56 protein-coding genes (1 of these 56 running past the window's edge) are annotated in these 56000 nt (G+C 66.6%); 19 read left to right on the top strand and 37 right to left on the bottom strand.

Annotation, left to right across the window (positions count from 1 at the left end; all coding sequences use genetic code 11):
- A protein-coding gene (rbbA, locus tag CAER_RS0101690) for a ribosome-associated ATPase/putative transporter RbbA (RefSeq protein WP_027233776.1) crosses the window boundary here: on the bottom strand, positions 1-1537 show its 5' portion. Its footprint begins 1163 nt before the window's first position; 1537 of the gene's 2700 nt are visible here — the first part of the coding sequence; it begins with the start codon at positions 1535-1537; its stop codon lies off the left edge, out of view.
- The gene (locus CAER_RS0101685; protein ID WP_027233775.1) at positions 1534-2529 is read right to left on the bottom strand and encodes an HlyD family secretion protein; all 996 of its coding nucleotides are present in this window, start codon (positions 2527-2529) and stop codon (positions 1534-1536) included. Before CAER_RS0101685 ends, rbbA begins: the two co-directional genes overlap by 4 nt.
- Positions 2530-2735: 206 nt before the next feature.
- On the opposite strand from CAER_RS0101685, the gene CAER_RS0101680 reads away from it, so the two are divergent.
- Positions 2736-3359: a hypothetical protein gene (locus CAER_RS0101680; protein ID WP_027233774.1), complete on the top strand. Its 624-nt coding sequence runs from the start codon at positions 2736-2738 to the stop codon at positions 3357-3359.
- A gap of 162 nt (positions 3360-3521) precedes the next feature.
- Here CAER_RS0101680 and CAER_RS0101675 read toward each other — a convergent pair whose 3' ends face one another.
- Positions 3522-4070, bottom strand: coding sequence for a PAS and helix-turn-helix domain-containing protein (locus tag CAER_RS0101675; protein ID WP_027233773.1), 549 nt, complete (start codon positions 4068-4070; stop codon positions 3522-3524).
- A 76-nt stretch (positions 4071-4146) separates the two neighbouring features.
- Between CAER_RS0101675 and CAER_RS0101670 the strand changes: the two genes are divergently transcribed.
- Both CAER_RS0101670 and CAER_RS0101665 read left to right on the top strand, forming a co-directional pair.
- Positions 4147-5301, top strand: coding sequence for a thiolase domain-containing protein (locus CAER_RS0101670; protein WP_027233772.1), 1155 nt, complete (start codon positions 4147-4149; stop codon positions 5299-5301).
- A gap of 55 nt (positions 5302-5356) precedes the next feature.
- Positions 5357-6160, top strand: coding sequence for an SDR family NAD(P)-dependent oxidoreductase (locus tag CAER_RS0101665; RefSeq protein WP_027233771.1), 804 nt, complete (start codon positions 5357-5359; stop codon positions 6158-6160).
- 36 nt (positions 6161-6196) lie between these two features.
- On the opposite strand, the gene CAER_RS0101660 is transcribed toward CAER_RS0101665, so the two are convergent.
- Both CAER_RS0101660 and CAER_RS0101655 read right to left on the bottom strand, forming a co-directional pair.
- Entirely contained in the window at positions 6197-6775 is a 579-nt protein-coding gene (locus CAER_RS0101660) for a UbiX family flavin prenyltransferase (RefSeq protein WP_027233770.1), read from the bottom strand.
- Complete coding sequence (locus CAER_RS0101655; RefSeq protein ID WP_027233769.1) at positions 6772-8301, bottom strand: UbiD family decarboxylase; 1530 nt, start codon at positions 8299-8301, stop codon at positions 6772-6774. Before CAER_RS0101655 ends, CAER_RS0101660 begins: the two co-directional genes overlap by 4 nt.
- Before the next feature lie 115 nt (positions 8302-8416).
- Between CAER_RS0101655 and ubiT the strand changes: the two genes are divergently transcribed.
- Genes ubiT through CAER_RS0101635 form a run of 4 tightly spaced genes read left to right on the top strand, consistent with a single transcriptional unit; the run spans position 8417 to position 12048 of the window.
- Positions 8417-8956 carry a ubiquinone anaerobic biosynthesis accessory factor UbiT gene (gene ubiT, locus CAER_RS0101650; protein ID WP_457911918.1) on the top strand — a complete coding sequence of 180 codons (540 nt, stop codon included), beginning with the start codon at positions 8417-8419 and terminating at the stop codon, positions 8954-8956.
- Positions 8956-9933 carry a ubiquinone anaerobic biosynthesis protein UbiU gene (gene ubiU, locus CAER_RS0101645; RefSeq protein WP_027233767.1) on the top strand — a complete coding sequence of 326 codons (978 nt, stop codon included), beginning with the start codon at positions 8956-8958 and terminating at the stop codon, positions 9931-9933. The genes ubiT and ubiU overlap by 1 nt, the downstream gene beginning before the upstream one ends.
- A gap of 4 nt (positions 9934-9937) precedes the next feature.
- A complete protein-coding gene (gene ubiV / locus CAER_RS0101640; RefSeq protein WP_027233766.1) occupies positions 9938-10843 on the top strand; it encodes a ubiquinone anaerobic biosynthesis protein UbiV in 906 nt (301 codons plus the stop codon).
- Entirely contained in the window at positions 10804-12048 is a 1245-nt protein-coding gene (locus CAER_RS0101635) for an NnrS family protein (protein ID WP_084299339.1), read from the top strand. The genes ubiV and CAER_RS0101635 overlap by 40 nt, the downstream gene beginning before the upstream one ends.
- Before the next feature lie 122 nt (positions 12049-12170).
- Here the strand turns inward: CAER_RS0101635 and CAER_RS0101630 are convergent, their stop codons facing one another.
- Positions 12171-13760 (bottom strand): GMC family oxidoreductase, encoded by a 1590-nt coding sequence (locus CAER_RS0101630; protein WP_027233764.1) that lies wholly within the window; start codon positions 13758-13760, stop codon positions 12171-12173.
- A gap of 110 nt (positions 13761-13870) precedes the next feature.
- Here CAER_RS0101630 and CAER_RS0101625 point away from each other — a divergent pair, with 110 nt between their 5' ends.
- The 4 genes from CAER_RS0101625 to CAER_RS0101610 all read left to right on the top strand — a co-directional run bounded on the left by CAER_RS0101625 (position 13871) and on the right by CAER_RS0101610 (position 18022).
- Positions 13871-15103 carry a TRAP transporter substrate-binding protein gene (locus CAER_RS0101625; RefSeq protein ID WP_027233763.1) on the top strand — a complete coding sequence of 411 codons (1233 nt, stop codon included), beginning with the start codon at positions 13871-13873 and terminating at the stop codon, positions 15101-15103.
- A 105-nt stretch (positions 15104-15208) separates the two neighbouring features.
- Positions 15209-15877, top strand: coding sequence for a TRAP transporter small permease (locus CAER_RS0101620; RefSeq protein WP_027233762.1), 669 nt, complete (start codon positions 15209-15211; stop codon positions 15875-15877).
- Positions 15877-17235 carry a TRAP transporter large permease gene (locus CAER_RS0101615; protein ID WP_027233761.1) on the top strand — a complete coding sequence of 453 codons (1359 nt, stop codon included), beginning with the start codon at positions 15877-15879 and terminating at the stop codon, positions 17233-17235. The genes CAER_RS0101620 and CAER_RS0101615 overlap by 1 nt, the downstream gene beginning before the upstream one ends.
- A 13-nt stretch (positions 17236-17248) precedes the next feature.
- Positions 17249-18022: an IclR family transcriptional regulator gene (locus CAER_RS0101610; protein WP_027233760.1), complete on the top strand. Its 774-nt coding sequence runs from the start codon at positions 17249-17251 to the stop codon at positions 18020-18022.
- Between the two features lie 84 nt (positions 18023-18106).
- Here CAER_RS0101610 and CAER_RS0101605 read toward each other — a convergent pair whose 3' ends face one another.
- From CAER_RS0101605 to CAER_RS27205, 4 genes are read right to left on the bottom strand one after another with little or no spacing between them, the layout of a single operon-like run.
- Positions 18107-19489 carry an MBL fold metallo-hydrolase gene (locus CAER_RS0101605; protein WP_027233759.1) on the bottom strand — a complete coding sequence of 461 codons (1383 nt, stop codon included), beginning with the start codon at positions 19487-19489 and terminating at the stop codon, positions 18107-18109.
- A gap of 24 nt (positions 19490-19513) precedes the next feature.
- Positions 19514-20344: a universal stress protein gene (locus CAER_RS0101600; RefSeq protein ID WP_027233758.1), complete on the bottom strand. Its 831-nt coding sequence runs from the start codon at positions 20342-20344 to the stop codon at positions 19514-19516.
- Between the two features lie 28 nt (positions 20345-20372).
- Positions 20373-20714 (bottom strand): hypothetical protein, encoded by a 342-nt coding sequence (locus CAER_RS27210; protein ID WP_036796746.1) that lies wholly within the window; start codon positions 20712-20714, stop codon positions 20373-20375.
- The gene (locus CAER_RS27205; RefSeq protein ID WP_051357637.1) at positions 20714-21970 is read right to left on the bottom strand and encodes a sulfite oxidase; all 1257 of its coding nucleotides are present in this window, start codon (positions 21968-21970) and stop codon (positions 20714-20716) included. Before CAER_RS27205 ends, CAER_RS27210 begins: the two co-directional genes overlap by 1 nt.
- A 501-nt stretch (positions 21971-22471) precedes the next feature.
- Here CAER_RS27205 and CAER_RS0101585 point away from each other — a divergent pair.
- The gene (locus CAER_RS0101585; protein WP_027233757.1) at positions 22472-22999 is read left to right on the top strand and encodes a universal stress protein; all 528 of its coding nucleotides are present in this window, start codon (positions 22472-22474) and stop codon (positions 22997-22999) included.
- 72 nt (positions 23000-23071) lie between these two features.
- On the opposite strand, the gene CAER_RS0101580 is transcribed toward CAER_RS0101585, so the two are convergent.
- Positions 23072-23497, bottom strand: coding sequence for a DUF2267 domain-containing protein (locus CAER_RS0101580; protein WP_027233756.1), 426 nt, complete (start codon positions 23495-23497; stop codon positions 23072-23074).
- A 134-nt stretch (positions 23498-23631) separates the two neighbouring features.
- A complete protein-coding gene (locus CAER_RS0101575) occupies positions 23632-25017 on the bottom strand; it encodes a preATP grasp domain-containing protein (protein ID WP_027233755.1) in 1386 nt (461 codons plus the stop codon).
- Between the two features lie 121 nt (positions 25018-25138).
- Here CAER_RS0101575 and CAER_RS27200 point away from each other — a divergent pair, with 121 nt between their 5' ends.
- On the top strand, positions 25139-25963 hold the full coding sequence (locus CAER_RS27200; RefSeq protein WP_036796743.1) for a class II glutamine amidotransferase: 825 nt from the start codon (positions 25139-25141) through the stop codon (positions 25961-25963).
- Positions 25964-26113: 150 nt separating this feature from the next.
- The gene (locus tag CAER_RS0101565; RefSeq protein WP_027233754.1) at positions 26114-26866 is read left to right on the top strand and encodes a Crp/Fnr family transcriptional regulator; all 753 of its coding nucleotides are present in this window, start codon (positions 26114-26116) and stop codon (positions 26864-26866) included.
- On the opposite strand, the gene CAER_RS0101560 is transcribed toward CAER_RS0101565, so the two are convergent.
- Both CAER_RS0101560 and CAER_RS0101555 read right to left on the bottom strand, forming a co-directional pair.
- Positions 26863-27279 (bottom strand): CBS domain-containing protein, encoded by a 417-nt coding sequence (locus CAER_RS0101560; RefSeq protein WP_027233753.1) that lies wholly within the window; start codon positions 27277-27279, stop codon positions 26863-26865. The genes CAER_RS0101565 and CAER_RS0101560 overlap by 4 nt on opposite strands.
- Positions 27280-27334: 55 nt before the next feature.
- Complete coding sequence (locus CAER_RS0101555) at positions 27335-27889, bottom strand: Hsp20/alpha crystallin family protein (protein ID WP_027233752.1); 555 nt, start codon at positions 27887-27889, stop codon at positions 27335-27337.
- 239 nt (positions 27890-28128) lie between these two features.
- On the opposite strand from CAER_RS0101555, the gene CAER_RS0101550 reads away from it, so the two are divergent.
- Together CAER_RS0101550 and CAER_RS0101545 are read left to right on the top strand one after the other, a co-directional pair.
- Positions 28129-28971, top strand: coding sequence for a universal stress protein (locus CAER_RS0101550; protein WP_027233751.1), 843 nt, complete (start codon positions 28129-28131; stop codon positions 28969-28971).
- 11 nt (positions 28972-28982) lie between these two features.
- Entirely contained in the window at positions 28983-30035 is a 1053-nt protein-coding gene (locus tag CAER_RS0101545; RefSeq protein WP_027233750.1) for a sodium:calcium antiporter, read from the top strand.
- Positions 30036-30084: 49 nt separating this feature from the next.
- Here CAER_RS0101545 and CAER_RS0101540 read toward each other — a convergent pair whose 3' ends face one another.
- The 5 genes from CAER_RS0101540 to acsA all read right to left on the bottom strand — a co-directional run bounded on the left by CAER_RS0101540 (position 30085) and on the right by acsA (position 35807).
- On the bottom strand, positions 30085-30531 hold the full coding sequence (locus tag CAER_RS0101540) for a hypothetical protein (RefSeq protein ID WP_027233749.1): 447 nt from the start codon (positions 30529-30531) through the stop codon (positions 30085-30087).
- A gap of 147 nt (positions 30532-30678) precedes the next feature.
- Positions 30679-30930, bottom strand: coding sequence for an acyl carrier protein (locus tag CAER_RS0101535; RefSeq protein ID WP_027233748.1), 252 nt, complete (start codon positions 30928-30930; stop codon positions 30679-30681).
- Positions 30927-32078 (bottom strand): 2-oxo acid dehydrogenase subunit E2, encoded by a 1152-nt coding sequence (locus tag CAER_RS0101530; protein WP_027233747.1) that lies wholly within the window; start codon positions 32076-32078, stop codon positions 30927-30929. Before CAER_RS0101530 ends, CAER_RS0101535 begins: the two co-directional genes overlap by 4 nt.
- 1 nt (position 32079) lies before the next feature.
- Positions 32080-34077 carry a pyruvate dehydrogenase (acetyl-transferring) E1 component subunit alpha gene (pdhA, locus tag CAER_RS29105; RefSeq protein ID WP_027233746.1) on the bottom strand — a complete coding sequence of 666 codons (1998 nt, stop codon included), beginning with the start codon at positions 34075-34077 and terminating at the stop codon, positions 32080-32082.
- Positions 34074-35807: an acetate--CoA ligase gene (gene acsA, locus CAER_RS27195; RefSeq protein WP_084299335.1), complete on the bottom strand. Its 1734-nt coding sequence runs from the start codon at positions 35805-35807 to the stop codon at positions 34074-34076. The genes pdhA and acsA overlap by 4 nt, the downstream gene beginning before the upstream one ends.
- Before the next feature lie 115 nt (positions 35808-35922).
- On the opposite strand from acsA, the gene CAER_RS0101515 reads away from it, so the two are divergent.
- Together CAER_RS0101515 and CAER_RS0101510 are read left to right on the top strand one after the other, a co-directional pair.
- A complete protein-coding gene (locus CAER_RS0101515) occupies positions 35923-37539 on the top strand; it encodes a Na/Pi cotransporter family protein (protein ID WP_036796740.1) in 1617 nt (538 codons plus the stop codon).
- A gap of 143 nt (positions 37540-37682) precedes the next feature.
- Positions 37683-38072, top strand: a complete 390-nt coding sequence (locus tag CAER_RS0101510; RefSeq protein WP_036796738.1) for a c-type cytochrome — start codon at positions 37683-37685, stop codon at positions 38070-38072.
- Between the two features lie 42 nt (positions 38073-38114).
- Here the strand turns inward: CAER_RS0101510 and CAER_RS0101505 are convergent, their stop codons facing one another.
- The 3 genes from CAER_RS0101505 to CAER_RS27190 are packed head-to-tail and all read right to left on the bottom strand — an operon-like array spanning position 38115 to position 39288.
- The gene (locus CAER_RS0101505) at positions 38115-38384 is read right to left on the bottom strand and encodes a hypothetical protein (RefSeq protein ID WP_027233743.1); all 270 of its coding nucleotides are present in this window, start codon (positions 38382-38384) and stop codon (positions 38115-38117) included.
- Positions 38381-38920, bottom strand: coding sequence for a DUF2953 domain-containing protein (locus CAER_RS0101500; RefSeq protein WP_036796736.1), 540 nt, complete (start codon positions 38918-38920; stop codon positions 38381-38383). Before CAER_RS0101500 ends, CAER_RS0101505 begins: the two co-directional genes overlap by 4 nt.
- A gap of 2 nt (positions 38921-38922) precedes the next feature.
- Positions 38923-39288, bottom strand: coding sequence for a GerW family sporulation protein (locus tag CAER_RS27190; RefSeq protein ID WP_036796735.1), 366 nt, complete (start codon positions 39286-39288; stop codon positions 38923-38925).
- A gap of 139 nt (positions 39289-39427) precedes the next feature.
- On the opposite strand from CAER_RS27190, the gene ppsA reads away from it, so the two are divergent.
- Positions 39428-41809, top strand: coding sequence for a phosphoenolpyruvate synthase (gene ppsA, locus CAER_RS0101490; protein ID WP_027233741.1), 2382 nt, complete (start codon positions 39428-39430; stop codon positions 41807-41809).
- Here the strand turns inward: ppsA and CAER_RS0101485 are convergent.
- The 15 genes from CAER_RS0101485 to CAER_RS0101415 all read right to left on the bottom strand — a co-directional run.
- Positions 41806-42753, bottom strand: a complete 948-nt coding sequence (locus tag CAER_RS0101485) for a 1-phosphofructokinase family hexose kinase (protein WP_027233740.1) — start codon at positions 42751-42753, stop codon at positions 41806-41808. The two genes, ppsA and CAER_RS0101485, sit on opposite strands and share 4 nt — an antisense overlap.
- A 39-nt stretch (positions 42754-42792) precedes the next feature.
- On the bottom strand, positions 42793-43164 hold the full coding sequence (locus tag CAER_RS0101480) for a hypothetical protein (protein WP_027233739.1): 372 nt from the start codon (positions 43162-43164) through the stop codon (positions 42793-42795).
- Positions 43165-43188: 24 nt separating this feature from the next.
- Entirely contained in the window at positions 43189-43698 is a 510-nt protein-coding gene (locus tag CAER_RS0101475) for a hydrolase (protein WP_027233738.1), read from the bottom strand.
- Between the two features lie 106 nt (positions 43699-43804).
- The gene (locus CAER_RS0101470; RefSeq protein WP_027233737.1) at positions 43805-44545 is read right to left on the bottom strand and encodes a hypothetical protein; all 741 of its coding nucleotides are present in this window, start codon (positions 44543-44545) and stop codon (positions 43805-43807) included.
- Complete coding sequence (locus tag CAER_RS27185) at positions 44535-46970, bottom strand: Lon protease family protein (protein ID WP_036796732.1); 2436 nt, start codon at positions 46968-46970, stop codon at positions 44535-44537. The genes CAER_RS0101470 and CAER_RS27185 overlap by 11 nt, the downstream gene beginning before the upstream one ends.
- 21 nt (positions 46971-46991) lie before the next feature.
- Positions 46992-47972: a zinc-dependent alcohol dehydrogenase family protein gene (locus CAER_RS0101460; protein ID WP_027233736.1), complete on the bottom strand. Its 981-nt coding sequence runs from the start codon at positions 47970-47972 to the stop codon at positions 46992-46994.
- A 69-nt stretch (positions 47973-48041) separates the two neighbouring features.
- Positions 48042-48764, bottom strand: coding sequence for a DUF5765 domain-containing protein (locus CAER_RS0101455; protein WP_027233735.1), 723 nt, complete (start codon positions 48762-48764; stop codon positions 48042-48044).
- A 3-nt stretch (positions 48765-48767) separates the two neighbouring features.
- A complete protein-coding gene (locus CAER_RS0101450; RefSeq protein WP_027233734.1) occupies positions 48768-49067 on the bottom strand; it encodes a chaperone modulator CbpM in 300 nt (99 codons plus the stop codon).
- Positions 49068-49071: 4 nt separating this feature from the next.
- The gene (locus tag CAER_RS0101445) at positions 49072-49992 is read right to left on the bottom strand and encodes a DnaJ C-terminal domain-containing protein (RefSeq protein ID WP_027233733.1); all 921 of its coding nucleotides are present in this window, start codon (positions 49990-49992) and stop codon (positions 49072-49074) included.
- A 111-nt stretch (positions 49993-50103) separates the two neighbouring features.
- Positions 50104-51360, bottom strand: a complete 1257-nt coding sequence (gene repC, locus CAER_RS0101440; RefSeq protein ID WP_027233732.1) for a plasmid replication protein RepC — start codon at positions 51358-51360, stop codon at positions 50104-50106.
- Between the two features lie 172 nt (positions 51361-51532).
- Entirely contained in the window at positions 51533-52552 is a 1020-nt protein-coding gene (gene repB / locus CAER_RS0101435; protein WP_027233731.1) for a plasmid partitioning protein RepB, read from the bottom strand.
- The gene (repA, locus tag CAER_RS0101430; RefSeq protein WP_027233730.1) at positions 52549-53760 is read right to left on the bottom strand and encodes a plasmid partitioning protein RepA; all 1212 of its coding nucleotides are present in this window, start codon (positions 53758-53760) and stop codon (positions 52549-52551) included. Before repA ends, repB begins: the two co-directional genes overlap by 4 nt.
- A 246-nt stretch (positions 53761-54006) precedes the next feature.
- Positions 54007-54168 (bottom strand): hypothetical protein, encoded by a 162-nt coding sequence (locus CAER_RS29490; protein WP_154667618.1) that lies wholly within the window; start codon positions 54166-54168, stop codon positions 54007-54009.
- Positions 54169-54284: 116 nt separating this feature from the next.
- Entirely contained in the window at positions 54285-55016 is a 732-nt protein-coding gene (locus CAER_RS30440; protein WP_036796730.1) for a ZIP family metal transporter, read from the bottom strand.
- A gap of 96 nt (positions 55017-55112) precedes the next feature.
- Positions 55113-56000 (bottom strand): hypothetical protein (locus CAER_RS0101415; protein WP_209320178.1); only part of this gene is annotated, 888 nt, incomplete at its 5' end.

The following is a 56000-nucleotide window of genomic DNA, read 5'->3' as shown; positions in this document are numbered from 1 at the left end:
CGACCGGGGCAGGGGGGTCCGCGGCCTTGAGGATGGAGATGAACGCCTCCTCCAGGCTGTCAGCCGCTTCGGCGGCCATCAGCTCTTCGGGGGTGCCCTCGGCCAGAACCTTGCCCGCGTGCATGAAGGACACCCGGTCGCAGCGTTCGGCCTCGCCCATGAAATGGGTGGAGACGAATATCGTCACCCCCTCGGTGCGCGACAGCTCGACCAGCAGCGCCCAGAACATGTCGCGCGCCTCCGGATCGACGCCGGAGGTCGGCTCGTCCAGGATCAGCACCCGCGGGCGGTGGATCACCGCAACCGCCAGCGACAGCCGCTGCTTGATGCCAAGGGGCAGGGCGGCGGCCAGGGTGGTGCTGTGCGCCGCAAGGCCAAAGCGCCGGGTCAGTTCCGCGACCCGGGCCTCGCGGTCTTTGATCCCGAAAATGCGGGCGTGAAGCTGCAGGTTCTGCTGCACGCTCAACTCGCCATAAAGAGAAAACGCCTGACTCATATAGCCGATCTCGCGGCGCAGCGCGCGGTTGCGGGCATCGACCGGCTTGCCGAACAGCTGCGCCGCGCCGGAGCTGATCGGCAAAAGGCCGGTCAGCATCTTCATGGTGGTCGACTTGCCGCAGCCGTTGGAGCCCAGAAAGCCGAAGATCTCGCCCCGGCCGATGGTGAAATCGACGCTGTCGACCGCAACGAAATCGCCGAAGCGCCGGGTCAGCCCGCGGGCGGTGATGACCGGTTCGGTGCTGATCCGGTGATCGGGCGCCGCGACCTGGATGTCCAGCGGTTCGCCCTGCGCGCGCAGCTGCCGGTAGGCGGTTTCAAGATCGGGCGCGGTGCCTCTCAAGTCTTCCGGGGGGCCTTGGAACAGCACCCGCCCGGCGTCCATGGCGACAATCCAGTCGAAACTCTGCGCCTCCTCCATGTAGGCGGTCGAGACCAGTACCGAGAGGCCGGGGCTTTGGTTGCGGATGGCGCTGACCAGCGCCCAGAACTGGCGGCGCGACAGCGGATCGACCCCGGTGGTCGGCTCATCCAGCACCAGCAGTTCGGGGTCATGGATCAGGGCGCAGCACAGGCCCAGCTTCTGTTTCATGCCGCCCGACAGCCGGCCCATCAGCCGGTCCGCAAAAGGCGCCAGCCCGGTGGCGGTGAGCAGCGCGGCAATGCGGATCTCGCGCTCTTCCTGCCCCTGGCCGAAGAGGCGCGAGAAAAACTCCAGGTTCTCGCGCACTGACAGTTCCGGATAGAGGTTGCGGCCCAGCCCCTGCGGCATGAAGGCAATGGCGGAGCAGACCCGGCGCCGGTGGGCGGCGTTGCCGATCGGGCCGCCCAGCACGTCAATCGACCCGGCCTGCAGTTTCTTGGCGCCGGTGATCAGGCCCAGAAGGGTGGACTTGCCGACCCCGTCGGGACCGATGAACCCCACCAGCCGGCCCGGCGGCAGATCCAGCGTGACCGCGTCCAGGGCGGTATGCTTGCGGTAGCGGTGGCTCACCTCCGCGATGCGGATGCCGGGAGGGCCTCCTGCCGCGGCGGTCATTCGAACAGCTCAGGCGGGATGCGGCGATCCAGCGCTTCGGGCCAGGCCTGGTCCGGGTCCAGCCGGATCACTGCCACCCCGCGCAGGCCGGTCTTCACATGCTCGATCCGCGCCGCCACCAGGTCTTCGGGGATGCGGACCCGGACGCGGAACACCAGCTGCTCGCGCTCGCTGAGGGTCTCGACCTGCTTGGGGGTGAACTGGGCCTCTGGCGAGACAAAGGTGACGGTTGCGGGAATGGCGTAATCGGGCAGCGCGTCCAGCACGATGCGGGCCTCGGCGCCGATCGGCAGGAGACCGGCCTCGCGGGCGGGCAGGAACACCTCCATATAGATGTTCTCAAGGCTGAGCAGCGTCAGGATCGGCCCGCCGGCGCCCACCACCTCGCCCGGTTCTGCCAGCCGGTACAGAACCCGGCCCGGCATCGGCGCGGTCAGGGTGCTGTCCTCGATCTGCGCGGCGATCCGGCGCACCTCGGCCTCTGCCGCCGCGATCCCGGCGTCGGCGGTGGCAACCCGCGCCTGCGCAGCGCCCAGCACCGCCTCTGCAACCTGATGGGCGGTGTCGCGCTCCTCAAAGACGGTTTCGGAGATGTTGTGCCCGGCCAGAAGCGCGGTGGCGCGCTCCAGCTCATGCTCGGCGCGGCGGTGCTCGCTCTGGCGCTGGACAACCAGCGCCTCTGCCTCGGCCTTGGTCTGGCGCGCCAGCGCGGCTTCGGCCTGGGCCCGGTCATGCGCCGCCGACAGCTCGTCAGTGTCCATCACCACCAGAACATCGCCCGCCGCAACCAGGCTGCCCTCCGCCGCCAGAACCTGCGCCACCCGGCCGGCCCTTGCGGGGGCGATCTCCACCTGTTCGGCCTCGATCCGGCCGTTACCCTGAACCAAGCCCTCCGGCAGCTCCGTGCCGTCCTCGGAAACGAACAGGTACATTGCGGCGGCCACTAGCAGCACGGCCGCAGCGGCAAATATTGCGCCTGTTTTCTTTTGCATGGCCACGCGCCCGGTCATCTACAATACCTGCCAAGCGTAATCGGATCTGCGGCGGGATGCCTTGCTCTGCATCAACCCGGCGCCGGTCAGACACAGCGGCCGCCGCTGCGCCTGCGCCGCCTGGCCTTAGGCGCCTGGCCGCTTAGCGCTGCAGGCCGAGCCGGACGCCGCTTGAAGGTCCCGCAGCCTTCCATATAACGCGCGCCATGCCTGCAAAGATATTCTCGATGGAGGCGCGGCAGGACGGCGGTGCCAGGCTCGCGCTCAACTACAAGCACGCCGGCCGCAGCGGTATCCAGCGCCTTTCCTGCGATCTGCCGCAGGCCGGCCTTTTGCAGCTGGTGCTCTTTGCCGAAGCGCTCAGCCTGCGCAAGCGCTTCGGGCAGCTGGTGGCGTCGGATGTGTCGATTGAGGGTCTGGTTGTGTCCTATGACCCGGCACAGCGGGAACTTCATGTCGAGCGGCAGGCTGGCTACTCCCGGCAGACCGCTTTTGTGCCGGTTGAGGTCTTCCAATCCGAAATGGCGGGCATGACGGACATCTGCATTGCCCAGGCCGAGGCGTCAAAGCACGGAGCAGCCCTGAAGCACCTGCTGGCCGGATGCACAGCCCCGGCAAAGCTTGAAGAGCTGCTGGGGCAGGATGAGGCGGATCTGGCGATGCATCAGCTGCGGGAAATTGCATTGCTGCTGCTGGCACAGGAAGCCTCTGCCCGCGGCTCCGCGCTTGGCCGCCAGCTGCGCGGCAAGAAATCGCAGGAACAGGCCCGGCAGGCGGTCAGCGGCCTTGTGCTGGAGCTTGCCGCCGAACTTGTTCCAGTTTCTGCCTGAGCCTGAACGCCCCCTGGGCTGCCCGCGCGCCGCAAAAAAACGTGCCGGCGGCCGCCCTTGCACAGCGCGTCCGCGGATGCGATCGCGGTTGCGCTTGGATTGCGGGGCGGCACCGGCCGGAAGCCGGAGCCCAGGCCGCGCAGGCGCGGAAGTCAAAGCACTCTAAATCGGCACCCCGGTTATGCGCGCGATCAGTTCCAGCGAGTTCCGGGCGCCGAATTTATCCAATAGCCGGGCGCGGTGCGCTTCGACCGTCCGCGGCGAGATGCCGAGCCCGCGCGCGATCTCCTTGCTGGTGAGCCCTTCGGCCATCATTTTGGCCACCTGCCGCTCCCGCGCTGTCATCTCTGTGACCGGGCGCTGCTCGGAAATATCGGCAAAACTCCATACCGACCGGGCAAAAGGCTTGTCCGCGTCAAGCGACTGCCCCCGCACCCGGCACCAGAAATGCGCACCGCCCCGGCGGCACATGATGCGCTCATCTTCGTACTGGCCGGTGCCCTGCATCTTGCGCAGGCCCAGGTCGCCAATGCGCCGGTATTCCTCCATCGACGGGTACAGCACGGAAAGAGACCGCCCTGCGAGTTCCTCCGCCCGGTAGCCGAACATGCGCGCAAACCGGGGGTTGCAGCGGCGGATCAAACGGTTTTCGGCGTAAACCAGGCCGATAGGGGCATGATCGAAGGCAAGGGTTTCAAGGTCGGCATTCATGGGAAATTACGTAATTACACGGATCGCGGGGCCATCGTTACACAATTAGCCTGCCTGCACGTCAAGGGAGACAGATATGGACGCGAAAATAGTCGGCTGGGGCCACACGCAATTCGGTGCGCTGGATCAGAGTTTCGAGGAGCTGATTCAGGCCGCCGCCGCGGAAGCGATTGAGATGGCCTGTGTCGACCCGGCAGAGATTGACGGCATCTGGCTGGGGCATTTCAACAGCGGCATGGTGCCGGACGCCTTTGCGTCGTCGCTTGTGCTGGGCCTGGATGACCGCCTGCGGTTCACCCCTGCAACCCGGGTGGAAAACGCCTGTGCTTCGGGCTCGGCGGCGGTCTATGCGGCGCGCGATGCGATCCGGGCAGGATCGGCCCGGACTGTGCTGGTGATCGGCGCGGAGAAGATGACCTCGCTTGACACCAAAGGGGTGACCGAGGCGCTGGCCGGCGCCTCGTATCAGACCGAGGAGGCCGGGGTCAGCTTTCCGCAGATCTTTGCCCGGATCGCCAGCGGTTATTTCCAGGCCTATGGCGGCCAGTCCGAAACGCTGGCCCGGATCGCCGTCAAGAACCATGCAAACGCGCAGGCCAATCCGCTGGCGCAGATGCGCCGGGACGTGAGCTTTGAGTTCTGCAACACGCCCAGCGACAAGAACCCGGTGATTGCCGCGCCGCTGCGGCTGACGGATTGCTCGCTTATTTCGGACGGCGCCGCCGCGCTGGTGATGGTGGCCGGAGACCGCGGCGGCTTTGAATGCGCGGCGGGGTTCCGCGCCGCCTGCCAGGTCAATGATTTCCTGCCCATGTCGCGGCGGGACATGACCCGCCTTGCAGGTGCGGCGCGTGCGTTTGAAATGGCCTATGACCAGGCCGGCATCGGGGTGAATGACCTCGACCTGGCCGAGGTGCATGACTGTTTCACCATTGCCGAACTGATGATCTATGAGGCGATGGGCCTGGCCCCGGCCGGCCAGGGGGCCCGCGCGGTGGCAGAGGGCACCGTGATGGCCGGCGGCAGCCTGCCTGTGAACCTGTCGGGCGGGCTGAAGGCCAAGGGCCACCCGGTCGGCGCCACCGGTGTGTCCATGCATGTGCTGGCCGCGCAGCAGGTCACCGGACAGGCCGGGCCGCTGCAGAAACCGGGCGCCGGCCTGGCGGGTGTTTTCAACATGGGCGGATCGGGCGTTGCCAATTACTGCTCCATTCTGGAGGCTTGTTCATGACCCCCGCAGAGCGGCTGCACCGAATTGCGCGCCGCGCAGCAACAGGAGCAAAGACATGACTGATCTGACCGGAAAGACCGCACTTGTAACAGGGTCGGTTCAGGGCATCGGGCTGGCTATGGCCAAAGCATTTGCCGGGGCGGGCGCCCGGGTGGCAGTGCACGGGCTGGCCGGCCGGGAACAGGCCCGGGCCGCAATGGCCGAAGTCACGGCTGCCGGCGCGCCGGAAACGCGGTTCTTCGATGCGGACATGCGGGACGCAAACGCGGTCGAAGCCATGATGGCCGAAATGGATGCATGGGGCGGCACCGACATTCTTGCCAACAATGCGGGCATTCAGAAAACGGTTTCCCTGGCGGAGGCCGACGCCGCCACCTGGGAGGCGGTTCTGGGCGTCAACCTGACCGGGGCCTTTCACACGATGCGTCTGGCGATGCCGAAAATGGCCGAGCGCGGATACGGGCGCGTCGTCAATATTGCCTCGGTCCACGGGCTGGTCGCTTCGGTGAACAAGGCGCCCTATGTGGCGTCGAAATTCGGGCTGGTGGGGCTGTCGCGGGTCGCGGCGCTGGAATACGCAGGCCAGGGCAGCCGCGAAACGGGGGGTATCACTGTCAACTGCATCTGCCCCGGCTGGACCGAAACCGCAATCATCGAGCCGCAAGTCCAGGCCCGCGCCGCCCTGCATGGCGGCGACAGGGCTGCGGGGATCGCCGATCTCCTGGCCGAGAAACAACCCTCGCGCCGCACCTCCGACCCCTCCGAGATCGGTGCGCTGGCGCTCTGGCTGTGCGCGCGCGAGGCGCATAATGTCACGGGGACGTCGATCCCCGTCGATGGCGGCTGGACGGCGCAGTAGCCGCCGGGTGACCGCCGCACGCTGGCAAGCGGGCAGTCAGCCTGCAGCCTTGGGCCGCCAGGCCTGCGCGTGAGGGGCGGACAGCGCCAAGAGGTCAACGGCACGGGCAGCCGTCTGGCTGGCGGCCTCTGCTAATGTGGCATGGGCAAGATAGTATGCAGGCACCGGCGGCATAACGATTGCGCCCATCTCGGTCACCGCGGCCATATTGCGCAGATGGGCAAGCGTCAGCGGCGTCTCGCGTGCCAGCAGGATCAGCCGCCTGCGCTCCTTGAGCTGCACGCTGGCGGCCCGTGTCAGCAGATTATCGTCAAGCCCGTGCGCGATTGCTGCCAGGGAGCGCATCGAGCAGGGCGCGACGATCATCCCCGACACCGGAACCGAACCTGAGGCGATAGCTGCGCCGATGTCAGTGACCGCGTGGGTGCGCGCGGCAAGGGCCATGAGCGTTTCCACTGCATCAGGGCCGCATTCTTCGGCCAGCGTGCGCTTGGCGGCGGCGCTGGCCACCAGGTCAATCTCCACTCCGGCTGATGCCAGATGCCGCGCTGCTGCCAGGCTGAGCATTGCCCCCGAGGCGCCCGAAACGCCCAGCACTACCCGCCGCACGCTCACCCCTTCAAGTCCGGCATCAAACGGGCAACCAAATCGGCGGCAAAGGCCTGGTCCTGCGGCGCTCCCTGCATGACCTGCCCCCATTCACGGCTTGTTTCGCTGCCGGTTTTTGTTGTGGCGTCAATGCCGATCTTGCCGGCCAATCCCGGTTGCGGGGACGCGAAATCAAGGTAGTCCATAGGTGTATTCTCCAGGATCATGACATCGCGGGACGGATCCATGCGTGTGGCCAGAACCCAGGCGATGTCGTCCCATTTCCGCGGGTCGGTGTCCGCGTCCACTGCAATCATTATCTTGGTGTAGCTGAATTGCGGCAGCATCCCCCAAAGCGCCATCATCACCCTGCGGGCCTGGCCCGGGTAGCGTTTGTCGATGCTGACAATGGCAATGCGGTAGGAACAGGCGGCCGGCGGCAGCCAAAGGTCGCGAATTTCAGGTATCTGGGCTTGGATCGCGGGCAACGCCAGCCGGTTGAAAACCTCGCCGATGATGGCGGGTTCATCCGGCGGCCGGCCGGTGTAGGTGGACAGGTAAATCGGGTTCTCACGGCAGGTTACCGCGCTGACCTGCATGACGGGAAAGGGCTCGGCCGGATTGTAATACCCGGTGTGGTCGCCAAAGGGGCCTTCGGGCGCTGTTTCATCCGGAGACACCCAGCCTTCCAGAACGATTTCTGCATCGGCAGGCACCATCAGGGGAATGGTTTTGCAGGCGGCCAAGCGCGGCCGGGCGCCGCCCAGGGCCCCGGCAAAGGCCAGTTCCGACACGGTCTCCGGCAACGGCAGCGCAGCGGACATCAGCGTGGCCGGGTCTGCGCCCAGAACCACAGCCGCCGGCATCGGTTCGCCCTGCCTTGCCCAGCTGCGGTGATGCGCGGCGCCGCCGCGGTGCGGCAGCCAGCGCATGATCAGCTGCGAGCGGTCCAGCACCTGGGTTCTGTACACGCCCGCATTATAGCTGCTGACGTTTTCCGGGGCGCTGCCGTGCGGGCGGGTGATCACCACCGGCCAAGTGATCAGCGGCCCCGCATCCCCGGGCCAATGGGTCTGCACCGGAAGGTTTGACAAGCTGGCCTCCGGCCCCTCATGGATGACGGCCTGCACCGGCGCGGTTTTCACCATCTTCGGCCGGGCGGCCAGCGCCGCCTTCAGCATGGGCCAGCGCGACAGGGCATCCCGCAGGCCATCGGGCGGGGCGGGCGATCTGAGCGCAGCCAGAAAGGCCCCCAGATCGTCCAGCTGAGATTGAGAGACCCCCAGCCCGGCGGCCGCCCGGTCAGCGGTCCCGAAGAGGTTCGCCACAACCGGAATGTCCGAAATCCGGCCATCGTCCAAAACCGGACGGTCGAATTGCAGCACCGGCCCCCCGGCTTCCAGCACTGCGCGGTGCACTGCCGTCATCCGGTGGCGCACGGAAACCGGATCCGGAACCCGCCGGAACTGGCCGGTTGCAGCGCACCAGTCGAGGAAATGGCGCAGGCTGGGATATGGCGGATGCGTGCGAACGGGACTGCTCCAAGGCTGAATTCCGCTGAGCCCTAGCAGAGTTTCGCACCGCGAATTTGACGCACGACAAACTTGGGCGGCGGACCGGGGCCTAGAACACACCAGCGACCGAAGTAACCGGCGGAAAAGGATTTCTTTGTTGACCCGAACCCGGATCCCCCAATGTCCCGCAGCGCTTGCGCGCCTGCTGCGAATACTGCCCCTCGGGCCATTGTCCCTTTCGCTGACGGCCTGCTCGCGCCGTATCGCCAGGCGCCATCCCGGCCTGTTCCGCCGCTTGGGAGAGCACAGCCGCACGCGGTTTGTCCTGGATCCCACCGACCTGCCCGTTGTTCTTTGCCTTGATCCGAACGATGGCCTCCCGTCGGTCCGCGCCACACGCCGCAGCTGTGACGGAGCCGCCCGGATTTCCGGCCCGCTGGCAGCGCTGCTGGGACTGGTCCACGGTGCCTATGACGGGGACGCCCTGTTTTTCTCGCGTGATCTTGTGATCGAAGGCGATACCGCTGCGGCGCTGGCCCTCCGCAATGCCGTGGATGACGCTGAGCTGGATATTTCCCAGGAGATTGCTGCCATGTCCGGGCCGTTTTCCGGCCTTCTGCTGCAGGCCGCGGGGTTTGCCGGGCGGCGCACAGGTGTCTGCCTGGCCCGTCCAGCGGAGGACGCGGCATGGTGATGGAAATCGTCTGCCCGGCCGGCACGCCCGCCGCGCTGCGGGCCGCGGTCAAAGCCGGAGCGCATACTGTCTATTGCGGCTTCAACGACGAGACCAACGCCCGCAATTTTCCCGGGCTGAACTTCGACCGCAGCGAGATGCGCGACGGCGTGGCCTTTGCCCACAGCCATGGCGCCAAGGTCCTGGTGGCGGTCAATACCTTTCCGCGCGCAGGCGATCAGCCTGTCTGGCACCGCGCCATCGACGATGCCGAAAACGCCGGAGCCGATGCCGTCATCCTGGCCGACCCGGGTTTGCTGGACTATGCCGCGCGCACCCACCCCGGCCTGCGCCTGCATCTTTCTGTGCAAGCCGCCGCCGCCAATGCGGACATTATCAACTACTATGCCAGGACCTTTGGTGTGAAACGGGTGGTGCTGCCGCGGGTTCTCTCGGTGCCGGAAATCGCCGCCATCAATGCCGAAACAGAGGCCGAGACCGAAGTTTTCGTCTTTGGCGGCCTGTGCGTGATGGCTGAGGGGCGCTGTTCGCTGTCCTCTTATGCGACCGGGCTGTCACCGAACATGAACGGCGTCTGCTCTCCCGCCAGCCATGTGGAGTATCACAACGACAACGGCGCGCTGGATGCCAAGCTTGGCGGATATACGATCCACCGTGCGGCAAAGGATGAGCCTGCCCCGTATCCGACACTCTGCAAAGGCTGCTTTTCCGCCGGCGGCCAAACCGGCCACCTGTTTGAAGACCCGGCAAGCCTGAATGCCGAGCAACTGATCCCGCAGCTGCACAAGGCCGGTGTCACGGCGCTGAAGATCGAAGGGCGGCAGCGCTCCAAGTCGTATGTGGCGCAAGTCGTGCGCAACTTCCGCGCCGCCGTTGATGCGCTGGAGGCAGGCCAGCCGCTGCCGCAGGGGATGCTGGCGCGCCTGTCCGAGGGTCAGGCCATGACCACCGGCGCCTACAAGAAGACCTGGAGATAACAGCATGGAACTGACTGTCGGGCCGAACCAATTCTTCTGGCCGGCCGAACAATGGAGCACGTTCTACCGCGAACTGGCCGGAACCCCCGTTGACCGGGTCGTCCTGGGTGAGCTGGTGTGCTCCAAACGCCTGCCATTCTATCAGGACCGCATCCCGGAGGCGCTGGCTGCCCTGGCTGATGCAGGCAAGGAGGCAGTGCTGACCAGCCTGGCGCTGGTGACCCTCAAGCGCGAGCGCAAGCTGACCGCAGAACTGGCGGAAATGGGGGTGACGGTTGAAATCAACGACCTGACAGCGCTGGCGAATTTGCCCCAGGGCACCGGTTTTCACGTCGGGCCGCTGATAAACGTCTATAACGAGGGGACATTGGCCTGGCTGGCGTCGCTGGGGGCCAAACGCGTCTGCCTGCCGCCGGAATTGCCGCTCGCCTCGGTTGAGACGCTGGCCCGGGCGGCAAGCGGGCTGGGTGTAGCCATTGAGGTCTGGGGCCATGGCCGGCTGCCGCTGGCGGTATCCGGGCGCTGCTATCACGCGCGCCTGCACAAGCGGACCAAAGACAACTGCCAGTTTGCTTGCGAAGCGGACCCGGACGGGCTGGAAGTGCGCACGCTGGAGGGTCAGCCCTTTATGGCCATGAACGGCGTGCAGACCCTGTCGGACAGCTATGCCTGCGCGGACTACCACATCGAGGCCCTGGCCGCAGCGGGGGTTTCCGCCCTGCGCCTGTCACCGCAATCGCACGGGTTTTCCGGCCTTTGCCAAGCCTACCGCGCGCGTTTGAACGGAGAGTCGCCCCGCGGGGCTCTTGCCAGCGAGGTCCGGAAAATCTCGCCGGACATCCGGCTGAGCGACGGGTTCCTGACAGGGCCGTGCGGAGCCTCCTGGTCCGCAGATCCGGCCTCGGCTTGATTTCGGGGCGGGATTTCAGCGCGTTCTGGGACGCGCCGCACCGCCCGCTTTTCCTGTCTGCGTTCCTGTGCGCACTGCTGACTGTGGCTTGGTGGCCATTGGGCGTCCGACTGGGCTTGCCTGCCCCGGCTTTTCCGACTGCCGTTTTGTGGCATGTCCATGAGCTGATCTTTGGCTTCACCGCCGCGGCAATCGGCGGCTATCTTCTGACGGCGTTGCCCGGCTGGACCGCGCAGCCGCCATTGCGCGGCACAGGTTTGAAGGCATTGACGCTGGCCTGGGTCCTGGCACGGATCGCAACTGCCGGTTTCGAAGCGCTGCCGTTTGCGGTGCCGCTATTGCTCAATGCGGCTTTCTTCCTTGGCCTCTCCGTCTTCCTTTGCCGGCAGATTGCCGCAGCCAAGGCCTATCGCAAGCTGGGGCTGGCCGCGGCAGTTCCAGCCCTGGGCGCCGGCGAAGCCGTTTTCCTGACCGGAGCGGCCGCCGGCGATATATGGGGCTGCCTTGCGCTTGCCCGGATTATCCTGACCGGCCTGATCCTGCTGATGTTCAGCGCCGGCGCGCGAGCGGTCCCTGCATTTACGCGCAACTGGCTGGCGCAGCAGGGCTATTCAGGCCCGCCGGTGCAGGGCTGGACGCGGCTGTGCTTCTTGCCGCAGGGGCTGCTGGCACTGGTGGTGGTCCTGACACTGGCCGGCTTTTCCGGCGCGGCCCATGCAGCATTGATTGCGTCAGCGGTGACAATGCTCTGGACCATGAAGGGCTGGCGCACCTGCGCGACGCTTCGCAATCCGCTGCTGGCAGCGCAGCACATGGCTTTTCTCTGGCTGCCGCTTGGCGCGCTGGCCATCGGGGCCGCCGGGCTTGGCTTTTCCGGCTACCCAATGGCAGCGGCTGTCCACGCGATTACCATCGGGGCCATGCCGGGGCTGATCATGGCCATTGCCGGGCGGGCCGCCTGCCACGCCCCGGACGGGACAATGCGGGCCGGTTCCGGATTCAAGGCCGGGGTTGTTCTGGTCTGGCTCACGGCGTGGGTCCGGTTGGCGGTTCCCCTTTTTCCTGCGCATGCCGAAACCCTGATAACTGCCGCAGCGCTGCTTTGGTGTGCGGGATGGCTGGCCTTCGTCGCGGGTTTCCTGCCCGCCCTGTCCGGCCCGGTCCGCCGCCCGGTCCTGAGCGGGCGCAGCGTCGGAAAGCCATGATCGCGTACCGGCAGAACAGAGGGCTAAATGAAAATTGCAGATGAAGCCTTCTTGAACACGCGGCAGGACTGACCGGTAGCGGTCTGAACGGCCAGGCATAGCTCCGGGGCAGAGTGAAACAGCTATTGGGTGATCAGATCGCTGGCTTTTTCCCCGATCATGATCGCAGGCGCATTGGTATTGCCGGAGACGATTTCCGGCATGATTGAGCAATCGGCCACCCGCAGCCCCCGGACCCCATGCACCCGCAAACCGGCGTCCACCACTGCGTCCGGGCCCTGGCCCATCCTGCAGGTTCCCGTCGGGTGGTAGATCGAAACGGAATTGCTGCGCGCCCAGTCCAGCGTGCCGTCATAGTCTTCCATCTCCAGGCTGGAATGGGGCCGGAACTCTTCCGCAATCTTGGAGGACAACGGGCTGTGGCGGGCAATCCGCCGGGCGATGTTCACACCATCCACAATAGTCCGGCAATCGGTCTCCGCCGACAGGTAATTGGGTATGATTTTCGGATAGCTCTCCGGGTCCGGCCCGTTCAGCCGGATCTCGCCGCGGCTTTCGGGGCGCAGCTGGCAGACCGACATGGTGAAGGCCGAGAACGGATGGACCCCCTCGCCGGGGCTGTCCGCCGACCAGGGCTGAACATGGAACTGAATATCAGGTGTGGCCACATCAGGCCGGGTTTTCATGAAGCCGGTTGCAAGGCTCGCGGCCATGGTCATCGGCCCGGCCCGGAACAGCGCGTATTTCAATGCGATCCGCATCTGATTGAACAGGCTGCGCACCTCGTCGTTCAGCGTCGGCTCGTTGCACTTGTAAACCAGCCGCGCCTGCAGATGGTCTTGCAGCCCCTGGCCAACGCCCGGCAAATCGACCAGAGGTTCAATTCCATTGGCCTTCAGCTGCGCTGCTGGTCCGATTCCCGACAGCATCAGGGTCTGCGGCGAGTTGATCGCACCAGCAGACAGGATGACTTCCTTGCGCGCTGTAATGGTCTGCCGCCGGCCTGCCTGGTCCAGATAGGTGACGCCCGTCGCCTGGCGCCCGTCCAGGTTGATCTTTTCCACCAGGGCATGGGTGATGATCTGCAGGTTGGCCCGGCTCCGCGCCGGTTTCAGAAACGCCACCGCCGCGCTGCAGCGGCGGCCGTTGCGGGTGGTCAGCTGAAAATAGCCGACGCCCTCCTGCCTGGCGCCATTGTAATCCGGGTTGAATGGGTATCCGGCCTCCTGCGCCGCGGCGACCCAAGCATCGCAGATCGGGCGCTGAATGCGCATGTTGGAGACCGCCAGCGGCCCGCCGGTGCCGTGATATTCATCAGCGCCGCGCTCCTGATCCTCGGAGCGCTTGAACAATGGCAGCACATCCTCCCAGCCCCAGCCTTCGTTGCCCATCTGGCGCCAGCGGTCATAGTCCTCTTTCTGGCCGCGCACATAAAGAAGCCCGTTCAGCGAGGATGACCCGCCCAGAACCTTGCCCCGCGGCCAGTCGATCGAACGGCCATTGAGACCCGGATCCGGTTCGGTCTTGTAACACCAGTCAACGGACGGGTTGTGCATGGTTTTGAAGTAGCCGACCGGAATATGAATCCAGGGATTTATGTCCCGCCCGCCGGCCTCCAGCAGAACCACCTTGCTGCGCGGATCCGCACTCAGCCGGTTTGCGACAACACAGCCGGACGACCCTGCGCCGATGACAATGAAATCCGCCTCCAAAACCGTCCCTCCCGATCCCTCGATGAAAAAACTTCTATACAGGATGTGCAAATTGATCTAGCGTTTTTTGATACTAAACGTCTCAATAATTGATGTTAGGGAGGAAAATTATGGGGCTGACCAACAAATTGAGCCGCATCTCGCGGCGGGATCTGTTCCGTGTGGCAGGGACTTACGGGATGAGCTCGACACTGCTGGCCGCCGGCGGCTTTGGCGGCGCGATGAGCCTGGCGAATCTCGCCTCGGCGGCGGAATCGACATATGAAAAGCGCTATGCCAAGCCCGCCAAGCACACGCTGAAGTTCGGCGCCTCGGGCTTTAACGCGCGCAACTTGCTGATCGAACGGGCAGGGGCGCTGGAATTCGCCCGTGACCTGGAGGCCCGCACCGACGGCGAAATCCGCATTGAATTCATCGGCGACAATCAGATCTGCGGCCAGCTGAGCTGTGTGGAGAAAACCCAGCAGGGCATCGTCGACATTTACGCCGCATCGACCCAGAATTCGGCTGGCGGCGCGCCTTACCTGAACGTGCTGGATTATGCCTTCATGTTCCCGGGCCGCGCCTCGCAGTACCATTTCCTCTATCACCCCAAGAGCCAGGAAATCCTGCGCGACCCGCTGGAGAAGCGCCACGGGCTGAAGTTCCTGTTCAGCCACTGCGAGCTGCGCGGCATCCAGCTGGGCCTGAAATACAAGGACCAGCCGACCATCACCAAACTGGAACAGCTGTTCGGCACCAAGAACCGGGTGACCGGCACCCAGCTGGGCCGGATCGCCATGAAGGCACTGAACCTGAACCCGGTGCCGGTGGCCTGGGAAGAGACCCTCGACGGGCTGAAACAGGGCCTGATCGACGGCGCCGAAACCTGGGCCTCCGCCGTGGCCTATGCCAACATGGCGCCGGTGGTCTCGCAGTCGGTCGACCTCAAGTTCTTCTGCGGAACCGAGCACACCTCAATGTCGGCCAAGGTCTTTGACGGCCTCGAAGGCTACCTGCAGGACGCAGTGATGGAGAGCGCCTACTGGGCGCAGGCCCATGTGCAGGCCGCAAACGAGGCGGCACTGGTCAAGACCGTTGGTTTCAGCGACCCGCAGCTGCCCGGCACGATTTTTGTGGAGAACGGCGTGCGCCCGGCTTTCCTGCCGGACAGCGAAATCCGCATGGCCGAGGAAATGTGCTCACCCGAGTTCCAGCCGCAGCTGTGGGAACAGTGGCGCGACCGCCTGAACAAATGGGCCGGCGGCATCGACACCTATCAGGAGATCTACACCATCGCGCGCGAAGTCGAAAAGGACATGAAGCCCGAAAACGTGGAGCCGCGCCGCTGGTGGAAGGGCTGATACAGGCCTGAACCGCGAGCAGAGGGCCGGCGCCAGAGGCACGCGCCGGCCTTGTTTGCCCGGGCTGATCCGGCGGGGTCACAGCGGCAATGAGGGGAGGAACAGATGCAGCTTTGGTCGGACATCGGCGCCATCATCAGCGCCTTCGCGTCCCAGGACAGCTGGGAGATCCGCAATGCCTTGGAAAGCAATGCCGCCTGGGTGCTGGGCACCGTTGCCGCCGCGCTTGGCGGCCTGCTGGTGATGCTGGTCTACCGCCTGGTGCCGCTTTTGGACCGGCACTTGGAGCGCTCCATCATGGTGTGGAGCTACCTGGCGATTGCCTTCATCATCTTCTGGGGAGTGATCGACCGCTTCGTGTTCAAGAACCAGCAGCCCTGGTCCACGACCATCCCGCCCCTGCTGTTCATGATCATGGCCTGGTTCGGCGCCGCCTTTAACGTGCGGCTGCGGACACACCTCAGCTTTTCCGAATTCCGCACCATCATGCCCCGCTGGGCGCAAATGGGCTGCCTTGCACTGGACGCGGTGCTGTGGTTCGGCTTTGCCGTCATCGTCTTTGTCACCACCACCCGGCTGACCGCGCTGTCGGCGTCGAATTTCCAGATCGTGCTGGGCACCGACAGCGTGCTGCAATGGTGGTTCCTGATCACCGCGCCGATGTCCTTTGTCCTGATGATCGCCCGGGTGTTCGAAAACCTGGGCGACGACATCCGCAACTACCGCAGCGGCGCGCCGCTGATCAAACAGGCCGTGATCGGAGGGGATGTGTAATGGATACGGGAACCTGGGTCACGCTGATCTCGATTGGGGTCACCTTCCTGTTCATGCTGGGGGTGCCGGTGCTTTTGGTGATCGGCTATTGGGTGATCGGCTGCTCCTTTGTGCTGGGGCTGACGCTCGACAACATGGGCGCCGAGCTTCTCAACGTGTTCAACAAGGGCTTTGCCCTGTTGGCGATGCCACTGTTCATCCTGACCGGCGACCTGATCAACCAGTCCGGCATTGCCCGGCGCCTTTCGGATTTTGCCTATGCCTGCCTCGGCTGGATGCGGGGCGGGCTGGCGATGGCCTCGCTGGGCGCCTGCGGGCTGTTTGCCGCGATTTCGGGCTCGAACTCGGCGACAACAGCCACCATCGGCTCAATGCTGCACCCCGAAATGGTCAAAGGCGGCTATGACGAGCGGTTCTCGGCCGCCACCGCCGCGGCGGGCGGCACCGTCGGCATCATCATTCCGCCCTCGATCATCTTTATTGTCTACGGCTTCCTGATGAACCTGCCGATCTCGGATCTGTTCGTGGCCGGCATCCTGCCCGGCGCGATGATGGTCATCGGCATGCAGCTGGCCTGCTGGGTCATCTGCCGCAAGAACGGCTGGGGCTTCCTGATCCCGCTGCAGCTGAACCGGGTCCTGAAAACCGCCTTCGGCGCCTGGCTGGGCTTCTTTGCCATCGGGCTGGTGCTGTGGGGCATCTACACCGGCAAGTTCTCCCCCACCGAGGCGGCGGGCGTGACTGTCGGTTTCTGCGTTATCGCGGGTGTCCTGTCCTGGGTGGTCACCAAAATCACCGGCGCCCGCAGCGGCAAGACATGGGAAGAAAAATCCTATGCCGAAATGCTGGTGGTCGAAGGGTTCACCATCCCGCAAATCCCGGGGATCGTGGTGCGCTCGGCCCAGATCACCGGAATCCTGGCGCCGCTGATTGCGATCTCCGTGGTCATGCAGCAAATCCTGTCGCTCTTGGGTGCTCAGCAGGTGATCGGGGGGTTTGTCACCTCGATGGGCGGCTACCACGCGGTGCTGTTCACCTCGATGGTGATCGTTTTCTTCTCCGGCATGGTCTTGGAAAGCCTGCCGGTCACCATCATCCTGGCGCCGATCCTGGCCCCCATCGCCGCCTCCGCGGGGGTCGACCCGATCCATTTCTCGGTGATTTTCCTGGTCGGCGCCTCCATCGGCTTCATCACCCCGCCCTACGGGCTGAACCTCTATGTCGCATCGGGTGTGACCGGTGTTCCGTATTTCCGGCTGCTTCGCTATACGGTCCCTTACCTTGCAGCGCTGATCGGCGTTTGGGTCCTGGTCTCTCTGGTTCCCGAATTCGCCCTGGTGCTGCTGCCCGATAAATAGCGGTGAGGCGGCGATGGCAGCGGGTACGCTGGACAAGAATGAGGGGCAGATCCCCACCAACCTGCGCCTTCTGGTGCTGCTGGAGGAGGTCGCCTGCCGCGGCGTTGCGGTGAAACCGGCTGAGATGATCGAGGCGATGGGCCTGCCCAAGCCGACCGTTCACAGGCTGATGCAGACGGCTGAGGCGGAAGGCTTCCTGCAGCGCGATCTGGACGGGCGGGCCTACGGCCCCGGCCCCCGCCTGCGCCAGCTGGCGCTCAACACCGTGTCGTCCGAACACCTGCGCACCGGCCGCCTCAGCATCCTCAAAAGTGTCGCCGAAGAGCTGGGCGAGACCTGCAACCTTGCCACCCCCGACCGCGAGGGGATGACCTATCTGGACCGGGTGGAAACCAAGTGGCCGCTGCGCATTCAGCTGCCGATCGGCACCCAGGTGCCCTTCCACTGCACCGCCAGCGGCAAGATGTACCTTTCCACCCTCAAGCCCAGCACGCTGGAGGCCGTTCTGCGCGCCCGCCCGTTGGAAGCGGTGACCGGTAAGACCTGCACCGATCCGGACGCGATCACCGCGGAGTTGGGCGCAATTGCCGGCCGCGGCTATTCCACCGACGACGAAGAGTTCATTGACGGCATGGTCGCCGTCGCCGTCCCCGTGCGGGACGCCCGCGGCCGGCTGCTTGCAACGCTTTCGGTCCACGCACCGGTGCAGCGTCGCAGCCTGCAGGACCTGACGGATTTTCTGCCATGCTTGCAGAAGGCAGCACGTGAGCTGGCGAACCTGGCATAAGGCCCAGGGGCGCAGGCCCTGTCACAGCATCTCATGGCCATTGACTGACGCGTGCCAACTGGCGGCATCCGGCGCGCGCCCGGGTCATGACGGGGTATCAATACGGATGGATTCCAAATGCTCGGGCACCCGGGACGGGCGGCCCAATTCATGCCAAAGCCGCCGCCGCAGCATCTCGGCAGCTTCCGGTTCGCCGTGCGTGAGGTAAGTCATCTCAGGCGCAGGGCCGGCTGCCATCCACCGGAGCAGCTCATCGGCATCGGCGTGGCCTGATAATGTTTCCAGCTGCGCAACCCTTGCGCGGATCACGTGGTCCTTGCCGAAGATGCGCAGCCGCCGCTCTCCCGCCGCCAGCGAGGCGCCGCGGGTGCCGCCCGCCTGATAGCCCGACAGCACGATCATGGTGCGCAGGCTGCCGCCGAAGTTCACCACGTGATGCAAAATGCGCCCGCCGGTGATCATGCCGCTGGCCGACAGGATAACCATCGGTCCTTCCAGCGTGTTCAGCTCTCTGGACTCGGCCACCGAATTGGTCCGGGCCGGCAGCTGGAAGACGGCGGCGCAGTCCTGCCAGGGGATGCGGTGCTCGGCGCAGTGGCGGATATAGATATCGGTGGCATCCGACGCCATCGGGCTGTCGAGGTACACCGGAACCCGCGGAATGCGGCCCGCCGCCATCAGCCGCGACAGGTGGTAGGTGATGCCCTGGGCGCGCCCGACCGCAAAGGCGGGGATCAGCACAATGCCTTTTTGCTTCAGGAACGGGGCCAGGATGCCCGCCAGCTCATCCTCGGGGGCCACGGCCGGGTGCAGGCGGTCGCCGTAGGTCGACTCGCAGACCAGCACATCGGCCCCGGCAAAGGGTTCCGGCGGCGGCATCAGCGGGTCGCGGTCCTGGCCCAGGTCGCCGCTGAAATGCACCGTCCTGCCGCCGACGGTGATCCGGATCTGCGCGGCGCCCAGCAAATGGCCCGCGCGGATGAACTCGGCGCTCAGGCCGCCGCCAAGATCCAGCGGCACCCCGAAGGGATGCGTCTTGAACCGGCGCAGGGCGGCGCGGGCGTCCTGTTCAGTGTACAGCGGGTTCGGGCGCTTGTGCCGGGAGTAGCCCTTGCGCCGGGCATGCTGGGCCTCCTCCTCCTGCAGGCGGCCGCTGTCGCGCAGCAGCAGCCCGCACAGGTCGCGGGTGGGCGGTGTGCAATAGACCGGCGCCCGGCAGCCCGACCGGATCAGCGCCGGCAAATAGCCGGAATGATCCAGATGGGCATGGGTCAGCAGAATGGCGGTGATCGAACCGGGGCGCACCGGGAACGGCTTGCGGTTGCGCCGCCTCAGCTGCTTGTACCCCTGGTACAGCCCGCAATCGACCAGCACCCGCTGCTGTCCGGCCTCAATCAGGTAGCGGGAGCCGGTGACCGTACCGGTGGCCCCTAGGAAACGCAGCCTGGGACTGCTTGGCGGCGGCATGGCGATCTCCTGATTTGCCGGGGCTTACCTGGAGAACAGGACCGGCAGTTTCGCATGCGCCAGCAGCTCGCGGGTGGCGGCGCCGATCACGAAATCATAGGCCCAGGAATGCCCGAAGGCACCGGCGGCCAGCATGTCGGCGCCGCATTCCACCGCCACCTTCAGCAGCATGGTCCCGGTGTCCTGGGCGGTGCGTTCGCGGTTGATCAGCGTCACCGGGTGGCCGTGCCGGTCAAAGGCGGCCGCCATGTCCTCGCGGCAGGCCAGCCCGTCGCTGCCGTCGCCGATGTGAAGGATGGACAGGGTGGCGCCCGGCTGCGCCAGGGCACGGGCGTCATGGGCGGCGCGCCTGGCCTCGCGGGTGTTGCTCCAGCCGATCAGGATATGCGCGCCGACAGGCGCCGGGTCCCAGCCTTCGGGAACGATCAGCACCGGGCGGCCCGAGCGGCGGATCAGCTGCTCCTGCAGCTGGCGCTGGCTGTATCTGGCGCCCTCCGGCGGGCATTGCCCCGCGATCACCAGATCTGCGGCAGCCACGTTGTCCAGCAGGAAATCCTCGGCGCTTTGGCTGCCCAGCGGCTGCTGCCTCAGATCATACGGGAAATCGCGCCCCGCCGCAGCCGCCTCAAAGGTTTTGGCCGCGGCCTCTGCCTCCTCCTGCTGCCATTCCGGCACATAGGCCGCGCCATAGCTGACCAGTCCGCCCTCGGTCCCGGCAAAGGGCACCTGCGCTTCGACAGGCATCACGCCGGTCAGATGGGCGCCGCTGCGGCTGGCCGTGTCCGCGGCAAAGGGCATGAGCCGCTGCGCGTCTTCTGCCGAAAACAGCGCAACCGCCAGGGACTTGAGTGTCATAGCAAAACTCCTTGCTGTGATATCTGTCTCACCGGCGCGGGAAGTTCGGCCGGTCGGTGTTGTAATGCGCGGCGAGGTAATCGAGGATGACGTCGCGCTCGGCAGGGTCCAGTTCGGCCATGCCCTGCTCCTCGGTCATCCAGTCCAGCAGATCCGCCCAGCCTTCGCGGGTCTTGCCCTGCTGGGCGACGATCATCTCAGAATGGCAGGCGGTGCAGGCGTAAAAGGTCTCCTCCGCCCCCTCCGCCACGACCAGCTGGCCGAACTCCCCCTCTTCCGCGGCGCCCGGAACCGCCGCAAGCGCGCAGGCGGCAGCCAGCCACAGGCGTACCGGGCGGGCCGCGCTGCGGGATGCGCTTTGCCCCGGCATCAGCCGGCCCGCAGGCCGACGCGGTGCATCCGGTTGTTCAGATACCCCTTGGGGTTCCAGTCGATGGCGAACCGCTGCATCTCCCCCTCGCTGTCGGTGGCGCGGGCCCAGATCTCGTAATAGCCGGCCACCGGGAAGCGCACCGTTGTGCGCCAGTTCTGCCAGGCGCCGTCGTTGGCGGGCGGGTCGAGTTTCGCCGCCTGCCAGCTGGCCCCGAAGTCATAAGAGACGTCCAGCCGGTCCACCGTGCGGTCGCCGGACCAGGCGTGGCCGCGCACCTCGGTTTCCATGCCGGACGCAGCGCCGTTGGCGGGGAAAGTGATCAGGGATTTCACCGGCATCCGCTCGATGATGCGGAAATCCTCCTTGGGGACGTCGTCGCCCGGTGCCACCGGATATTCAGGAACGCGATAGGAGGTGCCGGTCATCTTCGGCCCGTCATGCACCTGGTCGCGCAGTTCGATCCGGGTCAGCCATTTCTGCGAGCAGGAGCCGGGCCAGCCCGGCACCACCAGCCGCAGCGGCGCGCCGTTCATCGGGTGCAGATCGGCGCCGTTCATCTGAAAGGCGATCAGCACCGTATCCGTTAGCGCCTTGGCAATCGGCAGCCCGCGCGAGATCGGCAGCTTGTCCGGATCCCCCGACAGATGCTCGTCCGCGCCGTAATGCGCGGTATAGACCACGTTGTCCTGAACCCCGGCAGCCTCCAGCACGTCGCGCAGCCGCACCCCGGTCCACTCCGAACAGGCCACGGCGCCATAGGTCCACTGGTTGCCGCTGGCGGGCGGGTCGAAAAAGGCCCGCCCGTTGCCGCCGCATTCCAGCGTCAGCGCCAGGGTGACCACTTCAAAGCGGTCCCTGAGATCGGCTATGGAAAGCTCCTGCGGGCTGTCCGCGAACCCGTCCACCGTCAGCGTCCAGCCCTCCGCGCTGGTGTCATCGGGGGCAATTCCGTTGTTGCGGATGAAGTGCCGCGCCGTTGGCGTGATGGGATCGTCCAGCAGCTCCGGCGGGGTCTCGGCGTTCAGCGGCCGGTCGTTCAGCAGCGTCAGCCCGTCTTTGCCCGCCAGGCCGTTCTCGCTGGCCATCGCGGCGGGAAAGAACCCGTGCGGCAGATTCCGGTGAAACGGCACCGCCATGCCTGCGGCGGCGCCCAGGCTGGCCAAGCCTGCGGTTTTCAGGAACCGGCGGCGGCCGGATCCCATGTCAGCCTCCGTGTCCGCGGCTGCGGGTTTCAGCTTGTCTTTCGATGCCATGGTTGCATTCCCTTTACTCGCGGTGCTGCCCGCCGGGCCGCCGTGCACCAAAGGCATGCAGGACGGGTCACGGGGCAGCACCGGTCAGTCCTCGCGGCAGCCTCCGGCAAGCGGCAGCCGCGTTTGGGTGCCGCCGCCGGAATTGAATGCAGCCATTTGACCATGCGCCTGCACCCGGCGCATTGACTGCGGTTAAGGGGCGGGGCACGGCCCCCCGGCAGTCAGCACCGCGGCACGCTGGTTCAACACGGCAAGCGCAGTTGCCCGGCGGCCGGGCTGTTTTCCTGCAGATCCGGACCGGCGTCAGAACCGCTGGCGCCAGTTGCGTCCCTGCGGCTGCCCGGCAGCTGAAAGCCCTGGATCGGATCTGCCAGGCATCGGCCGGTGCCAAGCGCATACCGGCACTTTGAGCCACCCTCGCGTTATTAACGCCAGGCAATGCGGCCGGGCCCTTGCCTGGCTAAACTTCCCGGCACACCCCACCATGACAGGAAGCAGGCCATGACTGAAAGAATTCTCGTTGCCACTGACGGATCGGCATCAGGCAACCGCGCGGTGGATTGCGCGGCGGAATTGTCCAACAAGCTTGGGCGCGGCCTCAGCATCGTTCACGTTTACCTGCACGGGCGGCCGGCCGCGGAAATGATGCAGCTCGCCAGGTCCGAGCAGCTGTATGAACAAGTGGCGGCAGCCCAGGACCTTACCCCCCGCGGCCAGCCCGCGAACTTCCTGGGGCTGTTCGCCAGCGCCACCGAAGAGCGCGAAAAGGCAAACGCGATTCTGGCCATCGGCGAGACAATCCTCAATTGGGCAGAGCACCGAGCCAAGGATGCCGGCGCGCAGGACGTGGTCACGCACCTGTCTGCGGGCGATTACGCGGACGGTATTCTGAAAACCGCCGAACTCGAAAATGCAGGGATGATCGTCATCGGCAGGCGCGGGCTGGGTCAGGTGCGCGAAATCCTGATGGGAAGCGTGTCCCAGAAGGTCCTGCACCACGCGGCCTGCACAGTGGTTGTCACCCAATAACCCGGCACCGGAAGGGCAAAGGCACCGGCGTCAGGGCGCGCCCGCGGGCCGTCTTTTTCCAGGTGCCGCCGCCTAGTCCCAAAGGTCCCGGATCGGCTTGCGCATCGCGTTTTTGACCTGATCGAACTCCCCTTTCGAAACATGGCGGCGCAACAGATCGAACACCGCAGCCACGGCGCGTTCGGGGTCGTCCAGCGGATCCTTGTCAAACCGCGCTTCGATGCGGGCCAGCAGATCCTTCTTGCTGCGGGGTTTCGCCGGTGTCTTGGACGGGTCCCAGCCGGCATAGAACACGCCCCGGACCAGCACAGGAAGCTGGGCCGCCAGGTCGGCGGCTTCGTCAACGGACAGGAAATCGCGAATGGCATGCAGTGTTTCGTGCAGCAGCAGATAGGCCCTGGATTTATCCGGCCAGCCGAGGTCGTCGCAAAGCTGGTTCAGCCATTCGGCAAAAACCTGCGGCGCATGATCAAGAGTCTTGATGCCCGTGGTCGCCATAATTCTCCCTCCAGCTAAAGATTGCCGGTTCAGGATCGGCCAAACCGGGCCGCGCCGCATTGATGGGTGTCAATGCCTCCCGGAACGGGTGCCGGACTGCGGGCAGCAGCACGCGGCCCGGCTGGTCTGCGCTTTTACACTGCTGCGCTGATCCGCTCGAAAGCCGCCTCCATAAGGGCCTCTGCCCGCGCCTGGCCGGCGGCAACGGCCGCCGCGTTGAGCGAGGCGCGCAGCGGATGCGGCGGTGAGAGCAGGATCACTCCTTCGGATGACTGGCCGCGCCGGAACAGAAGGTCCCCCAGGATGCCGCACTGCCGGGGAATGCCCAGGGGCGCCTCACTCTCAAGGTTTTGCTGCACGATGACGATCCCCTCCGGCTGCCGTCCCATCAGCCCGGTTGCAGCGGCAAGCGGGATCGACACGCCGCTCCAGCGCCCGTTGCATTCGATCCAGTGAATCTGTTCCGCGCCTGAGGGTAGCCTCCGCAGCACCGCATCCAGCGAACAGGGCCCGAAATAGCCGGCCTTTTGGAACATGGCGCCAAGGCGCATGGCGTCCGCCGCCAGCGTTTCCTCGGTTTCGCGCGTCAGGCTGGCATACCGCGCCCCGGCGAACTTGCCCTCGCGCCCCTGCACGCGCTGCTCGAACAGCCCCAGGATTTCCGGCGGCCCCTCGCTGGCGTGCGGCAGCCACATCTGCACCGACGGGCTTTTTTCCACCCCGCTTTCCCACACCCCCACCAGCACCGGATACCCGCCCTCCCATCCTGCGGCCCGCAGCCGCTGTTCCAGCTGGCCGCACAGCGCCGCAGTGCCAAGCCCTTCAAGCTGCGCCGCGCTGAACCGGATATTCCCGGCCGCCCCCGCGCTGTCCGGCACCTTGACCACGGCTTGCCCGGAAACCCGCACCAGGCGGGCCATCTGCCCGGCCGCCGCCGCCGGGCCAAAGGCAAAGGCGGTGGGCGGCACCGACTCCGGCCCGGCGATCTCCCGCGCAACGTCCCAGAACCACAGCTTGTCATTGACCCGGCGCGACATCCGCGGCGAGGGGCCCGCAACATAGACCGGCAGCCCGGCAGCGGCGGCCAGCGCCTGCGCCAGCTGCCACAGATGACCGGTCACCAGATAGCCGTGCAATGTCAGCGACCCTGCCGCCCGCAGCAGCTCCAGCAACGGCGCAAACAGCGCCGGGCTGGTGCGGCACTGCTTGGCCACCGGCGCCGGATCGGCGCCCTGCGCTTGCAGAAACCGGACCTGGCGGATGCCAAGATATTCGGCCAGATAGGCCTCAAAGTCCGGGCTGCGCTGCCGCACCACAACCGCGTCGCCGGGTTTGGCAAGCAGCGCCATGCGATAGTCGCGGGTCCCGGCCATTTCGGGTGTGAACAGGGCAATTCCCACCTGATCCCCGATGAACAGGGACGCGCCGCTGCCGGTGCCCTGCTGCACGCCCGGCCACAGATCGCGCGAGGTTCTCAGCGCGGGCTCATCCCGGGCCAGCCTGTCTGCAATCGCATCCACGGCCGGCCCGCCCCGCGCATCCCGGGTTTGAGACGGGTTCAAAACTGCCCCCCTTCTTTACGGCTAGGCTTGCCGGGAATAGTATCACAGTATTCCCTGGCCCGACCTGACCGGAAAAAATATGTGCCGCCTCTATGCCATGCACGCCAATGAGCCGACCCGCGTCGAATGCGGCCTGGTGAAGGCTCAGAATGCGCTGATGGCGCAAAGCCAGGGCGACATGGAAGGCATGATGCACGGCCACGGCTGGGGGGTTGCGGATTACCCCGACGGCGTTCCGGTCATCGAAAAGCAGGTCTGGGCAGCCTATCACGGCGAACATTTCGCCAAGGCCGCCGCGCGGGTCTATGGCCGCACGGCGGTTGCCCATGTCCGCCGCGCAACGGTCGGCGCCACCAGCGTCGAAAACACCCATCCGTTCCATTACGGGCGCTGGATCTTCGCGCATAACGGCACCATTCCGAATTTTGAGCAGATCCGGTTCCGGCTGCTGGACGGGATGGATCCGTTGCACCGGTCCGGAATTCACGGCCAGACCGACAGCGAGCATGTGTTCCGCTACCTGCTCAGCCTGTTCCTGCGCCACCCCGAAAAGGGGCTGCTGGACACCGTGCACGACGCCCTCATCCAGATTACCGCCTGGTGCGCAGAGATCGACCCGTCCCGCCCGCCGGGCCTCAACATCGTGCTGACCGACGGGCCGCACCTGGTGGGCGCACGGCTCAACCGTTCCCTGTTCCACCTGCGCCGCGACCATCTGCACATCTGCACCGTCTGCGGCGAGACGCATGTCAAACATAAACATAACACGGATTACAGGTCAGTTGAGGTCGCCTCCGAACCCGTCACCTTTGACGAGCCCTGGCAGGAGGTGCCCAACGGTGTGGTGTTCCAGGCAACGGCGGACTTCCGGCTGCAGATGCGGCCGCTCCCGCAGCCGGGCTAAGGCCGCGGCGCCGCGTCCGGTCGACAGAATCGCTTTGCGCCAGTATCGTGTCACTTGCACCGCGGGGCCATATCACTCTACCGCCGGTCATTGTGCGGTACAGTATGCGGATCAGGATCCCTACTGGCATTTCTTGCAGGGAAAGTATCAGTGACCAGCCAAGGCGCAATCCCGATACAATACACCAACGTGACCAGCCTGAGGGTTGGCGCGATGGAGTTTGACAGCCGCGACACCGCGCTCAACAGTTTCCGCCGAAACGTCCAGCGCGTCCCGGCGAATAAGATCCTGCTGCATGACGGCGAGCACAACTGCAAGGTCATCGTTGTGATCGACGGCTGGCTGGCCACCTCGAAATCCTCTCTGAACGGCGAAGTGCAGCTGATTGATTTCATGCTGCCGGGCGATATCGCGGATCCCACCTCGGCCGACGGCAAAACGGCCGGGCTCAACATCGAGGCGGTCACGGAGGCGCTGATTTCGGTCATTCCGCTGGCGGTCTGGCATCGGATGCTGGCGGAATCGCCGCGTCTGGCGCGGGCAAATGAACACGTTCAGGCTGCCGAACGCGCCCGGCTGTCGGAACGCATGCTGCGCCTGGGGCGCGGCAGCGCCGAAAGCCGCATCGCCTATGCGCTGATCGAGCTGTGCCTGCGGCTGAAACCGCTGGGCCTGTCGGAAAATTGCGCCTTTCACCTGCCGCTCACCCAAAGGCACATCGGCGATTTCACCGGCCTGACCGCCGTCCACGTCTGCCGGACCCTGCGCCGCTTTGTCAGGAACGGACTGGTCGAAACCGCCGATCACATGGACATCCGGATCACCGATCTTGGCACCCTGTCGGACATCGCCGGGGTGGAGCCGGAGCGGCTGGCAGCCGAAATCACGCCGCTGCCGGACTAACGGTATTCGGCGATCTCGCCCAGGGCCTCACCGGCCAGCTGTTCCGAGGCATGGACGGCGATGTCCGTCACCGACAAGAGCCCGGCCAGCCGTCCCGCATCATCCAGCACCGGCAGGCGGCGGACCTGGTGATCCCCCATCAGCGCCGCCGCGGCTTCGATGCTGTCTTCCGCCCGGCAGCAGATCACCCCGTCATTCATCACGGCGGCAATCGACAGCCCCTTCAGCAAACCGTCCTGCCCGGCCAGCACCAGGGCTAGATCCCGATCGGTGACAACGCCGACAACCTCGCCGTCATCGACTACCGGCAGCACGCCGATCCCCAGGCTGCGCATCTGCTCCGCAGCGCTGGCCACGCTGTCCTCCCGGCGGGCAAACCGTGCGGGCACCGACATGATCTCTTCTACAAGCATTGGGCCTCTCCTTTCCCTGCCGCCGGCAGCCTGCCCGTCACCTGCGCCCGAACCGTCAGGAGGCCGGTTTCACATCAATTTTCTGCGCCGGGGTACGGGCTTCCGGCGTCTTCGGCAGGCGCACGGTCAGAACCCCGTTCTTGAAGGTGGCTTCGATCTTGCTGCGGTCGATGCCCTCCGGGATCCGCACGCTGCGCTCGAACGCGCCGAACCGCCGTTCGCTCAGGTAATAGTCGCCCTCCTTGTCCCCCTCCTCGCGGTCTTCCTTCTTTTCGCCGCGCAGGGTCAACATACTGTCGCTCACCCGCAGGTCCATGTCGTCCTCGGTCAGGCCGGGCAGCTCGGCGCTCAGCTTCAGCTCGTCCTCCTTGTCGATCACATCCAGCACCGGCACTTTCCAGGTGAACTCAGGCAGCGCCCCGCTGATCCGGCGCCCCTGCCCCTTTCTGCGGCGGCGCAGCGGCGCAAAGAAACTGCCGGCGTTCAGGTCCTCCAGCAGATCGTCGATCTCGTCCCGGATGTTCCAAAGCGGTCCCCAGGTGCGCTCGGCAACCCCGGTGTCCTGGCTGGCATCCGGCTCGGTGTGTTTCGGGTCCTGTTTGTCGGTCATCATCCGGGTTCCTTCGGAAATTCATGAGTCGCTGTCCCCACCAGACTCCGCCAGACCTCCGGTTCGCGCATTAACCAGCGTTAAAGCGCCCGGCAGCCGGCCGCGCCCTGCACGGGTTGACCGGCATCAACCCCTGACACCCGGGCGATCTGCTATATCTCATAGTCAGGCCCGCGGCGCCGGTACCGCTGCAGGCATCCGCATCCGGGAAGGGACACCCAAGCCGTGAGTTACAAGCCATGAGTTACAAGACCATTCTTGCCTGCCTGACTTCGGAGTTTTCCGCGAGCCGCCTGCTGCCGGCGGCCTGCGGGCTGGCGCAGCAATTCGACGCCCATCTGACCGGCCTGCACACGCGCGAAGCGCTGGTGCCCTACTCCGGCATCGCAATCGCTGCCGATGAAATCGTGCTGGGCGACTTCAACCGGCGCGTCGCCGAAGAGGACCAGAAGATCGAGAAGCTGTTCCAGGCGGCGGCGGACACGGCCGGCTGCACGGCGGAATGGCGCTCGCGCGCGGCCCGCTCGCCGGACGCCGCGGACGAGCTGCTGGAATCGGCCACCCGCTCCGATCTGATCCTGGCGCTGCTGCCCGACCGGCAGCAGGAACGCTTCGATCAGGCCGGATTCCAAAAGGAGCTGGTCGTGAACAGCGGCCGCCCGGTGCTGCTGCTGCCGGATGACTGGGGCGGCAAGCCGGTCGGCACCCGCATCCTGACCGCCTGGAACGGCAGCCGCGAGTCGGCCCGTGCCCTGCACGACGGCCTGCCCTTCCTGCAGCGCGCCGGATTTGCTGAGATCGTCACCGTCCAGGAGCCGCATCACCGCTCGGCGGAGTTCGACACCGAAGGCCTTGAAATCGCCCGCGTGCTGTCCCGCCACGGGGTCACGGCAGAGGTCCGCCAGATCCAGGACACCGAACAACCGCCAGGCATCCGCATCCTGATGGAGGCCGCCAGCCAGCAGTGCGATCTGGTGATCATGGGCGGCTACGGCCACTCCAGGCTGCACCGGCTGATCTTCGGCGATGCCTCCGAACACGTGCTGCGGGAGGCCCGGATCCCGGTGCTGATGTCCGGCTGACCGCGGCCCTCATGCCCGGCCCGGATGCCCTGCCTGTCTACGGACTTGCCGCAGTGTTCGCCGCCGCGGCGCTGGTGGTGTGGTTTGCGGGCACCCGGCTGGCGATGGCCGGGGATGAACTCTCGGAGCGTTACGGGCTGGCCAAGGAATTCGTCGGGCTGCTGTTCCTCGCCACCGTCACCGAACTGCCGGAAATCGTCACCACCGTCACCGCGGCGCAGGTGGGCAATGCCCAGCTGGTGCTGGGCAACATGTTCGGCGGCATCACCATGCAGACTGCCATCTTGGCGGTCGCCGACATCTTTGCGGTGCGCTACGCGCTGACCTCCTGGCCGCGCAAGCCCAACCATGCCCTGCTGGCGGTGCTGCTGATCGCTTTGCTGAGCGTCCTGCTGTGCGTCACCTTTCTGGGCGACCTCGACCTGGGCCCGGGGATCGGGCTGGGCGCCATCCTGCTGGCGGCCGGATTTCCGCTGGTGATCTATCTGCTGCGCGCCTTCGACCGCAAAACCACCTGGGCGCCAGTCGACCTGCCGGACGAACAGGAGCGCCGCAAGACGCTGCGCGCCCACCTGCGCGCGCCGGACGCTGCCAGCAACCGCGTGCTGCTGCTGCGCTCCGCGGGATACAGCCTGCTGATCGTGGCGGCCGGCGCGGCGCTGGCGATCAGCGCCGATCTGCTGGCGGAGCGGACGCAGCTGGGCGCGTCTTTTATCGGGGTGACTTTGCTGGCCGCCGCAACCTCGTTGCCGGAACTCAGCACAACGCTGGCCGCCGCCCGCATCGGCGCCTACACGATGGCGATTTCCAACATTTTCGGCAGCAACCTGATCATGCTGGCTCTGCTGCTGCCGGCCGACATCGCCTACCGGGGCGGGCCGATCCTGGACCACGCCACCACCGGCGCCCAGCTCAGCATTGCCACCGGGATACTGGTCACGGCGATCTATGTCGCGGGGCTGCTGATCCGCCGCACGCCGAGGGTTCTGGGCGCGGGCCTCGATTCCTGGCTCGTGCTCGCGGTCTACTTCAGCTCGATTGCCGCGCTGTACCGCATCGGCTGACCGCGCCGCGCCCCGCCGCCTTGCGGGACGCAGTTTGCGCGGGTCCGGCTCAGACCGGATCGGACTGCGCGGTCTTGGTGGCCTTCTTGGTCATCTTCACCGCTTCGCCGATGGTCTCTTCCACCGCGTCCGCTTCGGTATCGCTCATGTAGCGGGCGCAGCGGGACATCATGCCAAGCCATTCCTGGCCGTCCTCGGCAATACGCTCTGCCGAATGGCGCTGCCATTCCGCAAAGGCTTCGGCCACCGAAACCGGCGCCCCGGAGCCGTCCGATGCTATCGTCCGGGCCGTGTCCAGGGCGGTCCGCGCCGCCTCATGCCGGCGCTCGAACCAATGGCGCGCGAACACTTCCGCTTCATCCAGGAGCTTCTCCTGAACGTTCCAGAATTGCTCCACTTGCGGCTTGTACATCGGGTTGAACTGCATCGCGCTTTGCCACGGCTTCAGCGCTTCCGCAAAAATCCCCGCACTTTTGTATGTCGATTTTTCTGGCATCTGTGCATCTCCTCGCAGCGGATTTCACCTTGCCGCTATTGTGCCACCTGCCCGCCGGAGCCGCTTTAATTAAAATCAAACACCCGCCCCGGCAGGCCGCAGCGGGCCGCAGCCCGGCGGATAACCGCTCAGCCTGGCGCGCGCTGCCTAATCCGCAGCCGCCGCGGCAGAAAGATAGGCAGCGGCGGCCCCCACCGTTGCGATCCGGGGATAATCCGCCTCCGGGATTTCGATGCCAAGCCGCTGGTGCAGGGCCGCCGCCAGATTCAGGATATCCATCGAATCCAGCTCCAGATCATCCTGCAGATGATCTGCGTCCGACACCCCTGCGGGGTCGATGTCGGGGGCCACCCGTGTCAGCTCTTCCAGGAAAACGGCACGCATATCGGTCTGGGTCATAGCGCCTCCGGCTGGGAAACCAGTGTTTCAAACTCGCTCAGGAACCGCGCCGCCTGCCGACCGCCGCTAACCCGGTGATCGGCGGCCACGGTCACGGTGACAACCCTGCGCGGCACAACGCGGCCCCCGGCCACCCAGGGGCGCAGCTGCGGCGCGCCGATCCCGATCAGCGCCACCTGCGGCGGAAAGATCACCCCCGCCATCACCTCGCCGACGCCGCCGCCGCCCAGGCTGGACACGGTCAGGGTGCCGCGGGTCATCTCGGAACTCGTCAGCCGCCCCGCCCGCGCCCGCGAGACGAGGTCGCGCATCGCCGCCATGGTCTCAGCCAGCGGCATCGACGGCGCATCCTCCAGCGCCGGCGCCACCAGCCCGCCGCCGCGCAGCGCCACCGCAATACCGGGGTTGACCTGCGCGGCGGGCTGAAAGGCGCCATCGCTGTAATGCCCGTTCAGAGAGTCCTCCCTTTGCGCCGCCAGCGCCGCCGCCCGCAGCAGCACCGCGCCCAGCAGGATGCGTTCCGCCGGCGGCACCCCGGCATTGCGCGCAGCCAGCAGATCAACGGCATCCTGCACGTCCATGGTCTGCGACAGGTAGAAATGCGGGATCGTCTGCTTGGCGCGGGTCATCGCCGCGGCAATCGCCTTGCGCATCTCATCCAGGCGCGAGGCCGGTTTGCCGGTGCCGCCCCCGCCGCTTGCGTCCACATCCGCCAGCACGATGGCGCCGCCCGGGCCGCTGCCCGTGAGGCCGCCCAGGTCCACCCCCAGATCCGCCGCCCGCAGCCGCGCCGCAGGCGACGCCCTGAGCGCGCCCGCCTTTGCCGGGGCGGGCGGCGCAGCAACCGGGGCAGGCGCGGGGGCGGCAGCCGCAGCGGGCTGCGGCGCGGCTGCGGGCTCCGGCGCCGCCTCGCCCGCCGCCCGAATGACCGCCATCGGCGCCCCCACCGGCAGCACCTGGCCGGGCTGCGCCTTCAGCTCCTGCACCGTGCCGGCTTCGAAACACTCGATTTCGATGGCACCCTTCTGGGTTTCGACCACCGCCACCGCATCGCCGCGCACCACGGTATCACCCGGCGCCACCAGCCATTCAGCCAGCGTGCCGCTCTCCATGTCAGAGCCAAGCGAGGGCATCGTGAACAGACCCATCCTACGCCGCTCCCATCATCGCCCGCACCGCCGCCACGATGGCCGGCACCTGCGGGATCGCCGCATCTTCCAGATGCTTGGGATAGGGGATCGGCACCTCTGCCGAACAGACCCGCCCGGCCGGCGCGTCCAGCGTCCAGAACCCCTGCTCCATGATCCGCGCCGAAATCTCCGCCGCCAGCGAGCCGGAGCGCCAGCCTTCGTCCACGATCACCGCGCGGCGGGTCTTGGCGACCGAAGCCAGGATCGTGGCATCATCCAGCGGCCGCAGGCTGCGCAGGTCGATCACCTCCGCCGAGATGCCCTCGCTCTGCAGCGCCTCCGCCGCCTCCAGCGTCTTGAACAGCGACCCGCCATAGGTGATCAGGCTGACATCGCTGCCTTCGCGGCGGACTGCGGCATTTGAGATATCCACCGGCCCCGCGGTGCTGCTCAGCGCCGCCTCGCGGTTATAAAGCATCACGTTTTCAAAGATCAGCACCGGATCGGGATCGCACAGCGCCGTCCACAGCATCCCCCGCGCATCCTCGACGGTGGCCGGGGCCAGCACCTTCAGCCCCGGGATATGGGCATACCACCCCTCCAGACTGTGCGAGTGCTGCGCCGCCAGCTGCTTGCCCGCGCCCGTGGCCATGCGGATCACCAGCGGCACCCCGAACTGGCCGCCGGACATGTGCCGGACGGTGGCGGCGGTGTTCAGGATCTGATCCAGGGCCAGCAGCGAGAAGTTCACCGTCATCAGCTCCACCACCGGGCGCATCCCCGCCATCGCCGCGCCGATCCCGGCGCCGGTAAAGCCGGACTCCGACAGCGGTGTGTCACGGATGCGGGCCTCGCCGAATTCCTCCATCAGCCCCATCGACACCGCATAGCAGCCGCCATAGGCGCCCACATCCTCGCCCATCAGGAACACCCGTTCGTCGCGCGTCATCGCATCGCGCAGCGCCGCCCGCACCGCCTCCCGGTAGCTGACCATTTCGGTTTCCCCGCCGGGCGCCGCCGGCGCAACCGGACCGGGCTGCGGCCCCAGGACGTGGCGCGTCAGATCTTCCACCGGCTCCCACGATGCGTCTTCGGCGAACTGCACCGCCGCTGCGATCTCCCCTTCGATCTCCGCCTCAATCGCGGCGATTTCCTCCTCATGGATCAGCCCGGCCTCCAGCAGCCAAGTGCGGAAGCGGACAATCGGGCCGCGCTTGCGCCAGTCCTCTACTTCCGCCTTGTCCCGGTAGAGCTGGGCGTCGAACATCGAATGCGCCCGGAACCGGTAGGTGCGGCACTCCAGGAACACCGGCTTGCCGGTCTCGCGGATCGCTGCCAAGGCCCGCCGCGCCGCGGTCTCAACCGCCACCACATCCATCCCGTCCACCACCTCGGCCGCCACCCCATAGGCGGCGGCCTTGGCGCTGATATCGGTCTCGGACTCGCTGCGCCCCAGCGCCGTGCCCATGGCATAGCCGTTGTTTTCACAGACAAACAGCACCGGCAGCCCCCACAGGGCGGCCAGGTTCATCGCCTCGTGAAACTCGCCTTCGGCCACCGCCCCCTCGCCAAAGAAACAGGCGGTGACATGCGGATCGCCGCGCATATGGTCGGCCAGCGCCAGCCCCGCCGCCAAGGGCAGCCCGCCGCCGACAATCGCGTTGCCGCCATAGAAATTGGTCCCCGCATCATACAGATGCATCGACCCGCCGCGCCCGCCGGAGCAGCCCTCGGCCTTGCCGAACATCTCCGCCATCACCGCATCCATCGAAACCCCGCGCACCAGCGCGTGCCCATGCTCGCGGTAGGTGGCGACAACCCGGTCGCCCTCCGCCAGCAGCGGGATCACGCCCGCGGCAACCGCCTCCTCGCCGTCGTAAAGATGCAGAAAGCCGCGGATCTTTTCCTGCGTGTACAGCTTGGCGCAGGCGTCCTCGAACATGCGGACCCGCATCATCGCCGTCAGCAGGTCGCGCACATGGCCGCGGTCAAGGCGGGTTTTCCCCTGGGTGCTCATGTCTCATCGCTCTCCAATGTCGAAATGTCGCCCTCCGGCAGCCCCAGCTCGCGCGCCTTCAGCAGCCTGCGCATGATCTTGCCCGACCGGGTCTTGGGCAGGGTGTTGCGGAACAGCACGCTGCGCGGGGCCACCGCCGCCCCCAGCCGTTTGCGCGCATGGCCGCGCACCTCGCGCTCCAGCTCTTCAGACGGCTCATAGCCGGGGTTCAGCGTGACATAGGCCTTCACGATCTCGCCCGCGGTCTCATCCGGCACGCCGATCACCGCCGCCTCCGCCACACCCGGATGCTCAATCAGCGCGCTTTCCACCTCAAACGGGCCGACCAGATGGCCGGAGGTCTTGATCAGATCATCCTTGCGCCCGACGAACCAGTAATAGCCGTCCGCATCCCGGGTGGCCAAATCGCCCGACAGATACCAGCCATCGGCAAAGCATTTCTTGAACCGCTCCTCCTCATGCAGATACCCCCGCATCACCGAGGGCCAGTCCGGGCGCAGCGCCAGCTCGCCGGTCTCCCCTGCCCCGCATTCGGCCAGCCCGCCATCGTCCTCTCTCAGGATGGCCGCAATGATGCCCGGCAGCGGCTTGCCCATCGAGCCGGGCTTCACCTCCATGCCGGGCAGGTTCGCAATCATGATGCCGCCGGTCTCGGTCTGCCACCAGTTGTCGTGGAAGGGGTGCGGAAACACCTTGCGGCTCCACTCCACCGCCTCGGGGTTCAAGGGCTCGCCGACGCTGGCGAGGAACGTCAGCGAGGAGAAATCGAACGCCGCCGCCGCGTCCGCGCCCGCCCGCATCATCAGGCGGATCGCAGTGGGGGCCGAATACCAGATCTCGACCTGCTCGCGCCCGATGATACCGTACCAGCGCTCCAGGTCGAACTCGGCCTCGTCCACGACCATCGTCACCCGGTTCACCAGCGGCGCGATGATGCCATAGGAGGTGCCGGTGACCCAGCCGGGATCGGCGGTGCACCAATAGACCGCGCCCGGCTCCAGCCCCAGCGCGATGCGCCCCGAATAGGCGTGATAGACCACCGCCCCATGCACATGCACCACGCCCTTGGGCTTGCCGGTGGTGCCAGAGGTGAAATGCACCAGCGCCGGATCCTCGGCCGCGGTGCGCACCGTTTCGAACTTGTCCCCTGCCCGCTCCAGCGCCGGCCCCAGCGCCACGCAGCCCTCCGGCGCCTCCTCACCGGTGACCAGCACCAGCTTCAGGGCGGGCAGCTGATCCCGCAGCGGCGCAATCTTGCGCAGGTACAGCGCCGCGGTGGTGACCAGCACCCGCGCCGCCCCGATTTCCAGCCTTGTCCGGACCGGTTCCGGCCCGAAGGCCGCAAACAGCGGCGTATAGACCATCCCTGCCTTCAGCGTGCCAAGGGCGCAGGCATACAGCTCCGGCACCCGCCCGATCAGAGAGCAGACACCGTCGCCCCGCTGCAGCCCGTGGCCGCGCAGCAGGTTTGCAAACTTTGAGGACAGCGCCGCCAGCTCCGCATAGGTCAGCTCGCGCCGGCTGCCGTCCTTGCCCAGCCAGCGGATCGCCGTCTGCGCGCCATAGCCCGCGGCGGCGTGGCGGTCCGCGGCCTCATGCGCGATGTTCAGCCCGCCATCCAGGCCGCTGACCAGTTTCTCGGTTCCGGCCCACCGGCTGCCCTCGCCGCCCGCGGTCAACATCCCCCCGGCGCTCAGGCCCTCCTGCCCTGTCTTGCGGTCATCCTGCATGGCATCCTCCCGGCCCCATGTTCCCCCGGCAGCGGGCGCGCCGCTATAACCCGCATCAATCAGGCGGCAGGCGCCGGATTTGCTGAGCCGCAGCGATTCTGGCACTCTGTTTCAGATGTACTGGAATGTGTTGCCGGCGCTTGGCGGCATCGGCCTCTTTCTGATCGGCATGCTGCTGCTGACCGGCGGTCTCAAGACACTTGCCGGGGCCCGCCTGCGCAGCATTCTGGGCCGGTTCACCTCCACCCCCGCCACCGGCGCGGCAACCGGCGCTGTGACCACCGCGGCGATCCAGTCCTCCAGCGCCACAACCGTCGCCGCCGTCGGATTCGTCGCCTCCGGGCTGCTGACCTTTCCGCAGGCGCTGGGGATCATCTTCGGCGCCAACATCGGCACCACCATGACCGGCTGGCTGGTCGCCATCCTGGGCTTCAAGCTCGACCTCGGCCAGGCCATGCTGCCGGTGATCCTGCTGGGCGCGCTGCTGGCCCTTTCCGGCAAACGCAAGGTCTCCTATCTGGGCCAGGCGCTGGCGGGCTTCAGCCTGATCTTCATCGGCATCGAACAGATGAAATCCGGGCTTGAGGCCTTCCAGGGCATCGTCACCCCCGCCGATTTCCCCTCCGACAGCTGGGCGGGCCGTCTGAAACTGGTGGCTCTCGGCGTGCTGATCACCCTGGTCACCCAATCCTCCAGCGCCGGCGTCGCCACCGCCCTGGCCGCCCTCAGCGCCGGAGCGGTGAATTTCCCGCAGGCCGCGGCGCTGGTCATCGGCATGGACGTCGGCACCACCTTCACGGCGGTTCTGGCGACGCTCGGCGGCGGCACCATGGCCCGGCGCACCGGCGTTGCGCATGTGATCTACAACCTGATGACGGGCGTCATGGCGTTCTTTCTGCTGGGGCCGTTTGCTGCCGCGGTATCGTACTGGCACGGGTCCGCACAGCCGCTGACCGCGCTGGTCGCCTTTCACAGCATCTTCAACCTCTTGGGCGTGATCCTGATCCTGCCCTTCGCGCGCCCGTTTGCCCGGCTGATCGAGTTTCTGGTCCCGGACCGCGGGGCGGCGCTGACGCAATCGCTGGGCCATCTGATCCTGCGCGATCCGGCAGCCGCAACCGCCGCCGCCAAAGTGGCCGTGAACCGGATCACGGCCGCCGCCGTCCACCACCTCAGAACACTCACCGGCGCCCCCGTCCCGGGCAGCAGCGGCTACGAGTGGGGCCACATCTCCGCGGCCGTCACGGAAACCAGCACCTACCTCGACAAGATCGAACTGTCCGGCAATGCCAGTGCGGAGTTTGCCGAAATCAAGGGCATGTACCACATCCTCGATCATCTGGACCGGCTGCTGTACCGCTGCACGCAAACCGACAGGATCAGCGAATTGCCGAACGACGGGCGGCTGCGGCGCCTCACCGGCCTGCTGGCCCTGGCAACCGCCGGTTTCGAGAACGTCACCAGCCCTGAGGACTGCGAAAAAACGCTCGACCGCGTCCGCCGCATCACGCGGGCGCAGCGCAGCTCGCAACGCGACCGGCTGATCTCCGAGGCGGCGGAGGGCACCTTGCCGGACGAAACCGCCTGGACCCGGCTTGATGCGGTCCGCTGGCTGCACAGGGTGTCCTACCACCTGTGGCGCATACGCCTGCACTTGAACCTGCTGGAAAACAGCAGTCCCGGCCCCCGCCGCAAGACTGAGAAAGCAGAGCTGGATCCCGGTCCGGACTGAGACCCGCCCCTTTGGCAGGCGGGGCAGCACGGCCTCAAAGCAGGAACTTGAGGCAGGTTAAAGCCGCGCCCCGGCGGCGGCTCCTATACTCGCCGCAACAAGGACCACGGCAGAGGAGGAGGATTCTGGTGTTCTTTCGCGCGATGATTTTGATATGTGCAGCCGCTGGCGCCGCCAGCGCGCAGGAGCCGGACCCGCAGGACGGGCGGGATCTCTACCGGACCTATTGCTGGCAGTGCCATGGCCGGGACGCCACAGGCACCGGCCCGATGGCAGAGATGCTGGCCATCGAAACACCGGACCTGACGCGGCTGGCCGCCCGCAACGGCGGCACCTTTCCGCTGGAAGCCGTCGCCCGGCAGGTGGATGGCCGCGCGCCGGTGCTCGCCCACGGCGGTGAAATGCCGCTGTTCGGCCCGGTTCTGGACTCCGATCAGCAGGTCGCGCTGGCCTTGCCCAGCGGCCAGCCGATGATGACCGGTCTGCCGCTGGCAAATCTCATTGCCTATCTGCAGTCGGTGCAGGCGGACTAGCCGGACCTGTCCGCAACCCCGCGGATGATGCGGCGCCCGGCCTTATTGGCCCTGCATTGTCCGCTCCAGCCGGGCCTGCGTTCTGGCGATGGCCTGCGGAAACCGCTGCTTGATCTCAGCAGCGGTATAGCTTTCGCCATCCATCCCCGCGCCCGTCACCGCGCCGCGGTGGAAAATCAGGATCAGCACAGGCCGCTTCCCGCCGCTGCAGGCGGCCACCGCCGCACTGCCATGGCCGGACCGTGCGATCCGGCACACCGCCGCAAAGGCCCGCGCCCCGGCCCTCACCGGCGGGTCGACCACCCAGCTCACCGGACCGGCCCGAAGGCGTCCCAGCCGAACCGGACCGCCGGCCCGATCAGCGCCGCCGGAACCACGGACACGTCCAGCTCGGCCCGGCCGGACAGCACGGCCCGGCCAAACACCGGCTCCAGGCTGACCTGCAGCCTCCGGGCAGGCGCGGTTCCGTACACCAGCGGCGCCAGCGTGCCATACAGCTGCCCGGTCTCCGCCGGGTCGCCCGACCCGAATTTCGCGTCCAGGATCAGGGCGCGGATGCGGATGCGGCGCAGCACCGCCGCTGCCAGCCGCCCCGCCGCAGGAACAATCCTGCGCGGCTCATACCGCCGCTTGCGGCTTGGCTTCTTGGGTGCGGCGGGCGGTTTCCGCCTGCCGGACAGCCGGATCCGCGGGCCGATCCCGCCCAGCGGGCGCAGCGCAGCGGAAAACACCAGCCCCGCCTCCTTGCGCAGCACCAGCTCGATCCTCAGCGGCAGGACCAGCACCAGAACGATCAGGCCCAGCAGCGCCGCCAGCAGCACGGCCAAAGCTGTGCCCAGCCCCGCCACGGTCAGCCCTGCCCCTTCCCGCCTTTCGCCCCGGCCGTCTGCGCCGCCGTGTCAATGGCCTTTCCGGCGGCATCGCCCAGCACCGCCGCCAGCGTTGTCATCGCGCCTTGCACCGATTCAACCCGCGCGCCGCGCTGGTCGATGATGATGGCCCCCAGCGGCTTGATGCCGCCGCCCGCGCCGGTGCCCGCGCCTTCGCCCGTCTTGGTATCCGCGCCGCCGCCGGCGCCAAAGCCGAACCCGTAGCTGACAATCGGAATGACCGTCGCCTCCCCTTTTTCGATCGGGTCGCCCAGAACGTTCTTGGCATTCAGCAGGCGGTCCAGTTCCTCCACCGTACCCTTCAGCAGCCGTTCGACATTTTCCATCCCGCTCACCTTTCACACTCGCAACACTGAACGGGGGCGACCCTATCAGCCGCTCAGCCTGCGTGGATTGAGCGGCATCAATCGGCCTGCCGGGATTCATGGCATTATGGACAGGCCCGCCCAGGACCGGAGACCGCAGATGCCCCATTCCGCCCCGCCCGTGATCAGCTTTGACAAGGTGAAACGCACCGACACCGGCCTCGTCGGCGGCAAGAACGCCTCTCTGGGAGAGATGATCCAGGCGCTTGGCGCCAAGGGCATCCGCGTGCCGCCGGGGTTTGCCACCACCGCCGATGCCTATCGCGATTACCTGACCGCCAACAAGCTTGAAGCCTGGATCCGCCAGGAGCTTGGCGCGCTGGCAGCAGGACGGACCACGCTGCCCAAGGCAGGCAAGGCGATCCGCGCCCTGATCCTAGGCGGGGACTGGCCTGCCCGCACCGCACAGGCGGTCCTTGCCCAGTACCGCAGCCTCAGCGTCGCGGCAGGGCAGCCGGACGTGCCCGTCGCCGTCCGCTCCAGCGCCACCGCCGAGGACCTGCCGGAGGCCAGTTTCGCGGGCCAGCAGGAGACCTTCCTGAACGTGCGCGGCGAGCAGGCCCTGCTGGAGGCCTGCCGCAAATGCTATGCCTCGCTGTTCACCGACCGGGCGATCTCCTACCGCCGCATCCACGGCTTCGATCATATGAAGGTGGCGCTGTCGGTCGGGGTGCAGCAGATGGTGCGCGCTGACACCGGCGGCGCCGGGGTGATGTTCTCAATCGACACCGAATCCGGCTTTCCCGGTGCGGTCCTGATCAACGCCGCCTGGGGCTTGGGCGAAAACGTGGTGCAGGGCGCCGTGGACCCGGACGAATACCAGGTCTTCAAACCCTTTCTGGACACTCCAGGCCTGACCCCGATCCTGGAAAAGCGGCTGGGCGCCAAGGCCGTCAAGATGATCCAGGACCGCGACGGCAGCCCCCGCAACGTGCCCGCCTCCAAGGCTGAGCGGGCGCAATTCGTGCTCAGCGACGACGATATCCTGCTGCTGGCCCGCCAGGCCAAGGTGATCGAGGATCACTATGGCTGCCCGATGGACATGGAATGGGCCCGCGACGGCGCCGGCGGCCGCATCTACATCGTGCAGGCCCGCCCCGAAACCGTGCAGTCGCGCGCCGCGGCCGGCACCCTGCGCTCCTATGCGGTAACGGATCCGGGACGGGTGCTGCTGACCGGGCTCAGCGTCGGCAGCGGCGCGGTCGCAGGCCGGGTGTCGATCATCGAAAGCGCCGATGACATAGACCGCTTCGTGGACGGCTCGGTGCTGGTGACCGGCACCACCGACCCGGACTGGGTGCCGGTGATGAAACGCGCCGCCGCCATCGTCACCGACCACGGCGGCCGCACCTCCCACGCCGCCATCATCAGCCGCGAGCTGGGCCTGCCCGCCATCGTCGGCTGCGGCAACGCCACCGAGGTTCTGCACGATCAGCAGGACGTCACCGTCTCCTGCGCCGGGGGCGAGCAGGGCGTGGTGACCGAGGGCCTGTCGCAGATCGCCGTCACCGAGGAATCGCTGGCCGGCCTGCCCCGCCCCAAGACCCAAATCATGCTCAACCTCGCCAACCCCGGCGCCGCGCTGCGCTGGTGGCGGCTGCCCGTGGACGGCGTCGGCCTCGCCCGGATGGAATTCGTGATCAGCAACGCGGTGCGCGTCCACCCCATGGCGCTGGCCCGCTTCGATCAGGTCCAGGACCCCGAAACCCGCGCCGCGATCAAGGCGCTGACCGCAGGCTATGACCCTAAGACCGAATACTTCGTTGACCGCCTCGCCCGCGGCCTGTCGCGGATCGCCGCCTTCTGCCACCCCAAGCCGGTGATCATCCGGATGAGCGATTTCAAAACCAACGAATACGCCGACCTCCTGGGCGGGCAAGCCTTTGAACCTGCCGAGGAAAACCCGATGATCGGCTTCCGCGGCGCCTCCCGCTACTACTCCGATGAATACCGCGACGGGTTCGCGCTGGAATGCCAGGCGATTGCCCGGCTGCGCGGTCAGATGGGGTTCAAAAACGTGGTGGTGATGATCCCCTTCTGCCGCACCCCCGAAGAGGCCGACAAGGTGCTGGAAGTAATGGCGGAGCACGGCCTGAAACGCGGCCAGGACGGGCTGGAGGTCTATGTGATGTGCGAAATCCCCTCCAACGTCCTGCGCGCGGCGGAATTTGCCGAACGCTTCGACGGCTTCTCCATCGGCTCCAACGACCTGACCCAGCTGACGCTCGGCATCGACCGCGACTCCGGCGCGCTGGCAGACCTGTTCCGCGAGGACGACCCGGCAGTGCTTTGGATGATCGAAACGGTGATCCGCGAGGCGCACAAGGCGGGATCCAAGGTCGGCTTCTGCGGCCAGGCGCCCAGCAACAACCCGGACTATGCCCGCCGCCTGGTGGAGTTCGGCATCGACAGCATCTCGGTCACGCCCGACAGCTTTGTGCAGGTCCTGCGCAACGCCGCCAAGGCCGAAGACGCAGGCTAAACCGCCTGAACCTCGCACTGCGGCAGCAGCGCCTCCACCGCGCCGCGCTCAAACAGCGCGGTGCCTTCGGTTGCAACCGTGGCGCTGGCCGCGGCCACCCCCCAGCGCAGCGCCTGATCCAGCGCCGCGCCGCGCGACAGCGCCAGCGTCAGCGCACCGGTAAAGGCATCCCCTGCCCCGATCTTGCTTTGCACCCCGACCAAAGGCGCGCGGCAGAAAAACCGCTGCTCCCGTGTGGCCAGAACCGACCCCTCGGCACCGCGCCCGCCGACGACGATTTCCGCCACCCCGCGCGCAATCAGCGACTGGGCAAACGCCAGGCTGTCCGCGACCGCGGGCAGCGCGTGCCCCGCCGCCTGCTCCGCCTCCCGCTGGTCCAGCCGCAGCAAGTGCACGGGCTTGCCGGGCGCGGCCAGCAGATGCGCCAGCGCCGCCTTGGAGGTATCCACCACCAGACGGTCTGTGCGCGGCGCAATCGCCGCCAGCACCTGATGCGGGAAATCATCGGCCAGCCCCGGCGTCACGCCGCCGCTCAGCACCACATAGCCCTCGCGCGGCGCCGCCTGCGCAATCGCGCTCAGCAGCCGGGCGCCGTCATCCGCCGTCATCGTCTCGCCCGGAACGCTGAAACGGAACTGTTCGCCGGTGGTCTCATCCGTCACGGCAAAGCTTTGGCGGGTTTCGCCGGGCACATGCACCGCCACCGCCAGCACGTCTTCCGCCACCAGAAGCTGCAGCAGTTGCTCGCCCATGGCGCCGCCAACCGCCACCAGCGCGGTGACCTCGCCGCCCAGCTTGCGGATCGCCCGCGCCGCATTCACCCCGCCGCCGCCGGGGTCCACCCGCGGCGCCTTGCAATACAGCTTGGGACCCGCCACCACCCGCTCTATCGAGGTTGCCAGATCGACCGCCGGGTTGAGTGTGATTGTCAGGATCCGGGACATCAGCCTTCCTTCCCCGCTGCCGGGCCGGGCCGCATCTGCTCAGTCCTTTTTCAGGATCATCGCCAGCCGCAGCACCGCCGCCAGGATCGCCTGGCCCAGTACCGGCGACTGGCCCAGGCCAATGGCCGCATCGCTGTCGCGGGCATCGTTTTCCCGCAAGGTGCAGTGCCAGCGCCCGTGCTTGCCATAGGCGCGGCCGCGGATATGCACGTCCCAATCCGGAAAAGCATCGTCGGCCACATGCATGGCCCCATCCGCGGTGCCGATCCGCTGCGCGGCGTGTTCATCACGCGGCACCGCATCCGGCAGCAGAAACGCCAGCGCATGCAGCACGCCGTCAAAATCCGCCAGGGTCAGATCCGACTGGTTTTCCAGCCGTTCAATCAGGATTTCCAGTTCCGGGTCTTGCATGGCCACCTCCCGTTGCGTGACGCGTTAAATGACTTCGGCAACGCCGATGACATAATTCTTTCCATAGGCCCGGGCGCATCTGGGGCAGGTCGTATAGAACATAAAGATCCGCCCCGCGGTTTTGCCCGCTGCTTCAGCGGCAACCTCCATGTCATGCATCCAGTCCCGGGCCCGGCGGTAGGGGCCTTCAAACACCCGGGTCAGGAAATCGCCGGTGATCTCCCGCATTTCTTCGCCGGGCACCCGGCCGGTCACCGCAAAGAAATGCTCCGCTTCCGACTGCGACAGGTCCCGGCTGAGCACCAGATACCCCTCAGGATCCTGCGCCCCGGCGTCTTCGATATGCTTCTGCACCCGCGCAAAGACGGTTCCCATGTTCAGCGGGATATGCAGCAGGCTGCGCGTCTTGGCCCGCACAAACGGCTTGTTCTCGAAATGCAGATGGCGGCCGTCCCACCCTTGCGGCTTGAACCTGGGGCAGCAGCCGGTGGTGTTGTCGCTCATGTCCATCTTTGGCAGGCAATTGGTCTCCATGGCTCTCCCCTCACGGTGTCCCGTGCCGCCGCCAGTCTAGGCCCGCTGCGGCACGCCGAAATGATTTGCATCAATCCCCCCTGCCCGCTTGGCCATCGCAGCCGCCTCAGCCGCCGCTGCGCAGGACCAGCGGGCAGCGCGCCGCCTCCTGGATGCGGGCCGGCGGCGGCAGCCCTGCCAGCGGCGCCGCCACAATCACCGCCGCCGGGCTCATATGCTCCAGCTGCCGCAGCAGCACCGCCGGCTCTGCGCACAGCCGGGTTTCCGCCACATCGCCCGGCGGCCCGGCAGTCGCGGCCGCGGAACCGGGCTGCGCCTGCCGCGCGCAGGCCACCAGCGCCACCAGCGGCTTGCGAACGCTGCGCGCCAGCCGCAGCGCAAAGCCCGGCACCGCCTGCCCTTCCGCCAGGATCACGGCGATGCAGCCCGCCGCGGTCAGGATCGGCTTGAACCCGGAAATCAGGATGTCGCCCGCCGCCGCAGAGCGGCGCAGCTCCTCCTGCAGATGGCCTTCCGCCTCCCGGAACGAGCTGACCAGCGCCGCCGCCTTGGCCCGCCGCGCCAGCAGCCCCTCAAACCGCCGGGCATCGGCCTGGAACGCCCGGGCCAGCGCGCCCGCGGTCAGCCCGGTCTCCCGCTGCCCGGAATAGGACACCACCCGCGAATGCGCATAGCCCGCGGCCAGAACCGCCGTCTCGCGCACAAACACCCCGTGCAGCTCCGCCCCCAGCTGGCGGGCCAGATCCAGCGCCAGCGCCAGCGCCGCCTCCGCATCCGGATAGCAGCTGGCGCCCAGGATCACCCTGGCGCGGCCCCCCTGCCCCGCGTTTTCCGCATCATTCCGCATCGCCGCCAGCCTCCTTTGCAAAGGACTTGCGGATGTCGGCAAAGCCTTGCAGCCGGTCCTCCACCCGCCGGTTCAGGCTGCCCTCCGGATAGGTCCCGTCCGCCCCCCGCACGCCCGCCTCCAGCCCGGTCAGCACCGTCAGCCCGTCGGTCACGCTGGTCATCGGAATGACCCGGAACCGGCCCGCCTCCACCGCATCGACGACGCGCTGGCGCAGGGTCAGGTTGCGCACATTGGCCGCCGGGATCAGAACCCCCTGGCGGCCGGTCAAACCGCGGGCATCACAGACGTCAAAGAAGCCTTCGATCTTCTGGTTCACCCCGCCAATCGCCTGAATGTCGCCGAACTGGTTGACCGACCCGGTGATCGCAAAGGACTGGTCCAGCGGCACCTCCGCCAGCGACGACAGCAGCGCAATCAGCTCCGCCGCCGAGGCGCTGTCGCCCTCCACCCCGCCATAGCTCTGCTCGAACACCAGGCTGGCCCACAGCGACAGCGGCGCGCGGGTGGCATAGGCGGCCGCCAGATAGCCCTGCAGGATCAGCATCCCCTTGGAATGGATCGGCCCGCCCAGCTCGGTCTCGCGTTCGATATCCACCAGCTTGCCGGTGCCAGGCCGGGTCCGCGCCGTCAGCCGCGACGGCTTGCCGAAACTGTAATCGCCGATCTGCAGGACCGACAGCGCGTTGATCTGGCCGATGCGCGCGCCGTCCGTATCTATCATCACCGTGCCCTGCCGGATCGTCTCCAGCCCCAGCTCCCGCACGCGTCCGGCCCGGCGCTCTTTCTCCGCCACCGCGCGTTCGATGTGCTGCGGCCCGATATGGGCGCTGCCGCCGCTGCCGGCCCAGAACTCCGCCTCCCGCAGCAGGTCCGACAAGCGGCTGAAATTCAGCGTCAGCCGCTCAGTATCCCCGCTCAGGCGCATGCTTTCGCGCATCACGCTTTCAACCGCAGGCTGATCAAGCGGCCGGGTCCCGGCCCGCCGGGCCAGCCGCGCAATCAGCTGCGCATAGCCCTCAACGGCGCCGCTCTCTTCCAGCCGCAGATGATCGTCGAAATCCGCCTCCAGCTTGAACAGCTGCAGGAAATCCGGGTCCAGCGCCGACAGCAGGTAGTAATGCAGCCGCTCCCCGATCAGCACCACCCGCACACGCAAGGGCACCGGGTCCGGCTCCAGCGAGACGGTCGACACCAGACTCAGCCGCTCTCCCGGCGAATAGATCGCGATCTCCCCGGTCCGCAAACACCGCTTCAGCGCGTCCCAGGCCAGCGGCTCGCTCAGCACCTGACGCACATCCAGCACCAGATAGCCGCCATTGGCCCGGTGCAGCGCCCCCGGCTTGATCATGGTGAAATTGGTTATCAGCGCCCCCATCTCGGACGCATATTCGATGCGCCCGATCAGATTGGCCATCGTCGGCAGCTCTTCCTTGACCACCGGCGCGCCCTGGCCGCTGCTGCCGTTGGAGACCATCACATTGACCCGGTAGCGCTGGAACTGCGGCTCCTCGAACCGCTTGCTGGTCGCCACCGGAAACGGGCCGGCAGCATCGTCGCTGTCGCCCATCAGGAACAGCTCGGCGTTTTCCACCAGATCGCTGCGCACCGCCTTCAGATACGCCTGCACCTCCGCCTCGCCGGCAAAGGCGTCCAGCACCTCGCGGATCGCCTCATCCACCCCGCGCGCAGCCAGCTGATAGTTCAGCTGCTCCACCTGCCGCCGGTGCTCCTTTTCCCGGCGGGGCACCGATTTCAGCACGTCAGAGATCCGCTGCTGCACGCTGTCGATTGCGGCCTCCAGCTCCTCCCGCTCTTCATCCGTCAGCGCCTCGAAGTCCTCCTGCGTCAGCACATTCCCGTCGCGCTGCCCGGCAAAACTGAACCCTACCGGCGTGCGCAGGATGGCGACATTCCTGGCGCGGGCATCGTCAAAGATTTCCGCCATCTCGCCTTCATGCTCAGCCGAGAAATCCTCCTCGATGGTCCGGCGCCGGGTCTGGTAATCCTCGGACTCAAACAGCGCCGGGATCTGGTTGGCCAGGTCATCGACCAGCGTTTCCATCATCTTGCGCAGACGGCTGGCCGAACCGGGCGGCAGCTGGATTGCCACCGGCTTATGCGGCTGTTCGAAGTTGTTCACGTAAACCCAGTCGCAGGCGACCGGCCTTTCCTTCGCGATCCCGGCCAGAATCGACTGGGCAATCACATGGCGGCCGCTGCCGGGCTGGCCCAGAACAAAGACATGGAAATCCTCATGCGGGACCGTGGCGCTCATCCGGATCGCATCCACCGCCCGGTCCTGCCCCAGCCACTCCTGCGCCCCGTCCAGCTCATCCGTCAGCGTGAACCGCAGCTTTGCAGAGGGCAGCGCAGGCCGCAGCTCCGCCGCCGTCAAAGGGTCCGGTCCAAGATTTCCAGCCATTGCGCTCTCCTTTTTCCGGGATCAGGGCACCAGAACCGCAGCCCCCTGCAGCCGCCCCTGCCGCATGTCCTCCAGCGCCTGATTGGCGTCTTCCAAGGCGTAGGCGCGGTGTTCAGTGACGACGCCCGCCTTGGCGGCCAGCGGCAGGAAGTCCTCGCCGTCCTGCCGGGTCAGATTGGCAACCGACAGAATGTGCCGCTCGCCCCACAGATCGGCATAGGGAAAGGCGGGAATGTCGCTCATGTGGATGCCGCCGCAGACCACCCTGCCCCCCTTGCGCACGGCCTTCAGGGCGGCGGGCACCAGGCTGCCCACGGGCGCAAACAGGATCGCCGCATCCAGCGGTTCCGGCGGCAGATCATCAGACCCGCCCGCCCAGGCCGCGCCCAGGCTGCGGGCAAACGCCTGCGCTTCGCTGTCGCCCGGCTTCGTTAGCGCAAACACCTTGCGGCCCTGCCAGACCGCCAGCTGCGTCAGGATATGCGCCGCAGCGCCAAACCCGTACAGCCCGATATTAAGGCCCGCCCCCGCCATGCGGTAGCTGCGATAGCCGATCAGCCCGGCGCACAGCAGCGGCGCCAGCGCAACCGGATCGCCGCCGCCCAGCGGAAACACAAAGCGCGCATCCGCCACGCAGGCCTCGGCAAAACCGCCGTTGCGGGTATAGCCGGTGAACTCCGGCGCATCGCACAGGTTCTCCTGCCCCTCCCGGCAATAGCGGCAGTGGCAGCAGGTGGCCCCCAGCCAGGGCACTCCCACCCGCTGGCCGATCTCCAGCCCCTCAGCCTGCGGGCCCAGGGCCGCGATACGACCGACAATCTCATGCCCCAGGATCAGGGGCACCTTGGGGCCGGATAAATCACCGTCAAAGATATGCAGATCGGTGCGGCACACGCCGCAGGCTTCGACCCGGATCAGAACCTCCCCGGGTCCGGGTTCCGGCTCGGCAATCTCCTCCAGCCGCAGCGGCTCCTTTGCCTTATGGAAAACCATTGCACGCATTCTGCGTCTCCCCGCATTTCAGAATACCGCAAGCCAGTTCCCGGCGCAGTGATCAGGATCAACCCGCCGTCAAACCCGCACGCCCCACCAACTGCTGGTTGAAACGGCACCGCGCACCCAGGGGCTCAGCCCGATGCACAGGATCACGATGGAAAACAGGCACCAGACGGCGGGCATCTCATTGGGGTTGCTGGTCAGCATCCAGGCCAGCACCGGCCCGGTAAGCACATGCACCAGCACAAACCGCCACGCCCCATAGGCCAGCGGCATCAGGAACACCGCCGCCATGTAAGCCGGAAAGCCGGATTGCACCCCCAACGCCCGGTCCACCGGCACCAGCAGCCCGTTATAGGGCACATTCCAGGCGATATGCCAACTTCCGGACACGGTGCACAGCACCTCAGCGCACAACGGCGCCCCCGGCGCGCAGCTCCCCAAGGCGGGCAGCGGCACAAGCTGCAGCAGCATAACCCCCGCCGCAGCGCAGCTCAGGGCCAGCACCCAGACCCGGCAGCGCCGCCGGACGGCACTGGGCACCAATTCCAGAACAAAGGCATTGATTACAATGGGTTGGAAGGCGATATGCAGATAGGACAGAAGCGTGGAACCCTTGTTCGCAGCTGAACTGCACTCATCGACGCTCAGGTACCCCGCAATCTGCAGCACCTCCATCACCGTGAAGTACCCCAGCGCGCCCCAGACCGCCAAGGGCTGGCCCTGCCGCCAGCAGACCACCGCCGCGGCGGTCCCGGCAGCCGCCATCACGGCCGAGGCTTCCAGGCTCCAGCACATCCGCTAGCGGTCATCAAGCACGGCCAGCCGCCGCAGCATCTCTTCCCGTTCCGCCAGCAGATCCAGCACCAGCGCCACCCCTGCGGCGTTGACGCCCAGATCCCGGTTCAGCCGCCGCGCCTTCTTGGCGCGGGCAATGCTCACACTGTGGAACTGCCAGCTTTGGACTGAGGCCCCTTCGGGCTCCAGCACCCCGTGTTCGACCAGTTCGATGACCCAATTTCTGTCGGCCTGGCAAAACCGGCACAGCTCATCCAGCGACAGGCTGACAACAACTGCAGTTTTTGCGGTTGCGGGTTTCATGCGTCTATCCTCCGATACCGGCACGCGGGTTGAACGGCACCTCCCGGGCCATCTGCTCAAAGACCCTGCGCGCCTCTTCCGTTGTCACCTTGGGGTTCACGATCCTCAGGGTGGCATAGATGTCCCCGGGCGGTGTGCCCGGCAGCCCCTTGCCCTTCAGCCGCAGCTTCTGGCCGCTGCGGGCATTTGCAGGCACGGTCAGCGCGACCTTGCCATCGGGCGTGGGTATCATCACCTTGCCGCCCAACGCAGCCTCCCAGGGGGCCACGGGCAGTTCCAGATACAGATCCTTGCCATCCGCCCGGTACACCGGATGCGGGGCAAAGCTGACCTCCAGAAACAGATCCCCCGGCACCCCTCCGCCCAGCGGCGCCAGGCCCTGACCCGGCAGCCGGATGTGCTGGCCTTCGAGGATACCTTTCGGGACATGCACCGTGATGCTGCGATCCTGCAGCTGCACCGAGCCATCCGGCGCCGCCTGCGGCACCCGAAGCTTCAGAACCCGGGTTGCCCCGCGGTAGGCGTCCTCGATGTCCAGCTGCAGGCGGGCGTGCTGGTCTGCACCGGGCCGGTCAAATGGCTGCCCCCGGCGCCGGAAGAGGGACTCGAAGAAGTCGCTGAAGGCTTCCGCCCGCTCCGGGCCGCCGCCGGTGAACTCAAATCCGCCCTCCCATCCCGGCGGCGGGCGGAAGCTGTCCTGGGATCCGGACCCGGGTTTGCCCAGCTGGTCATAGGCGGCGCGGCGCTCGGGGTCTTTGAGCACTTCGTAGGCTTCGTTCACGTCCTTGAACATCGCCTCTGCTTCGGCACCTTCATTGATGTCCGGGTGGTACTTGCGCGCCAGTTTGCGGAAGGCGCGCTTGATTTCGCCGGGTTCGGCATCCGGTGCGATGCCGAGAATTTTGTAGTAGTCCCTGTATTCCATACCACAGCTCTCCCCGCGCCATTGCGTCCGCAGTGTGCCATGCCGCAGGCGGCGGCGGGTTGATCCGGATCATAGCAGCCGGGACTGCTGCGGGGAGTTCACAGCTGTGAACTATGCTGCCGCCCCGCGGCGGGTGAGGGCCATGACCATGGGCGCGCTGGTGAAGCGTCCCGATACCGCCTTGGCGCTGAGGTGCCGGAGATAGCCGCTGGGGGAGCGGATATCCGAAAACCGTTCCAGCATGGCGGCGACCACGGTTGCGGCTTCTGCAGCGCCCATGGCGGATTTGGTTTCTTCCCAGACAGCCGTGGAGATACCCATCATCGGGCGCACGGTATCGGCGGCGCGCAGGAGGTCTCCCCAGTGGCGGATGGTGCCACCGGCATAGCCTTGGATCTCACCGCAGGCGGCGAGGATCAGGCGGAGCGGGAGGCTTGGTCCGCTGGGGGCAGGGGCCTTTGGCGGCTGGGGCGGGGTTTCACGGTGCACGGGCCTGTCTGATGAGCGTTTCTCAGCATACCCGGTTTCGTCCTTCGATTCCGTAGCCCGTGCGTGCGCTGCCGTAACGGTCTGTTCAGATTCAAATGAGTCTTTCTTTGAATTCTGATAGTGGTGCTCATTTCGGGCGTCACTGGTGCCCGGTTCTTCTGCAAACAAAGGCTCTAACAGGCGCTTCATCTCAGCCAGGGCGGCGGCGAGGCGGGCCTGGAGGGCTTCCAGATCTTCCGCGCCAAGCTTGCGGCGGAGGTCGCGGGCGGTCAGATGGGCGAGGTCGTGGAACTGGTCCCAGACAGCGGCCTCAGGATAGTCCGCAGCGCCGCAGAGGGCGAGGTTCAGCAGGTCGCGGCGCATCAGGCTGACGGTTTCGCGCAGCTGCTTGATACGGGCATCCTCAGCGCGCTGAGCCGCTGCTGCGTCCGAGAACTCGGCAAAGCGGACGGCGAGGGGGGAGAGGTCGAAGCCGTAGGCGACCCGGTCCCCCTGATAGCGGCGCACATAGCGTTTGCCGTTGGGGCTGTCGCGGCGGACCAGGAGGCCCGCTGAGACCAGCTTGGCCATGTGGCGGCGCATGGTGGAATTGGGCATTCCGTTGAGCCGCTCGCAGATTGCACGGTTGGAGGGATGCACCACGGTGACGCCGGGCTGCGGTTCAATGTCCTTACCGGGCAGGAAGCTGAGCAGCGCCTGCAGTACCGAGAGGTCGCGGTCGTTGAGACCATAGGTCTTGCGGGCGGCGGCCAGCTCGCGCAGCGCGTCCCATTTGCTGACGGTGCTGAGCATAGAAGATCCGTCAGCGGCGGCCTGCTGGTGTTTCAGCAGGACAGCATCCACCGTTCGCCCGAAAGGCGTGAGGGGCATATATCCCATGTCATCATCACGAAAGACAAAAAAACAGCGGCCCGCGAATCACATTGGACTTGCGGTTGTCGGCTCCGGCCACTAACTTGAGGGTGCTAGAAACAAGTTGGTCTCGTGGAGCGTCGTCTTTGCGGGGCCTTCTTTTTTGCCTGCTCTGTGCCTCCTAAGTTATTGTTATATATTACTCTTCGCCGCGCGACTGCCAGCGCGCGTGAAGCTCTTCAATCACATTCTGGGCCTCGGCCTCCAGCCAGTCGGCAAAGCTGCCGCCGGGGAGTTCCAGGCTGACACCCTTGGCGGTGCGGCGCAGGGTGGCGCTGCGGCGGCCATCGACGGTGAGCGGCTGCGTCAGCGTCCGGGCCTTTTTCGCGGGCTTGGCGTCCTGCGGGGCAGCGGCGGGGACCGCGGCCCTGAACACCGCCTCAAACGCCAGCACCGAGGGGTCGGCGGTTGCAGCCTCCGAGCCTTCGGTCACCGCGTCGACGGCAAAACTGGTGTATTCCTTTTCGGCAATGCTGATCAGCGCGTCACGGTCTGCGCCGGTGTCTGCAATCGCCTTGGCCAGCGCGTCCCAGCGGGGGCGGCCGATGCCCTGGGCCGGGCCGATGGCGCGGATCAGGTCGGGGCCGATCGCCTCGGCAATGGCGATGGCCATGGAGACGGAGGATTTGGTGACGGTCAGCACCTCGGCGACCTGCGACTGGTTGCCGAAGCCGTTTTCCACCAGCTCCTGCGCGAACAGCGCCTTTTCGATGAAAGAGAGGTCGCGGCGTGCCATGTTTTCCGAAATCTGGGCGCGCACGGCGGCGTCATCGTCCAGGCTGGCGACCAGGGCGCGGACCTTGGTGACCTTGTCGGAGGCGCGGATCGCCTCCAGCCGGCGGCGGCCGTAGACCAGCAGGTAACGGTCGGCCTCGGACGGGTGGCGGCGCACCAGGATCGGCACGGTCTGGCCGTTTGCCTCAATCGCGTCGCGCAGGTCGTGGATATCGCTGGGGTCAAGCCGGTCGTGGACGCGGGTGTCCTCGATCTGATGCGGCTCCAGGTCCCAGACCCGGTGCGAATCCACCGCGTCGCGGGCCGAGCGCAGGGCGCGGTTGCTGGACATCATCGAAGCCGCCGGGGCAGGGGCGGCCGCCGGAGCACCGGCCGCAGCCAGGCTGTCGAGCATCGAGAGGCGGGATTTCTTGCTGCTGGTCATGAGCGCCCCCAGGTTTCCTGAATGAGCTGGCTGATTTCATCGTTGACCGCGTTCAGGCTTTCGACCGCGCGGTCATAGGTGGAGCGGGTGAAGGCGCTGCGTTCGACCTCGTACAGGGTCTGTTTCGTCAGGCCCGCATCGGAGATTGCAGTGGATTTCAGCATCGGCGCGTTCAGCACCTTGTCGCCGTACATGGTGCGCAGGAAGGCGACGATGCGGTTCTGCGGTGCGTCCGACGGCTCGTAGCGCGTCAGCAGGTAGCGCATCCAGTCGTGGCTCATGTCGGCGCCGCTTTGCGCGATCACGTCCATCAGGTCGGCGGTCATGCGCAGGAATTGCGACATCGACATCACGTCGAGCATTTCCGGGTGGATGGTGACCAGCACGCCGGTGGCGGCGGAGAGTGCGGACATGGTGAGGAAGCCGAGCTGCGGCGGGCAGTCGATCACCACCACGTCATAGTCGGAATCGACCTGTGTCAGAGCCTCTTTTACCCGGAAAAAGAACAATCCGGCGCTGCCTTGGGCCAGGGCGCGGGGGGTGTCGTGCTCGAACTCCATCAGTTCGAGGTTGCCGGGGATGAGGTCGAGATTCGGGATATAGGTCTTGCGGATCACCGAGGCGATCGGCGCCGGGTCGTCATAGCGGATGGCATCGTAAAGCGTGCCGCCGTCCTTGAGGTCGAACTCCGGCTGGACGCCGTGCAGGGCAGTGAGGGACGCCTGCGGGTCGAGGTCGATGGCCAGCACCCGGTAGCCCTTGAGCGCCAGCCGCTGCGCCAGGTGGGCGGAGGTGGTGGTTTTGCCGGAGCCGCCCTTGAAATTCATCACGCCGATGATCTGCATATGGTCGGCATAGCCCTCGCCGCCCTCCGGACTGACCCGCCGACCGGGCAGGTAGTCGCCGGGCTTGCGGGCGGTTTTTTCCAAGAGTTCGCGCAGTTCCTGGATGTCCTCGGCGGAGTACTGGCGGCGGTTGCCGGCGGTCAGTTCGGGCGAGGGGCCCTTGCCGTCCAGATGCAGCTTGCGCAGGTAGGAATCATTAACGCCGAGCAGGGCCGCGGCCTCGCCGGAGGTGAATTTGCGCATCGTCTTGGAGGCATTCGGGGGGAACAGGCTCTCGCGCTGCGCATGCAGCTGGGCGGCAATCCATTCGGAATGCTGGCGGATCACCGCATTGAGATCCTCAGGTGTGTATGTATGATCCATCTGCCCTTGTGCCTGCCATCTGCGCCGCTCTGCCTTTTACCCGTGTCTTTGCCGCCTGGCGTGTTCACGGAAATTGGCGTTTACCGCCTCTTTTCCGTGACTATTGGCCAAAGAGCGGGATTCGTGCAAGCGTTTTCTATAGTTGGCAGGATCGAGGAGCGGCGGTGGGGGCCGGGCGCCGGGCCGCGAAGCGGGTTCGCGGCGGCGCCCAGGGTCAGAGATACCGGGCCGCGCGGGGCGGCGGGGTCAGTCTTCGTCTTTGTCCTTGTCCTTGGCTTCGGACTTTCCGGACTTCGGATCGGTGTGGTCCGGGTCGCCTTTTTCGCCGGGCTGGTTCTTCAGCGGGTGGTGCTGTTCCGACCCTTTCAGACCTTCGATGACATCGTGTTTCGGCTGCTGCTTGGTCATGGGATCCTCCTTGTGAATGGCCGGCCGCCGGGCTGCCGCGGGACGGTTTGGCAGCTGCGCGGGCGGCACGGACTCAACGCGGGGCGGCGGGAATGGTTCCCCGCGGCCGTCCCCGGCTATGCGGCCAGAAGGGCGGCGGCGCAGACCAGTGCGGCGCCGGCAAACGGCCAGAAGCGGCTGTCGCGCTCCTCCGGCAGCTCCTCCTTGAGGACGTTGAGGATGATGCCGCCGGACAGGAAGGCAAACAGGAAGCCGAGCCAGAGCTCCGGCAGATGCACGCTCACCCCGAGCGCCCAGCCGCCCAGCACCGCGCCGGCGATGATCCATCTGGCGGTGCGGTCGTATTTGTGGCTGTGGTCCTGGCGCAGCCCGAAGTCGGTGGTGACGAAATGCAGCGACATGGCCACCCCGTAGGCCAGCAGGGACCAGGCCCCTTCGGTTTCACGGTTGGTGAGCAGATAGCCGGTGATCAGGTTGTAGAGCGCGAAGGAGCCGGTATGGAGCCAGAAATCACCGCTGCCGGGTGTTGGCCCCCGGCCGCCGGCGGTGTCTTTGCGGCGGGCGCTTTTGACCAGTTTTTCCAGACCGTAGAACAGGACCAGACCGCCGAGCGCCGAGAGGTAGACGGCCTCCTCGGCTTTGGCGGGGGACAGCTCCAGCTCTTCGGAGAAGATGCTTTGGTGGGCGGCGAGCTCCGGCAGGATGTGGAGGAACACATAGGCGACAGCCACCCCGCCGGCAGCCGACAGCCACCTGCTTCGGGGGGTCCGGTCGAGAAAGGTCATCCACCCGATGGACAGGTGAATGGCGGCAAACAGGGCGGCAAAGGCAAAACTGGCTGCAATCATAGGAGGGTAATGCAGACCGCCGGGCAAAAGTTCCCGCGGGGCAGGGGGCCTGGGCGTTGTCCCCCACACACTGTGAGGGCGGTCAGAAATGAGCGGTCAGAAGGTGAACCCCGCTGACCAGTCCCGGAGGCGGGTCAGGAATTCCCGGTCGTCCGCTTCGTCAGGCACCTCAAAATTCGGCAGTCCGTTCAGGATGGTGCGCAGGCCGCGCAGGTCTCCTCTGTGCTCGAGCCAGTTGACGGCGAATTGCTCCAGGCCTTCCGGCAGACGCAGGGCGGGGTCCGGGGAGGAGTAATACAGGGCGTGCGGAACGCTGTTCAGCGAGGCGACAAGATCCGCGAGCGGCTTGAGGTCGCTGGCGGGTTCGCCGGCCAGGTCCCGGCTGGCCGCGGAATGGGCCAGGAACGCGCGCCCGGCGGCAACGGTCTGGGTGGTGTTCAGGACAAAGCTCACCGAGAGGGTGAGCACGATCATGCCGTTGACGCCGACAAGGACAGTTGTCAGTTCCCAGCCCGCGGATCCGGGCTGGCTGTTGCCGCCGCCAAGGGTGGACAGTGCTTCGCCGACGTATCCGAGGTCCATAAGCCAACCGGCTGGCTGTCCGGTGTCTGAGTACACCACCGCATATTGGGACGCCTGAAATATGAGCAGCCAGGACAGGGCGGTGCTGACAATCCAGAAAGCGCCAATGGACGACATGACAAGCGGGCCGATAACGGTGCGTCCGCCCGACGTGTGCGGGAGAAGTCTGCGCAGGGCCTGCCAGCTGCCCCGCGAAATCCATCTGGACGGCAGCTTGCGGTCGGTGATTGCGACAGTCGTCAGCAGGAAGTCCGTAATGACGACCAGCAGCGTGCATATTCCCAGAATGGCGAGGCCCATACTTAGGAAACGCAAATACCCCCCGCTTGGGTTCCCGGCGGAATTCCGTTCATTGCGGGGGCGTGGCCTTGTCAATCCGGGAGTGAGAACATTATAAGAACA

Origin of the sequence: Leisingera caerulea DSM 24564 (genome assembly GCF_000473325.1) — a bacterium.
GTDB classification, from domain to species: domain Bacteria; phylum Pseudomonadota; class Alphaproteobacteria; order Rhodobacterales; family Rhodobacteraceae; genus Leisingera; species Leisingera caerulea.
This window is presented reverse-complemented; position numbering and strand designations above follow the sequence as displayed.

Bases quoted from the DNA above. Each gene is read 5' to 3' on its own strand.
- CAER_RS27190 (WP_036796735.1), bottom strand. From the start codon at position 39,288: ATGGAAAATGTCGAACGGCTGCTGAAGGGTACGGTGGAGGAACTGGAC.
- CAER_RS0101610 (WP_027233760.1), top strand. From the start codon at position 17,249: ATGGCAGCGGGTACGCTGGACAAGAATGAGGGGCAGATCCCCACCAAC.
- CAER_RS0101600 (WP_027233758.1), bottom strand. From the start codon at position 20,344: ATGACACTCAAGTCCCTGGCGGTTGCGCTGTTTTCGGCAGAAGACGCG.
- repB (WP_027233731.1), bottom strand. From the start codon at position 52,552: ATGACCAGCAGCAAGAAATCCCGCCTCTCGATGCTCGACAGCCTGGCT.
- CAER_RS0101450 (WP_027233734.1), bottom strand. From the start codon at position 49,067: ATGAAACCCGCAACCGCAAAAACTGCAGTTGTTGTCAGCCTGTCGCTG.
- CAER_RS27200 (WP_036796743.1), top strand. From the start codon at position 25,139: ATGTGCCGCCTCTATGCCATGCACGCCAATGAGCCGACCCGCGTCGAA.
- CAER_RS0101485 (WP_027233740.1), bottom strand. From the start codon at position 42,753: ATGTCCCGGATCCTGACAATCACACTCAACCCGGCGGTCGATCTGGCA.
- CAER_RS0101470 (WP_027233737.1), bottom strand. From the start codon at position 44,545: ATGCGGAATGATGCGGAAAACGCGGGGCAGGGGGGCCGCGCCAGGGTG.
- CAER_RS0101515 (WP_036796740.1), top strand. From the start codon at position 35,923: ATGTACTGGAATGTGTTGCCGGCGCTTGGCGGCATCGGCCTCTTTCTG.
- CAER_RS27205 (WP_051357637.1), bottom strand. From the start codon at position 21,970: ATGGCATCGAAAGACAAGCTGAAACCCGCAGCCGCGGACACGGAGGCT.
- CAER_RS29490 (WP_154667618.1), bottom strand. From the start codon at position 54,168: ATGACCAAGCAGCAGCCGAAACACGATGTCATCGAAGGTCTGAAAGGG.
- CAER_RS0101540 (WP_027233749.1), bottom strand. From the start codon at position 30,531: ATGCCAGAAAAATCGACATACAAAAGTGCGGGGATTTTTGCGGAAGCG.
- CAER_RS0101530 (WP_027233747.1), bottom strand. From the start codon at position 32,078: ATGGGTCTGTTCACGATGCCCTCGCTTGGCTCTGACATGGAGAGCGGC.
- CAER_RS0101625 (WP_027233763.1), top strand. From the start codon at position 13,871: ATGGGGCTGACCAACAAATTGAGCCGCATCTCGCGGCGGGATCTGTTC.
- CAER_RS0101585 (WP_027233757.1), top strand. From the start codon at position 22,472: ATGACTGAAAGAATTCTCGTTGCCACTGACGGATCGGCATCAGGCAAC.
- pdhA (WP_027233746.1), bottom strand. From the start codon at position 34,077: ATGAGCACCCAGGGGAAAACCCGCCTTGACCGCGGCCATGTGCGCGAC.
- CAER_RS27185 (WP_036796732.1), bottom strand. From the start codon at position 46,970: ATGGCTGGAAATCTTGGACCGGACCCTTTGACGGCGGCGGAGCTGCGG.
- CAER_RS30440 (WP_036796730.1), bottom strand. From the start codon at position 55,016: ATGATTGCAGCCAGTTTTGCCTTTGCCGCCCTGTTTGCCGCCATTCAC.
- CAER_RS0101545 (WP_027233750.1), top strand. From the start codon at position 28,983: ATGCCCGGCCCGGATGCCCTGCCTGTCTACGGACTTGCCGCAGTGTTC.
- CAER_RS0101510 (WP_036796738.1), top strand. From the start codon at position 37,683: ATGATTTTGATATGTGCAGCCGCTGGCGCCGCCAGCGCGCAGGAGCCG.
- CAER_RS0101460 (WP_027233736.1), bottom strand. From the start codon at position 47,972: ATGCGTGCAATGGTTTTCCATAAGGCAAAGGAGCCGCTGCGGCTGGAG.
- CAER_RS0101605 (WP_027233759.1), bottom strand. From the start codon at position 19,489: ATGCCGCCGCCAAGCAGTCCCAGGCTGCGTTTCCTAGGGGCCACCGGT.
- ubiV (WP_027233766.1), top strand. From the start codon at position 9,938: ATGGAACTGACTGTCGGGCCGAACCAATTCTTCTGGCCGGCCGAACAA.
- repC (WP_027233732.1), bottom strand. From the start codon at position 51,360: ATGGGATATATGCCCCTCACGCCTTTCGGGCGAACGGTGGATGCTGTC.
- CAER_RS0101685 (WP_027233775.1), bottom strand. From the start codon at position 2,529: ATGCAAAAGAAAACAGGCGCAATATTTGCCGCTGCGGCCGTGCTGCTA.
- CAER_RS27210 (WP_036796746.1), bottom strand. From the start codon at position 20,714: ATGCCGGGGCAAAGCGCATCCCGCAGCGCGGCCCGCCCGGTACGCCTG.
- acsA (WP_084299335.1), bottom strand. From the start codon at position 35,807: ATGCAGGATGACCGCAAGACAGGGCAGGAGGGCCTGAGCGCCGGGGGG.
- CAER_RS0101680 (WP_027233774.1), top strand. From the start codon at position 2,736: ATGCCTGCAAAGATATTCTCGATGGAGGCGCGGCAGGACGGCGGTGCC.
- ppsA (WP_027233741.1), top strand. From the start codon at position 39,428: ATGCCCCATTCCGCCCCGCCCGTGATCAGCTTTGACAAGGTGAAACGC.
- CAER_RS0101455 (WP_027233735.1), bottom strand. From the start codon at position 48,764: ATGTGCTGGAGCCTGGAAGCCTCGGCCGTGATGGCGGCTGCCGGGACC.
- CAER_RS0101615 (WP_027233761.1), top strand. From the start codon at position 15,877: ATGGATACGGGAACCTGGGTCACGCTGATCTCGATTGGGGTCACCTTC.
- CAER_RS0101480 (WP_027233739.1), bottom strand. From the start codon at position 43,164: ATGCAAGACCCGGAACTGGAAATCCTGATTGAACGGCTGGAAAACCAG.
- CAER_RS0101665 (WP_027233771.1), top strand. From the start codon at position 5,357: ATGACTGATCTGACCGGAAAGACCGCACTTGTAACAGGGTCGGTTCAG.
- CAER_RS0101670 (WP_027233772.1), top strand. From the start codon at position 4,147: ATGGACGCGAAAATAGTCGGCTGGGGCCACACGCAATTCGGTGCGCTG.
- CAER_RS0101550 (WP_027233751.1), top strand. From the start codon at position 28,129: ATGAGTTACAAGACCATTCTTGCCTGCCTGACTTCGGAGTTTTCCGCG.
- ubiU (WP_027233767.1), top strand. From the start codon at position 8,956: ATGGAAATCGTCTGCCCGGCCGGCACGCCCGCCGCGCTGCGGGCCGCG.
- CAER_RS0101475 (WP_027233738.1), bottom strand. From the start codon at position 43,698: ATGGAGACCAATTGCCTGCCAAAGATGGACATGAGCGACAACACCACC.
- CAER_RS0101535 (WP_027233748.1), bottom strand. From the start codon at position 30,930: ATGACCCAGACCGATATGCGTGCCGTTTTCCTGGAAGAGCTGACACGG.
- repA (WP_027233730.1), bottom strand. From the start codon at position 53,760: ATGGATCATACATACACACCTGAGGATCTCAATGCGGTGATCCGCCAG.
- CAER_RS0101620 (WP_027233762.1), top strand. From the start codon at position 15,209: ATGCAGCTTTGGTCGGACATCGGCGCCATCATCAGCGCCTTCGCGTCC.
- CAER_RS0101445 (WP_027233733.1), bottom strand. From the start codon at position 49,992: ATGGAATACAGGGACTACTACAAAATTCTCGGCATCGCACCGGATGCC.
- CAER_RS0101580 (WP_027233756.1), bottom strand. From the start codon at position 23,497: ATGGCGACCACGGGCATCAAGACTCTTGATCATGCGCCGCAGGTTTTT.
- CAER_RS0101560 (WP_027233753.1), bottom strand. From the start codon at position 27,279: ATGCTTGTAGAAGAGATCATGTCGGTGCCCGCACGGTTTGCCCGCCGG.
- CAER_RS0101555 (WP_027233752.1), bottom strand. From the start codon at position 27,889: ATGACCGACAAACAGGACCCGAAACACACCGAGCCGGATGCCAGCCAG.
- CAER_RS0101675 (WP_027233773.1), bottom strand. From the start codon at position 4,070: ATGAATGCCGACCTTGAAACCCTTGCCTTCGATCATGCCCCTATCGGC.